Below are 57,671 nucleotides of genomic sequence, written 5' to 3' on the forward strand. Positions count from 1 at the left end.
GCAGCAGCGTGTCCGGGTCCTCGTGCAGGTCCAGGTTGGAGCAGTAGTCGGCCCGGACACCGCTGCGGCTCAGCCACCGGTGGAAGTGGTCCTCCCAGTTGCCCGCCGGTCCGCCGCCGGGGCGGTCGAAGGTGACCCGGCCGGCCCGTTCGGCGCCCTCGGTGGGGTACAGGCCCTCCCCCGGCACACCGGCCCTGTTGTACGCCTGCCAGGTGAGGAAGGGCACGGACACCAGGATCGTCCCGTCGGCCCGTGGTTCACGGGACCGGACGACGAAGTAGGTCTCCCCGTCCGGGTCGCCGGGGGTGAACTCCACGGCGTAGAGCGAGCTGGGCCAGTCGCCGGGGATGTCCAGGGTCCACCAGGGCCCGGTGGCGTCGAGCTCCGCCCTGACCTCGCCGGTCACGGCGTCACGCACCCGGGCGCGGCAGTCGGCCACTCCGCGCCCACCACCGTCCACCGGATCGCCGGCGGCCGGGGCGCCGGTGACCGGGGAGCCGAGGGCCGGGTCGCCGGTCGCCGAACCCTCGGTCGCCGGATCCCCGATCGTCCGATCCCCTGTCGCCAGGTCACCAGCTGCCGGATCCCCGGTCGCCAAGCCCCCTGTCGCCAAATCCCCGCTCTCCGGGGCTCCGGTCTCGGGGTCCTCCGTCGTCAGGCGGAAGCGCAGTGATCCGCCCTGCGGCACCGACGTGCGCGTCGCGTAGGCGCGAACGGCCGAGGTCATCCCCTGGGACCGCGCAGGTCGCCGTACCCGCCGGCGACGGTCCAGCTCAGCGGGTCGATGTGGGCGTTGAACGGCAGCCCGTCCAGGGTCATCTCCGGACGCGGGTGGGCCAGGTGCAGCAGCGGGTCGTCGAAGCGGGTGAACCGCCCGGCCAGGCTCAGCCGTGCCACGACGTCGTCGTCCTCGCCGCCCCAGCCCTGGTAGCGCTCGTCGAACCCGCCGATCGCGTCGAAGACCGTGGATCTGACCCAGAGGCAGGCCCCCGGTGGCTCCTTCAGCACCAGCGAGCGTACGGCGTCGAGTGGCACGTCGGCCTCGCCGCGCTCGCAGCGGCGGCGGATGGCGGCGGCGGAGGTCTCGGGGTCGAGGCAGAACATACGGCGGTAGGGCAGGAAGGCCGAGAGCCCGGGTTCGCGCGCCATGCGGTCCAGGTTCCGGCTCAGGAAGCGGCGGTCCGCCAGGATGTCGGTGTCCAGCACGCAGATCAGCTCGGGCTCGCCCGGGGTGTCGCGGACCCCGACGTTGACCGCCCAGGACTTGTTGAAATGCCCGTCGTGCCGCGCGAACACGTAGTGGTCCACCAGCGGTTCGACGGTGTCGCGCCAGGTGGGCGCCGTGTCGGACTCGACCACGGTGACGCTCACCTCGTCGCCGTGGACGTCCTGGTCGCGCAGCGCGGCCAGGCAGGCCAGCAGGTTGCGGGTACGGGCGCCGCCGACGCGGTCCCGGAAGGGGATCACGATCACGGCTCGTACCCCTGCCCCCGCCGTCCGCGTCCCGGCCGCCACGGACGCTCCGGACGCCACGGACGCTCTCGGCCCGGACCAGGAGGAGACGTCGGCCACCGACACCTCGGCGGCGGAGCGGTCGGCCAGCACGCCGTTGTGGTAGTCGACCAGCACGTGCGCGTCGGCGTCGGCGATCAGCCCCGCGAGGCGCGCGCCGTCGGCGGGTGAGCGCTCTAGTAGGGGGACGAGCGCGGCGGCCAGGGCGTCCTCCAGCTCGCGGTCCCCGGGGGAGGCGGCGAAGCGGCGCAGGTCCTCGGCCGCGGGCTCTCCGGCCACGAAGTGGGCGAGGGCGTCGGCCACCGCGCCGTAGTGCGGGCCGCTGATCACCCACCAGTCGGCGGCCACCAGGGGAACCGATGGATCGTTGGCGAGGAAGACGTAGGCGGCCAGCCTGGACCCGAGCGTCCGCGCGTCCGGGAGGGAGCCCGGCATTTGGGGTGACGCTATTGGGGTTTCTGTCATGCCGTTTCCCTCCACCTGCACGAATTCCCTCCGGCCGCGCGAATGTCGAACCCGATGTACCGTACCGTGCCCAAAAATGCCTCACAAGGGGACTTGACCCGGTTTAGGATATGTTTTAATCTCCCCGCAGAGCGCTCCCACGGCCGGAATCCATGTCCTGCGACCTGGACCCGACTAACCCGAACACGTATCGAAACGGCGTCCACCAGTACGCCGGCTTTGGCGCACAAGGACCGGGTCATTGGAATCCTTCCCGGTCGAACGGGGGACGGAAATGTCGAACGAGAGTTACAGGTCGGCGCGCCCCAGCAACGGGGACGGTCTGGCGGAGGTCGCCCTTGACCAGGCGCACGCCCCCGACAAGGTCCTGGCCCACGAGGACCTGCTCAGGAAGTTCGTCAACGGCGAGACCTTCAGGCCCGTCCATATGCGCATCGGCATCATGGGCGCCTGCAATATGCGCTGTAATTTCTGCAACTTCCACTCGCCGAACGAGGAGAATTTCTACGATCTCTTCTCCTTCAAGGACGCTATTCCCACCGACAAGAGCGTCAAGCTCATGCGGGAGTTCGCCGAATCCGGTGGCCGGGCCGTCACGTTCTGCGGCAGCGGCGAATGCACCATTCACCGCGGGTACGCCGAGATCTGCAATTCCGGGCACGCGGCCGGGCTGCGCATCGGGCTGATCACCAACGGCTCCCGCCTGCACCGGGACGACATCGCCGACTGCGTGGTCAACACCCACACCTGGGTGCGCATCGGCCTCAACGCGGGCACCGAGGCGACCTTCAACGACATCACCCGGGACCGCGAGCAGACGTTCAAGTCCTTCCTCGGCTCCGTCCGCAGGCTGCGCGAGAACGCCGTCGACCCGGACTTCCGCATCGGGTTCAACTTCGTGATCACCATGCAGAACTACCGGGAGATCTCGGAGGCCGCCCGGATCGCGCGCGACTCCGGGGCGCACTACGTCCGGTTCGAGCCGGAGTTCTACAGCTCGATGGGCCACGAGACGATCGAGCAGGTCATGGCGGACGTCTCCGCCTCGCTCGCCGACGTCTCCACGCTGTCGTCGGAGGAGTTCGAGGTCTCCGTGCCCAAGCTCGACCGGGGGCCGATGGACCAGGTGGAGTCCGTCGAGGGCGACTTCGACCACTGCCACTACAGCCGCTTCGTCACGGCCGTCGGCGCGGACGGTCACCTCTACCCCTGCCCCCAGGTGCACCTGAACAGCCGCTACCGCATCGGCAACGTGCTGCAGGACGGCTACCTGAACGTCCTGGAGGGCGGCCCCAGGGCCGAGTGGGAGTCGAGCAACCCGCTCAGGACCGACCTGTGCAAGTCCTGCTTCTACCGGCCGCAGAACGAGCTGCTCGAATGGCTGCGCAAGGGGCGGATCAAACTGGACGACGCCCTGAACACGTACCGCGTCGAGGTTCCGCACGCGCTCCACGCCGACTTCGTCTGAGATCCGGGGTTCGCGTTGACGTCGATCGACCGGTTCCACCATCTCGGCCACTCCCCGGTCGATCCCGTCCCCGGCTCTCCCGCGCCGGACCAGGCCGTCCGGAACGGCCAGGTGCGCCGGGCGGTGGCCCGGCTGGCCGCCACCCGGCGGGTGACCCTCCGCGTGCGCTCCACCCGCAGGCGGGAGGGCGGGGAGCCGCGGGTGGACCACTACCTCTTCGAGCACGAAGGGCGTCGCGAGCTGCGCGCGGTCGTGCTGGCCCCGCCGGGCCCGGGGCCGTGGCCGGCCGTGCTGGTCTGCCCGGGGCGCAACGCGACCCTGGAACGGGTCACCGGGCTGCTGCCTCCCGACCATCCCGGCCGTGACGTCGCCGCGTACCTGACCGGGGCCGGTTTCCTCACGCTCACCCTCGACCACGGCATCGACGGCTGGGCCGAGCCCGCCGCGCTGGGCGGGCGCGACCCGGGCGACGTGCTGGACGGGACGCTGCGGCTGCGCGGCGGGAGCCTCCTCGCGGCGCTGGCGGAGGACGCGGGGGCCGCGCTCGACTGGCTCCGCGCGCATCCGGACGTGGCCCCCGGCCAGGTCGGCCTGTTCGGGCACAGCATGGGCGCGGCGGTGGCACTGCACGCCGCGCTGCTGCGGGAGGAGCCGCTCCCGCTGTGCGCCGCGAGCCATCTGGGCACGTACGAGACGATGATCGGCCGGTCGCTCGCCTGGAACCAGTACGTCGCCCTGCCGTCCGTCCTGCGCCACGCCGACCTCCCCGACCTGTACGCGGCGCTGGCCCCGGCACCCCTGCAGATCCAGTACGGCACGGCCGACGGGCGCCTCGATCCCGGTGACGCCAAGACCGCCGGCGAGCGGATCGCGGGCGCCCACCACACGGCCGAGATCCTGCCGCTGCCCATGGGCCACGGCACCGGCCTGGCCGAGGCGGCGGACTTCTTCACCCGCTCCCTGGCCTTCGTCCCCTCCCCGGCCTTCACCCCCTCTCCGGCTTTCACCTCCCCGGCCTTCACCCGCTCCCCGGCCGAGCCCGCCGCCGGTACGTCAGGCGTGCCCGCGACCGCCACCCCGAACGCGGCCGTGGCCGGTACGCCGAGCGCGACCGCCACACCGAGCGCGGCCGTGGCCGGTGCGCCGAACGCGGCCGTCACACCGAGCACGCCCGCGTCCGGTGCGCCGGACGTGCCCGCGGCCAGGGTGGGGTTCGACGTCCGGGCCCGCCTGGACATCCTGGACCTGGTCGACGACGCCCTCGCCTCCGGGGCGCTCACCCTCGGACCGCGCGGCGCCCGGCTGGAGGCGCTCGCGAGCCGGGAGATCGGGCGCGGCACCGCGGCGGTGAGCTCGGGCTCCTCCGCCCTGGAGATCGCCCTGCGCATCGTCGGGGTCGAGGGGCGCACCGTCCTGGTCCCGGCCAACACCTTCTTCGCGACCGCGGCCAGCGCCGTACGCGCCGGTGCCCGGGTCGGCTTCGTCGACCTGGAGCCGGACGGTCTGGGCATGGACCCCGAGGGGCTGCGCGCCGCCCTCGCCGCCCACGAGGACGTGGCCGCGGTCGTGCCCGTGCACATCGCCGGGGTCGTCGCCCCCTCGCTCGCCGAGGTGCTGGCCGAGTGCGACCGGCAGGGCGTCGCCGTCGTCGAGGACGCCGCCCACGCCCTCGGTTCCTCGCTGCACGGGCGCCAGGCGGGCACCTTCGGCCGGCTGGCCACGTTCTCGCTCTATCCCACCAAGATCATCACGAGTGGCGAGGGCGGCCTGCTCAGCGCGGACGTGGCCGACCTGAAGCGGGTCATGCACCTGCGCGACCACGGCAAGCGGTCCTTCGAGGAGAACCTGCACGACGACCTCGGCAGCAACTGGCGCATGAGCGAGCTGCACGCGGCGGTTGGCCTCACCCATCTGGCCCGGCTGGCGGAGGTGCTGGCCGAACGCACGGCGCTGGCCGCCCGGTACGACGAGAGTCTCGCGGGCGTGCCCTCCCTGACCCGCCCCGCCGTGCCGGAGGGGTGCGCGTCGAACCACTACAAGTACCTCGCCCTGCTCCCGGAAGGCGTCGACCGCGCGGCGCTCAAACAGAGACTCCGCGCCGAGGGGGTACGGCTCGCGGGCGAGGTGTACGACGTCCCGCTCCACCGCCAGCCCTACTTCGCCCGGCGCTTCGGCGACCTGTCCTTCCCGTACGCCGAGGCGTTCGCCTCCCGCCACATCTGCCTGCCGCTCTTCCCCGGCATGACGGGCGCCCAGCAGGAGCGGGTCGTCCGCGCGCTGCGGGACGCGCTGTCATGACCGGCGAGACGGTCCTGCCGTTACTGCGCGCGGGACGGTGGTACCGGTCGATGGACACCGTGCCCGTCCCCGGCGGCCCGCTGCTCTCCCTGGCCCCGGAGATCATGGTCCGCGACGACAGCGCCCGCCTGCGGGCACGCCGTGCCGCGATGACGATGCCGTCCCGCGCCCGGCGGCTGGAGCTGCTCCGCGAGGCCGTCGCGCTGTTCCGGCACGGCCGCGTACCCGTCGAGTCCCTCGGCGTTCAAGACACCGGCGGATTCGAGGAGGCGATGCGCGCCACGGCGGGCCTGCCACCCGCTCTCGTACGGCGCTGGTCGGGGATGCTCGCCGAGCGGCTGGAGGAGCTGGCAGCGGACGCGCCCGACGCCGATGCCGGTGCCGATGTCACTGCCGGTGGCAGTGTTGGTGTCGATGGGCTCACCCTGGTCTCCCTGCCCGCCAACACCTTCACCTGCCTGGAGGGGGTGCTGGAGGCGGCGCTGTCCGGGGCGGCGGTGTGGATCCGCCCCAGCAGGCGCGAGCCGCTGTCGTCGGCCCGCCTGGTCGGGGCCCTGCTGAGCGTGGGCTGGCCGCCCGAGACGCTGGGCTACTACCCGAGCGCGCCCCGGACCCTGCCCGCGCTGATCCGGGCGACCGACCGGCAGATCGTCTACGGCGGCGACGGCCTGGCCGCCGGACCCGCCGCCGGCGCGCCGTCCCTGGATCTGCGCGGCCCCGGCCGGGCCTGCGTGATCGTGGGCGCGGGGGAACCGGTGGACCCCGAGGACCTCGCCGCACGGATCGCGCGGGACGCGGGCCGCTTCTGCACCTGCGCCTGCACGGTGGTCTTCCTGCGGGAGACCGCGTCCCTGGAGGCCGCCTCCCTACGGGACGCCGCGTCCTTGCAGGAGACCGCGTCTTTGCAGGAGGCCGCGTCCCTGCGGCAGGCCGAGATCCTGCGGGAGATCGGGGCCTTCCGAGAAACCAGGACACCGTGGGATGCCGGGGGCTTTTCGGACACCGGAGCCCCGTGGCAGGCCGAGGCCGACGCCCGGCGAGTCGAGGCCGACGCCTGGCGGGTCGCGGAGGTGCTCGACGGCATCTCCCTCGACCCGCCTGACCCGCGCTGGCCGCAGGCGTCCTGGGCCGAGGCCGACGCCGCGCGGATGGCCGCGTTCGTCTCCGACCGGCTCGCTCCCGGCGGGCGCGTGCTCACCCGGCGGCCGCTCCTGGTCAGGTCGGGCGGGGCGACGTTCCTCGCGCCCACCCTCGTCCACGTCGACGACGTCGGCCACCCGCTCGTCGGCTGCGAGCTGCCCTTCCCCCTCGCCGTCGTCGTCTCCACGGACGAGGCGGGAGCGCGCGGCGTCGCCGCCGGGTCCCGCTTCGTGCACCGGGCCCGCTTCGCGACCGTCCCCGAAGTCCCCGAAGGAGTGTCGTCCTGAACCCGAGCAGTCATCTCCCGCCCGGCGGCTCCCTGCTGGACGCCATGCGGGAGCGGATCCCCCCGATGCGCGAGTCCCTCGACGAGTGGACGGTGCGCATGATGAGCTGGCACTTCGGTGAGGAGAGCGGCTCGCCGTTCTGGCTGGCGCGCCGGAGCCGCCTGCCCTTCGACCCGATCCGCGACGTCAGGGACTACGCCTCCCTGCGCCTGTTCGGCCTGTTCGACAAGACCGACCTGCGGGGGGTGAGCGCGCGCGACCTCGTACCCCGTGGCTTCGCGGGGCGGCCGTTCCGCGTCGTGGAGACCGGCGGGACGTCCGGCCCGCCGTACCGGGTCGTCGACGTGACCCGCGCCGTCTACGACGTGGGGATGTACCGCGTGATGCTGGAGGCGCGCGGCCTGCTCGGCGGCGACATCCTGGCCATGACGCCCAGCGGCCCGCACGCCTACGGGCACTTCGTCAAGCTGCTCGGCGACAGCTGGGGGGCGGCCGTCTTCTCGGTGGACTTCGACCCGCGCTGGGTCAAGCACCTGCTGCGCGCCTCCGGGGGACCCGGCGGCGCCGACGCCTACGTCGAGCACCTCGTCGCGCAGACGGCCGACATCCTGCGGGACGAGCGGGTCAGCCTGCTCTTCACGACCGCCAAGCTGCTCATGGCGCTCGCCCCGGCGCTGGACAAGCCCCTCGCGGAGTACGGCGTCCGCGCCGTGTGCACCGGCGGCACCTCCTGCTCCCCCGAGGAGGCGCGCTATCTCCGCGAGGAGTATCTGGACGGGGTCCAGTGGATCGACACCTACGGCAACACCCTCGCCGGACACGCCCTCCAGGGTGACTCCCCCTTCCCCGACGAGCCGCACAGCTACCATCTGCCGCCGCCCTTCGCGGTCATGCACGTCGTCCGGCCCGACGACGTGTGGCAGGAGGTCGCCACGGGCGAGCGGGGCCGGATCAGGGTGGTGACCCTGCTGGAGGACCTCTTCCTGCCCAACCTGCTGGAGCGGGACAGCGCGGTCTCCGCCCCGCCGCACCCCTGGTTCCCGTGGCCCGGGGTGGCGCGGGTGGGCCCCTACGAGGCCGAGGACGCCGACCAGATCACCGAAGGGGTCTACTGATGCCCGGAGACCGGCGAGCCGTCTCCTCCAACGGCGTGCCCATCCCGTTCACCGACGAGCTGTTCGCCCCGCTGCCCGACAGCGGCGCGCTGCTCGGCGACCCCGGCGCGCTGAGACGGCGGTTCCACGAGGACGGGCTGGTACTGCTGCGGGGGTTCCTCGACCGCGAGACGGTTCTCGCCCTGCGCGGGGCGTACCTGTCGACGTTTCCCGAAGGCCTGCTCAAGCCCGGGTCCACCGCCCGGGAGGGCGTCTTCTCCGGCCGCCCGCCGGAGGGGCTGCCCTCGCACGGGGTGAGGGACCATCCGGCCTACGACTTCGTGCGTACGGAGCCGTTCGCCTCGTTCGTCCGGCAACCGGCCCTGGCGGAGCTCGCCGCGACCCTGCTCGGCGGTCCCGTCCGGCTGATGCCCCGGGGCATCCTGCGCCATTTCTACGCGGGCCCGCTCCGGGCCTCCCGCGCCCACACCGACTACGCCTACATGTCCCAGGGCAGCGACCGCGTCCTGACGATGTGGATCCCCGTCGGCGACTGCCCGTTGGAGACCGGGGGGCTGGTCTATCTGGAGGGCTCGCACCGGGAGTCCGCCGAGCGGTTCGACCAGGCGCGGCTCGCGAGCGACCGGGCCCACGACCCGCGGCCGATCAGCCACGACCTCCGCCTGACGGCCCGCGTCGTCGGCCGGAGATGGCTGTGGAGCGACTACGAGGCGGGCGACCTGACCGTGCACAGCCCGTACGTCGTGCACGCCTCCCTCGACACCGTGACCGACGTCATGCGTGTCTCGGCCGACGTGCGGTTCATCCGCGAGGAGGACAAGATGGACCCCCGGTGGACGAAAGAGTGGGCCGGCGATGACGGCGCCTGAGAACACGGCCGGGCCCGCGTCCGGGGGACGGCCTCCGGGGGAGCCACCTGGCACGGACTCCCCTGCGGACGAGCCTCCCGGTCCGCCCGGGACTCCGCCCGGGGCGGTGCTGTCGCGGGCCGCGGGCCGGACGCGCCTGGCCGCGATGTCCGCGTTCCTGATCGTCGGGCTCTCGTACGCGAGCTTCCTGATCAGGGTCCCCTCCCTGAAGGTCGAGCACGAGCTGTCCGCCGGGCAGCTCGGGCTCCTGCTCGTCGTCCCCTCCGTCTCGGCCCTGATCGCGATGCAGCTCGCCGGTGGCCTGGTGGCCCGGTACGGCAGCGCGCCGATCGCCCGGGTGACCGGGGTGGCGCTGCCGCTCTCCCTGGTCGGCCTCGCGCTGGCCGAGGACCCGATCCAGCTCGCCGTCGCGCTGGTGATCTTCGGTCTGATCGACGGGCTCCTCGACGTCTCCATGAACGCCCACGCCATCGCGGTCGAGCGCGCCCACAAGCGGTCCGTCATGAACCGCTGCCACGCCGCCTGGAGCATCGGCGCGATGGCCGCCTCCGTGCTGGGCGGCCTCGCCATCCAGGCCGGGCTCTCCCCGATGACGCACTTCCTGTGGCTGGGCGTGGCCGTGGCGCTCCTCGCGCTGGTCACCGGGCTGTGGATGCTGCCCGCCTCGGCCGACCGGCACGCGAGCCAGGAGGGCGAGAAGAAGGTCCGCGTGAGGTGGCGGGACGGCTGGACCCCGCGGGTGCTGATGTTCGGCGCGATGGGCGCGGTCATCCTGATCGTCGAGGGCGCGGTCGGCAACTGGAGCGGCGTCTTCCTCCTGGAGGATCGCGGCGCCACCCTCGCCGTGGCCTCGCTGGGCTACACGTTCTTCAACCTGTGCCAGACCGGCGGCCGCCTCGTCGGGGACCGCCTGCACGAGCGGTACGGCGCGCCCGCCCTGGTCAGGGTGAGCGGCGGCATCGCCCTCTGCGGCCTGCTGATGGTCGTGCTCAGCCCGGGTATCGCGGTCGCGATCGCGGGTTTCGCGGTGGTGGGGATCGGCCTGTCGGTCCTGCTCCCCCTCATCTTCAGCGCGGTGGGACACGGCGGCGCGGAAGGACTCGGGGCGGCCGCGGCGCTGGCCAGGTTCACCACGCTGACCTACTCGGGGCTGCTGCTGGGACCCGTCCTGGTCGGCTGGTTCGCCGAGCTCGTCGGCCTCGCCGCGACGTTCGGCGGGCTGCTCGTGCTGCTGGCGCTGGTGGTCGTCAACGCCCGCGCCACCGGCACGGCCGACCGGAAGGAGACCGCGCGGGAGCCGTAGGGTCGTCCCTCGCGCCCTCGGAGAACCCGGCAGCCTGGAGGTCTCGTACAACGCCTCGCGAACCCGGCAGCCCTGGGGAAGCTTCGTACCGCACACCCCCGGAGAACCGCACGGGAGCCGCGGGGATCCCCCGCGCCGCGTCCCCGGAGGACCTGACGAGAGCCGCTGAAGGCACGCGCGTTCCCTTTCCCCCAGAGGTGGCCCGGTTCGCGGGGGCGGCTCAGCGCTCGGCCCTTCCGCGCTCGGCTCTCGTGGCGGAGGCGGTGGCCGCGTAGCCCGCCAGCAGGTCCGCCACCTCCTCGGGGCGGCTGAGCGCGACGCAGTGGCCGCCCGCGATCTCGTCGGGGACGACGCCCAGGCGCTCGGGCACCAGCCGGCGGAAGAGGCCGGGCGGGAAGAAGCGGTCCTCACCGCAGAGCACGAACCTCGTCGGCACGTCCGGCCACGCCTCCAACGGCCACGGCGCGGCCAGCGCGGCCCTGGAAGGGTGGGCGCGCTCCCTGCCCATCGCCTCCTCGGCCAGCTCGCGTGGCACGTCGTGGTAGAAGCTCACGAACGGATCCGCGTTGCCGGTCAGACCGCCGTCGCGCCCGGCCTGCTCCTCCACCGCGTCGCGGTAGCCGGTGCCGGCCCACCACTCGTCCGGCGACTCACCCGGCGAGGGGATCATGCCGGCCAGCAGGACCAGCGCGTCGACGGGCAGCCGGTCGGCGACCAGCGGGGCGGTGAACGCGCCGAACGAGTGCCCCACCACGACCAGGCCGCGCCTGTCGCCGACGGCCTCGACCACCGCGTCGGCGTAGTCGGCCAGGGTCTTCGACTCGTCGTCACCCGGAAGGTCGGGAGCCAGCACGTCGTGCCCGCGCGCCCGCAGCCCGGCCTCCACCAGGTGCCAGGACCATCCGGTGTCTCCCGCACCGTGGATCAGCACGAACGTGCTCATCGGACTCTCCCCTCGCCGCCGGAACCCGGGACTCGCCGCCGGAACTCGGAGCGCACGACGACGGCGACCGCGAGCACCACGACCACGCCGCCGGCGAGGGTCGGCACCGTGACCGGTTCGGCGAGGACCAGCCATCCCAGGAACACGGCCACCAGCGGGTTGACGTACGCGTACGTGGCCGCCAAGGAGGTCGCCGCCGACTGCAGCAGCCAGACGTAGGCGGAGAACGCCAGGACCGACCCGAACACGACCAGGTAGCCCCACGCCGCCCAGGACCGGGCCGAGTAGGCGATCGGGTCGAAGCGCTCGCCACCGGCCAGCCCGATGATCGTCAGCGCTCCACCGCCGATGAGCATCTCGTAGACCGCGACCACGAACGGGTCACGCGGCAGCCCGATCCGCGGCTGGCACCACGAGCCGAACGCCCACGACAGCCCGGCGACGAGGACGACCGCCATGGTCCAGAACGGAAAGGCGCCGCCGAGACCGTTCGCGGTGACCACCACGACCATGCCGCCGAAGCCCGTCGCCACGCCCGCCACCGTCCGCCCGGCGGGGCGCTCTCCCGACAGGACGCGGCAGCAGATCACCCACAGCGGCACCGCCGCGACCAGCAACGCCGTGATCCCCGACGGAGCCCCGCCGTACTCGGCGAAGGTCACCAGGCCCTGGCCCACCACGACCAGCAGGAGCCCGATCCACGCGCACCCCAGCAGCTGCCGGGGGGTCACGGCCAGCCGCCCCGGACCGCCGCGCACCGCCAGCGCCCCGCCCACCAGCAGACCGGCCGTCAGGAAGCGGACACCCGCGCTCACGAGGGGCGGCATCTCCTCGACCATGATCCGGATCGCGAGGTAGGTCGAGCCCCAGACGACGTAGACGATCGCCAGGGCGGCCCCGACGAGCAGTAGAGAACTTCGGGCTCTCGCCGGTACGGCGGTGGTCGTGGTCGTCGTGGTCGTCGTGGTTGCTGTCATGCCGACCACGCTAGGAGTCGGGAGTCATCGCGAAAAGCGATTGTTCCAGATCATCTTGATCGCCGAGAGCGATGACCCGGGGCTTGGTCTGCGGTACCGGCCCTGGTCGGCACCGCCCTCGGTCAGCTCACAGCGCCCGGCCGGCTCACAGCGCTCACGGCGCTCATATCGCTCATATCGGGTCGAGCGCGTGGCCGATGCGCGCGTGCAGCGTCCTGAAGCGCTCGACGAGCTCGGCCGGTTCGTGGACGGTGAAGTCGAAGCCGAGCAGGGTCACGTGCAGGGCGAGCCCGTCGAGGGAGTCCGAGCCGACCCACAGGGTGCAACTGCGCTCGTCGACCGCCTCGATCACCCCTGTTTCGGCCGACACCCGTTCGGCCACCCGTGCCGCCGGGGCGTACATGGTGAAACGCGCCCGGTGGCGGTACCGGCCGACGCCCACGGCCCAGGACGCGTACCCGCCGATGTCCTCGGCGGGCGGCTCGCGGGGGCTGAACCGAGGGCCGGCCGGGGCCCGGGGCCGCAGCCGGTCGACCCGGAAGGTCCGCCAGTCCGCCCGGTCGACGTCGTAGGCCACCAGGTACCAGCGGCGCCCGGCGTGGACGAGCCTGTGCGGCTCGACCGTGCGGGTGCTCTCGGTGCCGTCATGACCGCGATAGTCCATGCGCAGCCGCCGGTGGTCGCGGCAGGCCGCGGCGATCGTGGTCAGCGTCTCGGACGAGACGACCGCGCCCGGCCGGTGCTCGGCCACGATGGCCGCGTCGAGCGTCGAGACCCGGTACCGCAGCCGGGGAGGCAGGATCTGTTCCAGTTTCGCCAGGACCCGTACCGACGTCTCCTCGATCCCGGCCACCGTGGCGTTGGCCGCGGTGCGCAACCCCACCGCGACCGCGACGGCCTCCTCGTCGTCGAGCAGCAGCGGCGGCATGGCGGCCCCGGCGCCCAGCCGGTATCCGCCGACGTTGCCGATCGTGGCGTGCACCGGGTAGCCGAGCTCGCGCAGCCGGTCGACGTCCCGGCGCACGGTACGCACCGTCACCCCCAGCCGCTCGGCCAGCTGCGGACCGGTCCAGTCACGGCGATGCTGGAACAACGACAAAAGCCGGAGCAACCGGGCGGAGGTTTCGAGCATGTCCCCATTGTGCGTCGCAACGAGGACGGTAACTGACCTCCTTGGCTGACATGATCGTCTCAGTGACCCCGCCGGACGGAGCGGACGCCGGACGGCGCGGTGTCAGCGCGTCCTCCGTCCGCCCGGAACACCGGCTCGACAGGTCTTCGGGCGGGCTCGCGACCGGGCCCCGCGACGCGAAAACACGCCCAGCCAGGACAACCACCCCGCGCACGCGGCCGAGCGCTGCGTGCCGACACAGAGGAGTCGTGTTTTGAACAGCGAGATCAAGCCGTTCCAGGTCAACGTCCCGCGGTCCGAGCTGGACGATCTGCGGAGGCGCCTGTCCGCCGTTCGCTGGCCCGGCCAGATCCCGGACGTCGGCTGGAGCCGCGGCGTGCCGCTGGATCACCTGAAGGAGCTGACCGAGTACTGGACCACGGCATACGACTGGCGCGCGACGGAGAAGCGGCTCAACCGGCACCCGCAGTTCACCACCCGGATCGACGGGCTGGACCTGCACTTCCTGCACGTCCGTTCACCCCACCCGGAGGCGTTCCCGCTGATCGTCTCGCACGGCTGGCCCGGGTCGATCACGGAGTTCCTGGAGGTGATCGAGCCGCTGACCGACCCCGCCGACCCGGCCGACGCCTTCCACCTCGTGATCCCCTCGCACCCGAACTTCGGGTTCACCGGGCCGGCCCCGGCGGGCTGGGACGCGCGCCGCATCGCCACCGCCTACGCCGAGCTGATGGCCAGGCTCGGCTACGACAGGTACGGGGCGCAGGGCGGCGACTTCGGCGCGGTCATCGCGCCCGACCTCGGGCGGGTGGACTCCGAACGCGTCGCAGGCGTGCACGTCAACGCGGCCACCGTCGGGTTCATCCCGTTCGGGGACGTGCCCGCGGACACGGTGCTCACCGACGCCGAGCGGGCCAGGCTCGACCGGATGAACACCTTCCTCTCCGACGGCAACGGCTACTTCCAGATCCAGGCCACCCGCCCGCACACGCTCGGCTTCGGCCTGGCCGACTCCCCGGTCGGCCAGCTCGCCTGGATCGGCGAGAAGTTCCACGACTGGGCCCACCCCGCGGGCTCGATCGGAGCCGACCACGTCATCACCCACGCGATGATCTACTGGCTGACCAACACCGGCACGTCCTCGGCCCAGCTGTACTACGAGTCCATGCACACCGGCAACTGGCCCACGCCTTCCCGGGTGCCCACCGGCGTGGCCAACTTCGCCGAGGACATCGCGATCCGTCCCTTCGCCGAACCACTCAACAACATCACCCGCTGGACCGAGTACGACCGCGGCGGGCACTTCGCCGCCCTTGAGGTCCCCGACCTGTTCGTGGACGAGGTACGCGCCTTCTTCCGCACCGTTCGCTGAACACCCGGCCACCACTCGCCGGACACCCGGCCATCGCGCCTCTCACGCCGCCACCGGCCTCCCCGTTTCCCGGGACTCGTCACCGTTTCCGGTGCCGAGAGCCCGCCCGGCCTGCGGGCGGTGGCCGTCGGCGGGCGGCGGGAAGGCCGGTGGCGGGGTGGGTGGTCGCGGACGAGGGCTCCGGGTCGCGCGCCGGGGCCCGCGCGTACCTGGCGGGGCTCGCGCTGCGGGCCGGGCGCACCGGGGCCGCCCGGCGAGCGGAGCGCCGTCGTCGCGTATCCCGAGGGCGCCGCGTCATCCGGCCTCGGCTTCGGCCTCGTGCTCCTGCGCCTCCTCCTGCGCATCCTCCTGCGCCTCGTCGGGGACCACGAAGACCAGGTCGAAATGCCGCAGCGCCTCGCCGGCCCGTGCCGGGTCGAGGCAGGCCGCGAAGGCGTCGAGGCTGAAGGTGCCCTCGGTGGCCGCCGCGACCGCTTCGTAGAGCGGCTGGATCTCGCCCTTGAAGTACGCTTCGCACAGCTGTTCGTCGCTTATCCCCGCGTGCCGTACGAGCTTCTCGATCGCCTGGCGTTGCGGGCCGTACTGGTCCTGGTTTCGGAAGACCTCCGCGCCGAGCGCGTCCACCGGGTAGCGGGTCAGGTATTCGGTGAGTCCTTCGTTGAACCAGTGGCCGAGGACCTGCTCCACCGTCGGGTCGGAGAACCAGTGGATGGTCTCGTGATACTCCGTACCGGTGCCGAGCTGGTCCCGCTGGACGAAGATGTGGCCGCCGACCGAGAGGCCGGGCGTGCTGAGACCGGCGTTGAACAGGTACTCGTTGGCCGTCCGCGCGATCTCGATCTCCCCCTCCTCGCCCGGCATCCTGTCGAGGACGAAGACCGCGCCCATCTCCTCGGGGGTGACGTAGTGCAGCCGGTCGCCCGTCAACCGGCGGCCTGCCAGGTAACGCGCGAAGTACTCGTCGCCGACCAGGACCTCCATGATCCTCTCGGCGGTGATCTCCTGGGCGACACCCTGCTCCCGCGCCTCCTCGGCGTGCGATTGATCGGAGCCCCAGACGAGTTCGCCCGGGATCAGCACCTCCTGCACGACCCCTTCGACGTCCACCTCGACGATCGCGCTGAACGGCGCCAGCCCGCCTGGAAACCCGAACGCCGACGAGCGGGTCTTCGCCAGGATGTGGGTCCCGGCGGGGACGGTGACGAGGGAGCCGTCCGTCACCCGCGCCGAGTCGTACGCGCTCGCCTTCAGGCCCGACACCGGTTGCTCAAGCGTGATCTCGGTCATCGCGTCCAGTTCCTGGCGCTTGCCGAGCCAGAACGCCCGAAGATGGACCTTGTTCCGCCGGACGAGCTCCTCGATCGCGTCGACCGTCTCCTGATAGCCGTTGTCGACCAGGTCCGCACGGCGGACGAAGATCGGCGGGTCCGCCGTGTACGAGGGTTCGGCGCGGACCACCAGCTGGCCGTCGACGTGCATCGGCCGGTCGTGGGCGGGGGTGTACATCACCCGCGGGGTTCCCCCCGGGGACTCCTTCTTCGCGCCGACCATGCCGGAGTCGTCCATGATCCAGTAGGTCATCCTGCCCTGCGCCGGGCGCCAGCCGAGCCTGACCGCCGGTGGCGGCGCGGTGGAGGCCGGGTGCCCGCCGAACTTGTCGATGGACTGGCGCCTGGTCCGCCGCAACTCCTCCGGCTCCTCGCCGTCGTTCGCCGGCGGGTCGTTCCGTGGCCGCGTGACGATGCCCTCGTTCTTGTCGGCCCCGTCTCCCTTGTTCCCCCTGTCCTTCGGGTCTTCGCCGGTCTCGGTGCCCTGGCGGAGGTCCTGGCCGGAGGTGCCGTCGGAGCCGACGGGTGGGGGCGAGGCGCTCCTTTCTCGACGCATCGACCCTTTTCTGTTCTTGTTTCCCATACGAGCTCCTTAAGGGGGAGGAGAAAGGGCCGGCCCCTTCCAGCCTGACGTTCGCCTCCGACACCGCGTCACGATGTCGCGAACCGGTTACCGCCGTGTGCGGCCGGTGCCGCGTCCGTCGGCCGCGCCCGGCTCACCGCGCCGGCGCGGTGCCGCGGTGCTCCTGCGGGCTGATGCCGTACACCCGTTTGAACGCCGAGCTGAGAGCGAACCCGCTGCCGTAGCCGACCTGCCGGGCGACGGTGTTCAGCGTGGCGTCGGACTGGCGCAGCAGGTCGGCGGCGAGGGCCAGGCGCCACTCGGTCAGGTAGGTCATCGGCGGCGTGCCGACGGCGTCGCGGAAGCACTCGGCCAGCGTCGCCCGTGACACGCCGACCTCGGCGGCGACCCGCGTCAGCGTCCAGTCCTTCGCCGGGTCCTCGTGGAACAGCCGCAGCGCCTCACCGGCCACCGGGTGGGTGTAGGCCTGGTACCAGGCCGGGGCCTCGGTCTCGGGCCGGTCGAACCACACCCGCAGCACCGCGATGAGCAGCAGGTCGAGCAGGCGGTCGAGCATGACGCCCTGGGCCGGCCCCTGTTCGGCGGCCTCCCGGGCCAGCACCGGGATGAGCGTGGAGTCCCACGTGTCCTCGGACACGACCAGCAGCGGCGGCAGCACGTCGAGCAGGCGCTGGCCCACGGCGCCGACCTCCTCGTACACGCCGAGCAGCATCTGCACCGACCCGTCGGGGTCGCTGCCCCACGTGCGCACCCCCAGCGCCATCCGCTCGCGCAGGTCGACGCCCTCGGGCGTACGGCACTGCTGGCCGGGGTGCACGACGACCCGCGGCGGGGCCGTCGTGCCGTCGCTCATCACGTAGGGGTCCGGCCCGCGGACGATGGCGACGTCGCCCGGACGCAGCCACACCGGCTCACCGTGGCCGGGCTCGACGTACGCCTCGCCGCCGAGCATGACGGCCAGGCACAGCGGCGAGCCGTCCTGGACCCGGATCGACCAGGGGGGATCCAGCACGATCCGAAGGAGGAAGGCGCCGCTGGCCCGCGGCCCCTCAAGTAACCCGGCGAGTGCGTCCACCCCCTCAGGCTAGACGATTGGACATGCGTTCCGGCATCTCGGCCATGGATCATCCAGATTGTGGCGGTCAGGCTGTAGTCATGACAACGAACGAGCACACGACGCTGGTCCTCGGCGGTACCGGCCGGGTCGGCCACCGGGTGACCCGCGGGCTGATCGAGCGAGGCGTGAACGTACGGGTCGGCTCCCGCGCCGGCGAGCCCCCGTTCGACTGGGAGGATCCCGCGACCTGGGCGGGCGCCGTCGCCGGTGTCAGGTCGGCCTACCTGATGTACTACCCCGAGATCGAGTGGCCCGGCGCAGGCGACGCCATCGGCGCCGTGGCCCGGCTGGCGCTCGACGCGGGCGTCGAGCGCCTGGTCCTGCTGTCCGCCCGCAACCAGGACGAGGCCGCCCGGTGCGAGGAGGCCGTGACGAGCCTCCCGGTCGAGTGGACCGTCGTCGCCCCGGCCTCGTTCAACCAGAACTTCGACGAGGGCGTGTTCCTGCGTCCGCTGCGCCACGGCGTGCTGGCCCTGCCCGCCGGTGACAACGCCGACCCGTTCGTCGACGCCGACGACATCGCCGACGTCGTGGTGGCGGCCCTCACCGAGGACGGCCACGCGGGCGAGCGCTACGAGCTGACGGGCCCCCGCCTGTGGACCTTCGCCGAAGCCGTCGGCGAGATCGGCCGGGCGACGGGCCGCGAGCTCCGCTACGTGCCGATCACCCGGGAGCGGTTCGCCGACGCGATCGCTGGCGACGGCGCCCCGCGCGAGTTCGCCGAGCCGCTGGCCACGCTCATCTCCGAGTTCTTTGACGGCCGGAACAGCTCTCTGGCCGACGGTGTCGAGCGTGCCCTGAACCGCGAACCCCGCGACTTCGCGGACTGGGTGGCCAAGATCGCCCCCACCGGCGTGTGGGACGCCCCCTAGACGAGCGATCGGCTCGGAAAGGCCTCCGAAAAGGCCTCCGGAAAGGCCCGCGCCCCGAAGGAGGCCCCCGGAAAAGGCCCGCGACCTGGAGGAGGCCCCGCCCGAGCCGGGGAGACTCCGCGGAGCCCGAGCCGGGGCGTACCGGACACCCGGGGGGCGGGTCAGGCCAGGGAGCGGACGGAGCGGAACGGCTGCCAGCCGGCGGAGTCGACGGCCTCGGGCGAGAGGATGTTGTCCAGGACCATGTGGGCGCAGCCGATGATCCCGGCGCTCGGGCCGAGCCGGCTGCGCTCGATGCGCAGGTTGCGGGTGGCCAGGGCCGTCGAGCGGCGGTGGATGACCTCGCGCACCCCCGAGACCATCGGCTGGAAGGTCTCCGCTACGTCGCCGCCGAGGACCACCACCGAGGGGTTGAGCAGGTTGACCGCGCTGGCGACGACCTCGCCGAGCATCCGGGCGGCGTTGCGGACCACGGTCATGGTCTCGGCGTCCCCGGCCCTGACGAGGCTCACCACGTCGGCCAGGGTCCTGACGTCGTGTCCCAGGTCGCGGAGGCGGCGCAGGATCGCGGTGCCGCTGGCGATGGAGTCGACGCAGTCGATGTTGCCGCAGCGGCAGAGGACCCCTCCGCCGTCGCGGACCGGGATGTGCCCGATCTCCCCCGCGGCGCCCAGCGCCCCCCGCAGGATCTCGCCCCCGGCGATGACCCCGGAGCCGATCCGGGTGGAGACCTTGATGAACAGCAGGTCGTCGGCCTCGCCCGCGTAGATCTCGCGGTGCTCGCCGATCGCGATGACGTTCACGTCGTTGTCGAGGAAGACGGGGACGGGGAAGCGCTCGGCGATGATCGGCGGGATGGCCACGCCGGTCCAGCTGGCCATGATCCGGGCGCTCTCGGTGCGGCCGGCCGCGAACTCCACGGTGGCGGGCACCCCCAGGCCGACCCCGCGGATCAGGGAGGCGGGCCGGTCGCCCAGCAGGTCGCTCCAGGTCTGCATGACCAGGGGCAGGACGACGTCCGGCCCCTCCTCCACGTCCACGGGCGGGGCGGCGCTGGCCAGCACCTGGCCCGCGAGGTCGCAGACGGCGACCTGCGCGCGGCTCGCGCCCAGGGAGCCGACCAGGACGACGCCGCCGGAGGCGTTGAAGGCGAGGCGGGTGGGCGGGCGGCCCCCGGTGGAGGGGCCCTCGCTGTCCTCGACGACGAGACCCCGGTCGAGGAGCTCGGTGACGCGCAGGGAGACGGCGGGTCTGGACAGGCCGGTGACACGCCCTATGTCCGCGCGGGTGACGGCCTCGCCGGAGCGGATGAGGCGCAGCACCTCACCGCTGGTGGCCAGCGCGGCAGCGGGACGTCGAGGCATCCGCCAAGTGAATCACACCCACTTATGAAATGAAAACTTCCTACTTTCTCATCTCAAATTACAAAACTCCGCTTGTGTAGAGCGCAAGATCTAGCTACTGTCCGATCTGTACCTAATTTCGATAGATCACTGTTGGCAGATCACCACGGAGTGCCGTCGCATGTCTGAGACCCCGCAACCCGCCGACCTCATCGTCTTCGGCGGCACAGGCGACCTCTCCATGCGGAAACTCCTGCCCGCGCTCTACCACGCCGACCGCGACGGGCGTCTCGCCCCCGAGACCCGCGTGATCGCGATGTCCCGCGGCGGGCTCGACGACGCCGACTTCCGCGGCAAGGTGGACGCCGAGGTACGCGGCTCGGTGCCGGTGGACGACCTCGACACCTGGCAGCGCTTCCTCGGCCGCCTGCACCACGTCACCGTCGACATCGGCGGCCAGGACCCGGCCGGGTGGGCGAGGCTATCCGGGATGCTCGGCGGGCACGAGCACCGCGACCGGGTGTTCTACCTGGCCAGCCCGCCCATGACGTTCGGCCCGTTCTGCCGGGAGGCGCACCGCGCCGGCCTGGTCACCCCCGCATCGCGGGTGGTGCTGGAGAAGCCCCTCGGCCGCGACCTGGCCAGCGCGCTGCGCATCAACGACGAGGTCGGCGCCATCTTCGAGGAGCGGCAGGTCTACCGCATCGACCACTACCTCGGCAAGGAGACGGTCCAGAACCTCCTTGTGCTCCGGTTCGCCAACGCGTTCCTGGAGCCGATCTGGAACTCCCTCTGGATCGACCACGTCCAGATCACCGTCGCCGAGACCGTGGGCACCCCCGGCCGCCGCGGCTACTACGACCACGCGGGCGCGCTGCGCGACATGGTGCAGAACCACCTGCTCCAGCTGCTCTGCCTGGTCGCGATGGAGCCGCCGTCGCGCAACGACCGCGAGTCGATCCGCGACGAGAAGGTCAAGGTCCTCCAGTCGCTGCGGGCCGTCACCGGCGGCGAGGTGGACCGTTTCACCGTACGCGGCCAGTACACGGCGGGCGAGTCGGGCGGCGTCCCGGTACCCGGCTACCTCGACGAGCCCGACAACACCGCGCCCACCGACGACTCCCGCCGGGTGGAGACCTTCGCCGCGATCCGCGCCGAGGTGAAGAACTGGCGCTGGGCCGGGGTGCCGTTCTACCTGCGGACGGGCAAGCGCATGCCGAACCGCTGCTCGGAGATCGTGGTGCAGTTCAAGGACGTGCCCCACTCGATCTTCCCCGGCAGCACGCCCAACCGGCTGGTGCTGCGGCTGCAGCCGAGCGAGGGCATCCAGCTGAACATCATGGCCAAGGAGCCGGGCGCGGGCGAGGTGGCGCTCAAGCCGGTCCCGCTGAGCCTCAGCTTCGCCGAGACCTTCACCGGCCGGGTGCCCGAGGCCTACGAGCGGCTGCTCATGGACGTCCTCACCGGCAACCCGACCCTGTTCATGCGGCGCGACGAGGTCGAGGCCGCCTGGCGGTGGATCGACCCGATCCTCGCCGAGTGGGACTCCCAGGGCACCCCGCCCGAGCCGTACCCGGCGGGCAGCGCGGGCCCCGCCGCGGCCCACGAGCTCGTCGGCCGCAGCGGCCGCGTCTGGCACGAGGAGGGGCAGGCGTGAGCACGCGAGCCGAGCACCCGGACCGGAACGACCGAGAGAACCATGCCGACCACGACCGAGGAGGCCGGATGCATCCCGTGATCCAGGAGGTGACCGACCGCCTGGTCGAGCGCAGCCGTCCCAGCCGCACCGCGTACCTGAACCGGCTGCGCGCCGAGGCCGACGCGGCCCGCCTGCGCGGGCCCGCGAGGGCGAGCCTGGGCTGCGCCAACCTGGCGCACGGCTTCGCCGCCGTGGGCGAGAGCGACAAGCGGGACCTGCGCGCCAACGTCAAGCCGGGCGTGGCGATCGTGTCGAGCTACAACGACATGCTGTCGGCGCACCAGCCGTACGAGGCCTACCCCGCGATCCTCAAGGCGGCCGTCAGGAAGGCGGGCGGCGTCGCGCAGTTCGCCGGGGGCGTGCCCGCGATGTGCGACGGCGTCACCCAGGGCCGGGCGGGCATGGAGCTGTCGCTCTACAGCCGCGAGGTCATCGCGATGGCCACCGCGATCGCGCTCTCGCACGACATGTTCGACGCCTCCCTCATGCTCGGCGTCTGCGACAAGATCGTTCCAGGCCTGCTGATCGGGGCGCTGCACTTCGGCCACCTGCCCGCGATCTTCGTCCCCGCCGGGCCGATGACCTCCGGCCTGCCCAACAAGGTCAAGGCCCGCACCCGGCAGCTGTTCGCCGAGGGCAAGGTCGGCAAGGACGAGCTGCTCGACGCCGAGGCGAAGTCGTACCACTCCCCCGGCACCTGCACCTTCTACGGTACCGCCAACTCCAACCAGGTCATGATCGAGGTCATGGGCCTGCACCTGCCGGGCTCGACGTTCGTCAACCCGCGCACCGAGCTGCGCGAGGCCCTGACGAGGGCGGCGGGCAGGCGGGCGGTCGAGCTGACCGCGCACGGTTCCGAGTACACCCCCGTCGGCGAGGTCGTCGACGAGAAGGCGATCGTCAACGCCTGCGTGGCGCTGCTCGCGACCGGCGGCTCGACCAACCACACCATGCACATCGTCGCCATCGCCGCGGCGGCCGGCATCGAGCTCCTCTGGGACGACCTGGCCGCGCTGTCGAAGGCCGTGCCGCTGCTGACCCGCATGTACCCCAACGGCCAGGCGGACGTGAACCACTTCCAGGCCGCGGGCGGCATGCAGGTGCTCATCGGCGAACTGCTGGACGCCGGGCTGCTGCACGGCGACGTGCTGACGGTCGCCGGGCGTGGGCTGGACCACTACCGCTCGGCCGCCGAGCTGAAGGAGGGCGAGCTGGTCTGGGAGGAGCGCACCGAGGGCAGCGCCGACCTCGACGTGCTGCGCCCGGTCTCCGACGCGTTCTCCAGCGACGGCGGCATCCACATGCTCGACGGCAACCTGGGACGCGCGGTCAGCAAGGTCTCCGCCGTCAAGGACGAGCACCTGGTCATCGAGGCCCCGGCCAAGGTCTTCGACGACCAGCTGGAGCTGCTGCGCGCCTTCGACGCGGGAGAGCTGGACGGGCAGGACTTCGTGGCGGTCATCCGCTACCAGGGGCCGAGCGCGAACGGCATGCCCGAGCTGCACAAGCTCACCCCGCCGATGGCGGTGCTGCTGGACAGGGGCCAGCGGGTCGCGATCGTCACCGACGGCCGCATGTCGGGCGCGTCCGGCAAGGTCCCGGCCGCCATCCACCTGTCGCCCGAGGCCGCCGACGGCGGTCCCATCGCGCTGGTGCGGGACGGCGACCCGATCCGCCTCGACGCCGCCGCCGGGACCCTGGAGCTGCTGGTCCCGGCCGGGGAGCTGGCGGCCAGGCCCGTCCAGGGGGCGCCGCTCACCGACGCCCAGTGGGTGGGCACCGGCCGCGAGCTGTTCGGCGCCTTCCGCCGCGCGGCGGGCCCGGCCGAGCGCGGCGCGGGCGTCTTCGCCCTGAACGGCCACGCCGAGGCCGTCGCGAACGGCACCCGCCCGGCGACCGCCCAGAGCGGGATCCGGGCGTGAGCGAACACCCCACCGTCTCCTTCGCACGCGCACGACCCGGATTCGCGCGGTCCACGTTCGCATGGTCCGCATTCGCGCGGTCCACGTTCGCGCGATCCACGTTCGCGCGGTCCGCATTCGTACGGCCTGTGGAGGTCGTACGGACCGTGAATCCCGGGTGGCCCGCCGGGGCCGCACGACCCGCGAAGGAGATCCCGTGAGCCTTCCCTGGCTCGTCGCCGACATCGGCGGCACCAACGCCCGCTTCGGGCTGGTCACCGAGCCCGGTGGACAGCCCGAGGCGGTGGCCGTGCTCGCGGGCGCGGAACACGATGGCCTACCCGAAGCCGTAGCCGCCTATATCGCAGATCATGCGGGCGGAGTTCAGCCGGGAGCCGCGTGCGTCGCGATCGCGGGACCAGTGGAGGGCGACCGCTACCGGCTCACCAACGCCGGATGGACGGGGTCGGTACGCGACCTGGGCATCCCGAACGCCTGGCTGCTCAACGACTTCGAGGCCCTGGCCGCGTCCCTGCCGCACCTGCGGGGCGACGACCTGGTCTCCCTGGGCGGCCCAGAGCCCTCGCGCGGCGTCAAGGCCGTGCTCGGGCCCGGGACCGGTCTCGGCGTGGGCGGCCTGGTGCCCGCCGCCGAGGGCTGGGTGCCGATCCCCGGGGAGGGAGGGCACGTCACCGCGCCCGTCCTCGACCGCCGCGACCACGAGATCGTCCGGGCGCTGCGCGCGGACGGCCTGGAGCACGTGGTGGCCGAGCACCTGCTGTCGGGGCCGGGCCTGTCACGCCTGCACCGGGGGCTCGCGCTCGTCCACGGGACGGACGCGCCGAGGCTGTCCGCCTCCGACATCGTGACCAGGATGGACGACTCGCTGTGCGCGGAGACCGTCGAGGTCTTCTGCGCCATGCTCGGCACCTTCGCCGGGAACGTCGCCCTCACCCTCGGCGCGCGGGGCGGTGTCTACCTGGGCGGCGGCGTGCTGCCGCGTATCGTGGACCGGGTACGCTCCAGCGACTTCCGCCGTCGCTTCGAGGCCACCCCGACCCTGAACGACTACCTTGCCGGCATCGCCACGGCGCTGATCGTGGCCCCCCAGCCCGCCCTGACCGGCGCGGCGGCCTGGCTGAACCAGCGCCTGTCCACCCTGGAGTTCGCATGAGTCTGCTCGACATCGCCCCGGTCGTCCCGGTCGTCGTGATCGACGACCCGGAGACCGCGGTCCCCCTGGCCCGCGCCCTGGTCGCGGGCGGCCTGCCGGTCATCGAGGTGACCCTCCGCACCGCCGCCGCCCTGGACTCCATCGCGCGCATCGCCGCCGAGGTCCCGGAGGCCGTGATCGGCGCGGGCACCATCCGCACCCCGGCCGACGTGGCGGCCGCCGTGACGGCCGGGTCCAAGTTCCTGGTCAGCCCGGGGACCACCCCGGTCCTGGTCGACGCCATGGAGGTGAGCGGGGTGCCGTTCCTGCCGGGCGTGGCGACCGCGTCTGAGGTCATGGCGCTCGCCGACCGCGGGGTGACCGAGATGAAGTTCTTCCCCGCCGAGGCCGCCGGCGGGCTGCCGTACCTCAAGGCGCTCGGCGGCCCGCTGCCGCAGGTCAGGTTCTGCCCGACCGGTGGCATCAAGCTCGCGACGGCCCCCGACTACCTCGCGCTGCCGAACGTCGGCTGCGTGGGCGGGACCTGGCTCACCCCGGCCGACGCGCTCGCCACCGGCGACTACGCCAGGATCGAGAAACTGGCCGCCGAGGCGGCCGCCCTCCGCTGACCCTCCCTGCTCGCAGGACCCTTCGCGGAATCTTTTACAAGACCTTTCGCAGGATCTTTCGCAGGGCCCTTCAGGACCCTTCAGGACCCTTCGCGGGTCCCATAGAGACCCCGCGGGCGCGCTTTCTCCTCCCTTGGCGCGCGCCGCGGCCATGAGTCGCCGTGACCCGGTGTGACGCTCATGGGATCCGGCCCGTGGCCGCCCCACAAGGCGGTCACGGGCCGCCCTTTTCCGCTCCTCCGGCTCCTTCCAGGTCCGGGCCGTTCAAACCCGACTGAACCGCGCACGGACCCCACGCGTATCTCGCGGCGAAAGGCACTCCCTCACAGAGGAGCCATGAATGCGAGTACGCATCGTCACGATCTGCGCCACGGTCCTGGTCATGGGCGTCGCCGGTACGGCGTCCGCCGGGACCCACCAGGCGCAGGCCGGAGCGAAACAGACCAAGGCCGGCAGCGGCCCGGAGAAAGCCGGCGGGCAGACCCTGCAGAACCATTTCGCGGTCACCAACCTGGTCTCGGACGTCAGCGGCCGGGCCGCGGTCACCGACCCCACGCTGGTCAACCCGTGGGGCCTGGCCATGGGCAAGACCCTGTGGGTCTCGGCGGCGGGCACCGGCCTGGCCACGGTCTACTCCGGCGGCGCGGGCACCGTGAAGCAGGAGAAGACGCAGGTGCGCGTCCCCGGCGGCAGGCCCACCGGGCAGGTCGTCAACAAGGGCGAGGAGTTCGTCGTCAAGGGTCCCGGCGGTGCCGGACCGGCGACGTTCATCTTCGCCAGCCCCAGCGGGGCGATCACCGGCTGGAACGCCGAGGCCGACCCGGACGACGCGATCATCAGCGCGTTCGTCAAGGGCGCCGACTTCAAGGGCCTGGCCCTGGCCGAGACGAACCGGGGGGCGATGCTGCTGGCCGCGGACTTCGCCCACAACAGGGTCCACGTCTTCGACGGGGACTTCGACCGGATCTCGTTCGGCCGCCGCGCGTTCAAGGACCCCGGCCTGCCGGAGGACTATGCGCCGTTCAACGTGGAGGTCGTGGGCAACTCCATCCTCGTCGCGTACGCCAAGCGCGACCCCGAGACCGGCAAGTCGGTCGCCGGGCAGGGCAAGGGGTTCGTCAGCCAGTTCAGCGGCTCGGGCCGGTTCGTCGGCCGCTTCGCCGCGCGCGGGGCCCTCAACGCGCCCTGGGCGATGACGCTGGCTCCGAAGGGCTTCGGCGCCCACTCCGGGGCCCTGCTGGTCGGCAACTTCGGCGACGGCCGGATCAACGCCTACAACCCGCGCAACGGCCGTCCGCTCGGCCCGCTGCGCTCCTCCGACGGCAAGGCCATCACCCTGGGCGGCCTGTGGGACCTGGAGCCCGGCACCGAGGCCGTCGGCGGCACGAACGCCCTGTGGTTCAGCGCGGGCAGCGACGGCGGCACGCACGGCCTGCTCGGCCTGATCCGGCCCTCAGGAGCGGCCACCTCGACGAACTCCCCCACGGGCGGCGCGTCCCCCACGCCCTCCTCCTCGCACCCGAGCTCCCACAACTCCGGTTCCAACAACTCCAACTCCAATTCGAACTCCAACTCGTACGGCTCCGGCTACTGAACTCCTCCGCAGTACTCCGATGTTCACGCCGGAGGTGATGCGGCCCCTCCCTCGTAGCGGGTCCTCGTAGTCACGTAGCAGGGCCCTTCTCAGGGGTCCTCCCAGCGAGTCCTCATAACGAGTCTTCCTAGCTAGTCCTCGTAACGGGTCCTCGCAACGAGGCAAGAGGCGCCGGCTCGCCCTCATCGCGGATCGGCGCTCGGTAGGGCGCTCGCGCCAGGTACCGCCGGACGGGCGGGAACGGAGCCCGTGAGGGCTCGGAAGCCTGTGGAGAGCGGCCTGTGGAGACCCGGTGAGACCACCGTCCCGGTGGCTCGGGCCGGTGAAGCGGGAAGCCACAGAGGTGTCGCGAGAGCGGCACGGGCGACATCCTCGGCGTTCATGCCGGGGAGCGCGTCGAAACCATTGACGGACCACCGCCGGGCGCCAGTGCCCGGGGTTCCTTCCGGCTGCGCCGGCACCCCCATATCAGCGGACCGCGAGGCCGAGCCGACAGGCCGGCCCACGCGGACCGCCGGAGGGGTGCCGGCGCCGCGGCACGTCCCGGCAGGTTCCGTCACGTTCCGGCACCCTCCTCGGGCGCTCCGGCACGACGCCGCCTAGGAGAGTCACCCCTCGGTGACCACGCCACCGCCCGGTTTCCTTTAACCTTGAACGAACGAGGGGAGTACTTCCCAAGAACCGGTCCGGTCAATACGGACGCCCTGTGGCGTCCCCGGACGGTCGCCCGCGAGGTGCGGGTGAAGGAGACCTCGAATGGCCGAGCGCATTCGAGGAGCGAGCATGCCCCTGACAGTCCCCTCCCCCTTCGGGCACCACCTCACCGGCGTCCCCCCACCACGGCACCCGCCCCTCCGGAGCCGTGTTCCCAAGGACGCCGGGGTCACCGGGGTTTCCGGGATCTCTCCGGCCTTCCGGCGCGACGTCCCACCTCGTCACATCCCCACCGCGACCCGTTCCGTGGCCGTCGACGGTCCGTACCGTCCCGGTCGGCGGCCACCGCCATCTCCGGACGCGCCTCACGAGTAGCCCTCGGTCCGATCTTCGCCAGGTTCGTCCCCTCCGGCATCCGCCGGATCGACGGCGAACTCGAATCCGCCACTGGAAGGCTGCGAGACGCACTATGAGAGAAGTCCCCCATACCAGCGAGGTGCACGTGATGGCCACCACACCGGCCAGCCGGTCCTCCGTCGAGGATCTGCGCTATCCGGCAGGATCGCTGGTGCTCCTCGCGGGGCTCCCCGGCGCGGGCAAGAGCACCCTGCTCGACCGGCTGTACGGGCTGCGCGGCGACGAGAGCGAGCCGGTGCGCGCCGGTGAGGCCCGCGTCATCGACTCGCGCCAGTCCCGCAACTGGTGGGCCCGCTACCTGGGCCCGCTCCCGCCGAGGGCCCGCATCCCGTTCGTGCACACCACCCACGTGGTACGGATCGCCCGCGCCCTGCTGAAGGGGCACGCCGTCGTCGCGCACACCCGCGGCACGTGGCCGCACATCCTGTACGGGTTCGCCTGGCTGGCCCGCAGGGTCGACAGCGAGGTCCACCTGATCCTGCTCGACGTGGAGCCGAGGACGGCCCGCGAGGGGCAGCTCTCGCGCGGCCGGGTCGTCACGAGCGCGACCTTCGCCCGGCACTGCCGCCGCTGGCGAGTGATCATCGACCGCGCCCGGGGCGGCTCGTTCCCCCCCGCCGCGAGCGTCACGATCCTCGACCGTCCCGCCGCGGACCTGCTCAGGGCGATCCGCTTCGACGAGCGGCCCCCCGCGCGGCGGGACGGATGACTTTACCTTCGCCTGGCTCTGCGCCTCACTCGCCCAGGGCAGGTTCAGAGCGACCGGGAGGAACCCAATGATCGACGTACTGGCTCTCGCCGCGGAGCACCTCACCCTCGCCAGGGCGAGCTCGCACGGTCGCAGCGCCCACACCTACCTCAACGAGGGCACGCTGCGTCAGGCGGTCATCGCGCTGACCGCGGGAACGGTCCTCGGTGACCACGACGCCCCACCGGCCGCGAGCCTGCACGTCCTGTCGGGGCGGGTCCGGCTCATCGACGGCGAGCGGAGCGTCGGGCTCGGCGCGGGCCAGAGCGCTCCGATCCCGCAGCGGCGGCACTCGCTGGAGGCCGAGGAGGAGTCGGTGGTCATCCTCACCAGCGTCGTCAACATCGGCGACTGAGGGCCCCGCCGGGCGGGGGCGCCGGGGCCGGGGGGGTACGGCCAGGTCGGCGCGTTCACGACGGTCGGGAACGGCCACCGGCGGTCAGGGGCGTTCAGGAACGGGCCCGTCGTGTCCCGTGGTGTCCTGCGGTGTCCCGTCGTGTCCCCGTACGGACGAGGTCCGGCACCCGCGCGACGATGCGACAGGCCGGACCGGGCTTACAGGCCGGACCGGGCAGACCCGCCAGGCGGGCCAGGCGGGCCAGACCGGCCGGGCCGGAGCGCCTATACCGCGAGGCGCCGGCCGTCCGTCGACAGCGGTCCCTCCCCGAAGTGCGGCAGGTAGTGGCGGAAGAAGATGTCCGCGACGAGGGCGCGCCGGCTGCCCAGGCCGGTCTTGGCGAAGACGCTCTTGAGGTGGTCCTGGACCGTGTGGGGGCTGATGTTCAGCCGGCCCGCGATCTGTGTCGTGGAGTGGCCGCGCATGACGTGCTGGGTGATCTGCCGTTCGCGCTCGCTCAGACCGTAGGCGCCGAGGATGACCGCGGTCAGCTCCCCCGGCTCGGGAGGGCTGAGGGAGACGGCGACGAGCCCCTCCTCTCCCTGTCCCATCGACCACGCCTGGAGGGCCACCCACCGGCCGGACCGGCTGAGCGCGCGGGAACGTGCCATTCCCGAGGAGAGCGCGGCGGCGGTCACCGCGCGCAACGGCCGGATGTGCTCCGGGGTGCCGTCCTGCAGGAGCTCCAGCCAGGTGCGCGCCGTCGGCGACATCGACCGGATGTTCCCCTCCCGGTCGACGACGACCAGGCCGGGCGCGTCCGGGACCGTTCCGGTGTCCACTCCGGACAGGAGCAGCGAGCGCCGCAGCGCGGCCGTCGCCGGGCGGCCCAGCCGCGCGGCGGCCGCCTCGTCGGCGTCGGTGAACGGCGTGGCACCGTCCTCCCTGCACATCACCAGCAGGCCCCAGACGTGCGGGCCGTCGCGCAGGGCGACCCTTAGCTCGTCACCGAGTCCTTGCGGGCGCAAAATGTCCTGATAGTACTTACTAGAGTGGATATTTCCGGCTGTCGCGCGGCTGAGAAGGCTCGTGGTGGACGCGCCATTCGCCAGTTCGCGGAGATTACCCGGATCATCCGCCTCGACGTGTTCGATCTCGAACAGGCGTGGAAGATATTCCGCGGAAAAGCCCGCCTCGTTCTGCCCGCCGGTGTCCAGCAAGGTGGACGGATCGATCAGGACCGTGCACCACACGTCAGCGGGCACCCGCCTCAGGACCGCGGAGGCGGTGACGTCGAGTACATCGAGGGCGCTCTGCTGCCGGGCGAGCCTCTGCTCAAAACCGCCTGAATCAGGGAGCATGCCGCAAATCATAAAGCCGATCCATCGCCCATCCCAGAAAGTTGGGATATACGGCGGCCCTCTTTCCCCGATACATCTGGTCATACGCGTACTCGTACCAAACGGCACAAATGGGGGAATCATGAAAAGAACGGGCTTCGCACGCCTGGGGACGACCGCGCTGCTGGTTCTCGCGACGACGCAGGCACCAGCGACCCCGGCGTCGGCATCGGTGTCTGCATCAGCATCAGCGTTGGCGTCGGCATCGGCGTTGGCGTCTGCATCGGCGTTGGCGTCGGCGGAGACCTCCGGCGCCTCGGTCACCATGGTGAACTGCCGCTCCCTGTCCGGCTCGGGCTCCTACTCCAACCCGCTGCGGCTGGGCACCGTCCGCGGCACCGTCGTGGCGGTGGGCTGCCCGCCGCTGACGTCGGGCGCCGGGTACAACCACCGCTACTTCATCTTCTCCACCGTTCGCACCGCCGGCCGGAACTCCGCGGCGGGCGCCCGCTTCCAGCTGTCGGGCAACCTCTCCGCCGTCCACCCGCGCCTGGCGTCGGGACCCGTGACGGTCCTCCGCTCGCTGCAGCACGGCTTCTGGACCGGTAGCGGCTCCAACCTCACCGGACGCTACCTGCCGCTCGCCGGGCTGAACCGGGGCACCTACCGGCTGGGGGTGGAGAAACTGCGCAGTCCGCTGTCGTCGCTGTCGACCCCGTGGTTCGATGCCGTTGTCGTCATCAACTGACCACGGACAGGCTCGGGAACCGTGTCTGCCGGCGCCCGAGCCGGAGGACTCACATGCCCCTCGAAGCGGGAGAGAACGCGCCCGTCCCCGACCCCGCCGAGCGCCCCGCCCCCGACCCCGCCGGACACCCGGATCCCGCCCCTGCCGGACACCCCGATCCCGGCCCCGCCGGACACCGTGGCGGCGTCCCGGGCGACGCCCCGACGACCGACCGGGACGACCGCCCGCAAAACGACGCCCCGGAGGCCGACCGGAACGGCCGTCTGCACCACGGCGCCGTCCGGTCGCTGCGGTCGAGGATCACGGCCCTCCGCGGGGCCGGCGCGGCGGGACCGAGGAGGCCGCCCCGGCCCCGGCGCTTCCGCTTCCCGAGGCGGGGTGACGGGGAACGGGGCGGTGCCCGGCCGTACGAGCGGATCGTCGCGATCGCGATCGGCCTGTCCACGATCACCGGCGCGGTCGCCTCGTACGCGGCGGTGCGGCTGAACTCGCAGGCCATCGACACCGACCGGCAGGCCGTGGTGGAGACGATCCAGGTGCGGACGGCGGGCGTGGTGGGGCACATGATCAGCCGGTCGAGGGGCGGGCAGGTCGTGCACTACCGGGCCCTCCACGCCCAGGCCGACGCGATCGAGGCCGTCGATCCCGACGAGGCCAGGGCCCTGCGCGACCTCGCCGACGGGCTCCTCGTCGACCAGTACATCGACCGCCGCCACCTGCCGGGCGTGGGCGCCTCCGCCGAGTGGGACTACGAGATGAGCGAGGCCGCGGTGATCCGCAACTACGAGACCTTCACGGTGCCCGGCGACCAGCCCGCCAGGACCGCGCGGCGCGCCGACGCCCTGCACGACCGGGTCGGCCATCTCACCCTCACCGTCGGCGGCACCCTCGCGATCGTGCTCCTGCTGACCGTCGCCCGCCTCGTCGCGCCGCCGCGCCGCGACCGGCTCCTGCGAGCCGCCCTCGGCGGGTACGGGCTGCTCACCGCCCTCGCCCTGTGGCTCTCCCTGGCCCCGGTATGACGGAGGGAACCGGCACGACCGAGGGAACCGGCACGACCGACGAGGAGTTCGACACCCCGTTCAAGCGCCGGCTCGCGCTCACGATGACCGCGGTGGGCCTGCTCGCCGGAATGCTCACCTACCTCGGGGGGCAGGCGGGCGCCCAGGAGGACAGGAACGCCCGCGAGGCCCAGCGCGCCTCCGTGACCGCGCTGGCCGCCCAGGCGGGCGCGACGGCCGACTCCATGGAGAGCACCGCCAACCTCGGCACCGCCACCACCGTCAAGCGCCGCCACGACCTGGAGTCCCTGCGGGCCGCACTGCTCGGCGAGCAGGAGCACGAGGCCGTCGCCGACCGGCTCCGGCGGGCGTACGGCAAGCTGTCCGGTTCCTCGCCACTGCTGGGCGCCGAACCGGACGCCGCCCAGCGCTACCTCGCCGATCTCAACAGGGAGGCGACCGTGGCGGGCCTCCTGCAGGAGGCGACCCAGGAGACCGCGAGCTCGTGGGGCGACAGGAGCAACACCTACTCAGCGGGGACCGCCCTCCTCGCGGTCGCGCTCACCCTGTTCGGCCTGTCCCTGACCGTCGGCGAGGCCACCCGGCACCACCTGGTGTGGCCCGGCGCCGCGCTGGTGGCCGTCACCGTCGCGGGCGCCTTCGTCCTCCTCGCCGTACCGCCCGTCACGACGCCCCGCGCGGCCGTCGCGGCCGTGGCCGAGGGCGACCGTCTCGCCGGGCTGCGCGAGCACGAGGGCGCGATCGCCCAGTACACCCGGGCGATCGCGTTGCGCGACGACTACGCGGTCGCCTACGAGCACCGTGCGAGCGCCCGCGTGCTGGCGGCGAGCCCCGAGCGCGCCACGTCGGCGTTCGTGTTCAGCACGGCCTCCCGCAGCGCGTACGAGGCCGCGGTGGCGGACATGACCAAGGCGGTGGAGTACGGCGGCGAGAAGTACACCGCCCTGGGCAACCTGGGCGGCTTCGAGATCCACCTGGCCGACTACGAGGCGGCCGAGGAGCACAGCCGGGCCGCCATCGAGCTCAACCCCGGCCCGCCGATCCCCCGGCTGAACCTGCTGCTGGCCCTGCTCGGCCAGAACAGGACCGCCGAGGCCAGGCGGGTGGCCACCGAGCTGCTCCGGGTGATCAGAAGCCGTCCCGACCCCACCGAACGCAACGAGCTCTACGCCGCCACCCGGACCAACCTCGACCTGGTGTCCGCCCAGCGCGACCACGCCCGGCCCCTCGCCCAGGAGATCAAGGGCGAGCTGGTGCGCGCGCAGGGCGAGGAGCTCGCCCCGAACGCGCGGCCCGCGCCCTCGGCCAGGATCCCGGCGCTCCGGGTGGTCGCGCAGGGGGCCGTCATCCAGGCGACCCTCTCCTACGAGGGCATGTTCAAGGGCGCCAGGATGGCCTCGATCGTCTACCACCGGGCGCGGCCGGGCGACGAGTGGCTCCAGCGCTCCGACCTGGTCAGCATCCAGCCCTGGCAGCCGGAACAGCCCTCGGGCACCACGTACTGGACGGTCGTCGACGCCGCCTGCCCCGCGGCCGGTGAGTATCGCGTCGAGTTCTACGCCGAGGGCCGCCTGCTGGCCGGCGCGGGCGCCACCCTGTCGACCGGCACCGGCACCGGCCTGACCGGGTACGCCGACTGGGCCGGCGGCCTGGCCCTCTGCCGCCCCGACGGCTGGGCCTTCTCCCACGACCTGGCCGGCACCGCCGACCTGACCTCCCCGAACAAACTCCACCACCTGGCGATCAGGGTCCTCCGCATCGCCCCGCCCACCTCGGCCGCGTCCCGCGCCCGGATCCTGGCCACGGTCCGCGAGCAGCTGGAGCGCACCCTCCCCGCCCGCCCGCTGAGCACCCGGCCCCCGGCCGACGCGACCTTCGGCGGTTTCCCCGGCACCGCCTGGTGGATGACGCTTCCCAACGCCGAGGTGGCCTACCTGTGGGCGGCCCTCGACGACACCGGCAGGCTCCGCACCTTCGTCGCCCGCTTCCCCGAGAACGACCCCGAGGTGCTGAACAACGTCATCGGCTACCTCCGCTTCGTCTGACCCGCTTCGTCCGATCCCGCGCCCGGAGGGCGGCTCTCCCGGGCGCGGGACCGGACGAAGCGGAGCCTGAACGACCTCGCGACCACCGAGAGGGCGGGAGCAGCGCACGAGCCGGGGGGCGGGCGCCGTGGACTCCAGGACGCGCGTGCCGAGGTCGCGTGGACGACGCGGTCACTCCGTCGCCGCCGCGTCCGGACGCCCGGGTCCGGCCGGCCCGCCCGGCCCGGCGGGACGGAACGGGTCACCTGGCGGCAGCCACGCCGTGTCATCGTCCAGGCAGAGGCTGAGACCGCCGACGTCACGGGTGAGCGTCTCGACGGTGGCCCGCACGGCCTCGCGGGTCTCGTCGCGCCGGAAGACGAGGGCCCAGGTCCAGTACGGAGCCGGGTCGACCACCGCGCGCCGCCGGAGGTCGGGCGGCACGGGCACGTCCTGGCCCTTCGCCGAGTTGAGGACGGGGCGGCGGAGCCGTCGTACGTGGTCGAAGAAGGGCGGGCCGGTGATGCCGCCGTCGTCGACGCGCACGACGCGGGCGCCGATGTCGCGGGCGAACGCCTCGGCGTAGCGGTTCCACGAGTTCCAGGTGGCGGTGTCGGTGTCCATCAGCACCACGGTGTTCCTGGCCTGGACGGCGGACGTCCCGGCGCCGGCGGAGATCGCGAAGAGCCGCTCCACGCCGATCGGCCGGGCCTCGAGGCCCCGGCCGGCCAGGCCGTCGGTCTGCGCCCAGCAGATGGCCAGGTCGATGCTGCCGTCGGCGACCCGCCCCGCCTGGATGTGCGACGGCATGACCCACGCGTCGACGTGCAGCTGCGCGACACCGGACACGCGGGCGGCCAGGCCGGGCGGCAGCCAGCCGACGTGGCCGAGCTGGACCGGCTCGGTGGCGGCCAGACCGGCCGCGGAACGGCGCAGCTCGTCGGCCTGTTCGAGCACCGTCCGGGCCTGGGCGAGCAGTGCCCGCCCGGCGGGGGTCATCGCGACCGAGCGGCGGTCGCGGTCGAACAGGCGTACGCCCAGGTCCCGCTCCAGCCCCTTGATCTGCTGGGAGAGCGACGGGCCGGCGATGCGCAGCCTGGCGGCGGCCCGGCCGAAGTGCAACTCCTCGGCCACCGCGACGAAGTAGCGCAGCTGGCGTAGCTCCACCCGCACATTCTAGTCCTGTAGGAGGTTTTACCTACCAGCAGGTAGCAAGCCGGTCATAGCGGGACGGAACCAAGTGGACCCACGATGGGTTCTGCACTACAGGGAAGCCACGCTGCCAACGTGCCTGATCAGCGTACCGATCGCGCTGTCAGCGGGCCGGTACGCCGCCGGCCGGACCGGCACTCGATCGGGCCGAGGCCGGTGACGTACGGCGTACGGCGATCCGGCTTCCGCGAGCCCCCGAGGCGTCCGGATCACGCCTCGTTCGAGCGCGCCGGTGACGCCCACGGCCGAAACCTTCCGAAAGAGTGAACATGAACGCATCCCAGGCGGCCCTGTCCATCGAAAGGGATCTTGTCCAGCGCCGGTTCGCCTCCGCCGCCGCCCACGAACTCCGCACGCCCCTCGCCGGTCTCAGGGCCGAGCTGGAGGAGGCCCGGTTGCATCCCGGCCAGACCGACCTCCCCCGGCTGCTCGACGCGGCGCTCCGCGGCGTCGAGCGGCTCGAAGCGATCACCGCCGACCTCCTGCTGCTCACGCGGGTCGCGGAGGGCACCTGCGCACGGCAGCCGGTCGACCTTTCCGCCGTGGCCCGTGCCCACGTGGCCGAGATGACCGGGAGCCCGGACGTCCGGCTGCGGGCCGAGACCTCGGTCGTCGTCGACGCGGTGCCCACGCTCCTCGACAGGCTGGTGGCCAACCTGCTCGACAACGCCCGGCGGCACGCGCGGCGTTCTGTGCGGGTCCAGGTGATCCGGCGCGGGGACACGGCCGAGCTCGTCGTCACCGACGACGGGCCCGGCATCCCCGCCCCCGACCGCGAACGCGTCTTCGAGCGCTTCTTCCGGCTCGACAGCGCCCGCTGCCGCCTTCGCGGCGGCGCGGGTCTCGGCCTGGCCATCGCCCGCGACATCGCCCACGCCCACGGCGGCACCCTGGGCGTCGAGGACACCCACGACACCGGGAACGCCGAGAACCCTGAGAACGCTGAAAGCACCGAAAGCGCCGAAAGCAGTGACGACGGAGCGTGCCTCGTGCTTCGCCTCCCCGTCGCCCGGCACGCCGCCGGTCGCCCGTGACCGTTCTCGCAAGCACTCACCCTTCCTCCCGCGCCCCGAAAGGAAGGCCGCCCGCCGGACGGAAGGCGCGGGAAGAGCCTCTCGCGAGAGCACGGCACCGATGACGGTGAACCGGTGAGACGGTCCGGGCGGATCGGCCGGTAACACGCTCCTACGGCCCCCCGGCATGGATCCGGCCGGGGTACGGCACCGCGACGGGCGCCGTACCCCGGCCGGGGTGGAGATCAGGAGTTGGTGATGGTGAGGTCGTCGATGTAGGCGGTGAAGGCGCCGGCCGTGCCGCTGCGGTCGTAGCCGACGAGGACCTTGTCGATGGTCTTGCCGTTCAGCGCGGAGCCGAAGTCGCTCTGGATCCGCGTCCACGAGCCGACCGTGCCCTTGGCGGTGCCCGGGTGCATGTCGGCGCCGGTGGTCGTGACGGCGGCGCTGTCACGGAGCGTGGTGCCGTCCGTCATCACGAAGTCCACCGAGACGTTGCGGCCGCCCGCGTCCTTCGGCAGGAAGGAGTACTGCAGCTTGGTCGCGGCGGTCACCGGGATGTTGACGTCGAACACCTGGAAGTAGGCGTGCGAGGCGGCGGTGGAGGAGGCGGTGCCCCGGATGCGCAGGGCGGACGCGCCGATCTGGTTGTCCTCGTTGGTCGCGACCGCGAGCGACTGGCCGGTGACGTTGGTGGTGCCGCCGCCGCCCGGCGTGTTGTTCCACGTCGGCTGGGCGTCGGTCCCCTGCTCCACGCTGGTGCGGAAGAACACCGGACCGGCGCTGAGCGGGATGGGCACCGTCGTCACCAGCGGGTCGAGACCGGTGATCATGCGGGTCGCCCTGCCCGCCAGGCGCAGGTAGAAGTCCGACGACACGTACTTGCCGTCGGCGCTGGTGGTCAGGAAGTACTGGTTGGTCGGCACCTGCGAGGAGTCCTCGGCGCCCGGCGCGAGGGCCGTGCCCTCGTCGTACTCGTCGAACATCGCGATGAACGCCTGCGGCACCCCCGCCCGGCGCACGCTGGCGGCCTGCTCCCACATGAAGTCGCCGGACCGGCGCGGGATCATGTTGCGCGCGCCGCCGTTCCAGTTGGACCAGGCGAAGCCCGGGTAGATGACCGGCTGGTACGCCTGCCCGGTCGCGTTCAGCGCGTCGCGGTCGCCGTTGAGCAGGCCGCTCGTGTCGCCGACGTATCCCACCATCCACGGCGAGATCATGTCGAACGCCCGGTACACCGGGGCGAACCCGGGCTTTCCGGCGCCCGTGCGCCACTCGCGCGGCACGCCGCCGATGACGTACAGGCCGCGGTCCTTGAACCAGCGCACGATGCGCTCGGCCTGGGCGGCCGTGCCCGGCCGGTCCTCGAAGCCGAAGCCCCAGATCTCGACCACGGGCTTGCCGTTCTCCCTGGCGTAGGCCGGAGAGTCGGTGAGGTGGAGCTGATTGACGATCACGTCGGTCCAGTCCCGGGTGAGGACCTGCTCCACGTTGGCGTCGGTCAGGCCGCTGACGTCGTACTCGACGTAGAACCCGCGGCCGTGCTTCTCGGCGGCGTCCCTGGCCCTGGAGGTGATCGTGTTGCGGACCTGGGCGTTGGCCGAGCCGGGGGTGGAGACGTCGCTGCCGAAGCGCTGGATCGCGGCGCCGTCGATGCCGTGCTGGCTCATCCACTGGAAGTGCTGGTCGATCACGGCCGTCGGGTACGACGAGAAGAGCGTCGCGGGCTGGCCGTTGCCGAGCGCGGCGTACCCGGTCTGGTATCTGGCCGAGGCGGGGTACTTGCTCATGTCCGGGTAGAGCTCGAAGGTCTGGTTGCCCGGTGACGGCTGTGTGCCGCGGGACCAGTGCCGCCAGTTGTTGAGCGGTGAGCCGTCGCCCTGGGCGTTGAACCAGCCCTGGTAACCCGCGTAGACCTTGTTCTTCACGGTGGGGGGCGCGGCGGCCTGCGCGCCGAGTGCCGGGGTCACGGCCGACCAGCTCAGGGCGGTCGCGAGGAGGGAGACGGCCAGGGCCGCTCTCACGAGGGGTTTGTGGCGGTTATTCACTGATTAGCCTTCGGTGGGGGGTGACGGAGGTTACGGATATGTAAATCCATTGGATTGACTATGTCAATCCGTACGGAATCCCGTCACCTTCTCTGTAAAGTCCCCACGCCCCCGACGGGGTGGGCCACCCGGCGATTACGGCCACACAACGAGCAGGTCACCCGGCGATTACGGTCACGTGGCGGGTACGGTCGCACGGCGAGCAGGTCACTCCGCAGGTACGGTCACATGGCGAGCAGGTCGTACGGCGGGTGCGGTCCGCATGGCGGATGTGGCCGCACGGCGGTACGGTCGCACGGCGGATGTGGCCGCATGGCCGATGTGGTCGCACGGCTGTACGGTCACGAGGCTGTGCGACCGCGTGGCGAGCGGGGCGCGGGGTTACACGGCGTCCGGGGCGAGGGGGTTACACGGCGTCCGGGTGCGCCGTTCGCGTCCGCGAGCCCAGGCTGGGCGTGAACACCTCGTGGAACACGCTGGACGCGGCCCCCACCGCAGCCGCGGCCCGGTTGAGGTGCGACTGGGCGACCTCCACCTCGCGCAGGTGCCTGGCCATCGGGAAGTTGTTGACGGCGGCGGCGATCTGCCGGTGGTAGATGTCGGCCACCGAGGGCAGGACGGCGGGTCCGCCGATGATGAGCAGCTCGACGTCCAGCAGGTCGATGAGCCCGGCGGCGCCCAGGCCGATCACCCGGGCCACCTCCTCGATCACCGCGACCGCCCGCGGGTCACCGTGCCCCGCGGCCGCGCAGACCCACTCGTAGGCGGCGTCGTCCGGCGGGACCACCATGCCCGCCGACCTGGCACGGTCCACCACCGTCGACGTCGGGGCGCACTCGGGGACGAGTGTCGGGCCGCCCTCCGGGGTGAGCCAGCCGGTCGCGATCGCGCACAGCTGGCCGACCTCGCCCGCGTTGCCCGTACGTCCCCGGTAGACGTCGCCGTTGAGGAAGGCTCCGCTGCCGACGCCGGCGCCCAGGTAGAGGTAGACGAAGTCGTCGGCGCGATCGGCCGCGCCCAGCCAGCGCTCGCCGATCGCCGCCGCGGTGGAGTCCTTCTCCACGATGACGGTGACGTCCAGCCGGGCGGCGAGCTCGGCCTTGAGCGCCACGTGCTTCCAGTCCCGGAACAGCGGGGGGTCGAGCAGCAGCCCGGCGCGAGTGTCGAGCGGTCCCGGCACGGCGACCCCCACGCCCAGCAGGGCCGCGGAGGCGGGGTGGGCGGCCTCGGCCGACTCCAGCGCCAGGCGGGTCATCTGCGCCAGGCACCACTGCGGGTCGGGCTGTTCGGGCAGGGGCAGGTGCCGCTGGTCGAGCAGGTCGCCGCACAGGTCGACGGCGACCACGGTGATCATCTTCGGGTCGAGGTGGACGCCGATGGCCGAACCGGCGTCGGGACGCAGCCGTAGCGGCACCCGCGGCTTACCGGCGCCCGCGGGCTGGCGGGCGTCCTCGGTCAGCAGGCCCGAGGTCAGCAAGTTACGGGTGATCCGCGACACCGCCTGCGGCGTGAGACCGGTGCGCTCGGCGATCTCCACCCTGCTCGTGGACACGGCCTGCCGGATGCTCTCGATCACCAGCTTCTCGTTGTAGGAGCCGAGGGCGAGCTGGTTGAAGGCACGGAGCGCCGGGCGCGTCCCGCCCTCACGCCTGCCCGGCATCGGCCCGCCCTGGGACGGGCGCCCGGCGCGCGAGCGACGCTCGGGGCCGCCTCCGAGCTCTGCGCCGCCTCCGAATGCCTGCCGCGCCCCGGAACCGTTCGTACCGGGCCCGTTCGCATTGGGAACGTTCACACTGGGCCCGTTCGCGTTGGGAACGTTCACACCGGGCCCGTTCGCACTTGGAATGTTCGCGTTGGGACCGTTCACGCCAGGAACGTTCGCACCGGGAGCCGGTGTCCCGCCCGGCGCGTCACGGGCGGGGCGCCACCCCGCGTCGCGGGCGGGGGACGGGAGTGACGGCGCGCTCCACGGCGAGGGGGACCGCGAGGGGGACGGGCTCTCCGGATCCGCCGCCGTCCGCGCCGGCTCGCATTCTCCGTCCGCTTCACGCATGCCCTCATCCAACACCCTCCCCGCGCCGACGAAAAGCGCCGCTTCCGCCTGTGGCCACCCCCGTCCGGAACGGAACGGTCCCGGGCGCCGGGCGGTGGGAATGGGCGGACGGGCGGTGGGGGGACGGGCGGTGGGGGACGGACGACGAGCGATGGGCGGTAGGCGGACAAGTAGTGGGCGGCGGGCGGACGGGCGGGGATTCGGTGACCGCCGGGCGCGACGGCCCTCACCCTCGCCGGCCCGGTTCCGTCACAGCTCCGTCCCGGTTCCCGGTCCGATGCGGGCCTGTTCTCGACTATGTCTAGAGTGATCCCGTGCCCGCCACGCTGAACGCTTCGAAGACCCGCACCGCGCTGCGCACGTCGGCGCGCATCTCCCTGGAGATGCTGCTCGTCGTGCTGATGATCGCGGTGGTTCTGTGGATCCTGGGCCAGATGTGGTCCGTCATCTGGCCGCTCGTGATCGCCCTGCTCCTCACCACGCTGACCTGGCCGGTGACCCGCTTCCTGCGCCGGCACGGCTGGCATCCCACCCTGGCCGCCTCGGCCGTGACCGTGCTCTTCCTCCTGGTCGCCGCCGGCATCCTGGTGCTGATCGCCGTCCCGGTGGCGTCCCAGTCGGGCGAGCTGGCCACCGGCGTGGGCAACGGCATCAAGCAACTGCGCGACTGGGCCGCCGGGCCGCCCCTGAACATCGGCGCCGACCAGCTCAGCACCGCGCTCGACACCGCGGCCGCCCGTATCCAGTCCAGCGTCGGCAGCATCGTCACCGCCGCCGTGACCGGGGTGGGCACCGTGGTCAACGGCCTGGTCACCACCGTCCTGGCGCTCTTCCTGATGTTCTTTTTCCTCAAGGACGGCCCGCGGTTCCTGCCCTGGCTGACCCGTCAGCTGCCCGGCCGCCTCGCCACGGACGTGCCGGCCCTGGCCTCGCACAGCTGGGACACCCTCGGCTCGTTCGTGCGCTCCCAGGCGTTCGTGGGCCTGCTCGACGCCGTCTTCATCGGTCTCGGCCTGTGGATCGTGGGCGTGCCGCTGGTGCTCCCCCTGGCGGTCCTGACCTTCGTCGCGGCGTTCGTCCCCATCATCGGCGCCCTGTTCGCCGGCTTCGTCGCGGTCCTCATCGCGCTGGTGTCCAACGGCCTGACGGACGCGCTGATCGTGCTCGCCATCATCGTCGCCGTGCAGCAGCTCGAGGGAAACGTGTTCCAGCCCATGGTGCAGAGCCGGGGCCTCGGCCTGCACGCGGCGGTGGTCCTGCTCGCGGTGACGCTGGGCGGCAGCCTGGCGGGCATCGTGGGCAGCCTGCTCGCCGTGCCGGTCGCCGCCCTGATCGCCGTGTTCTGGAACTATCTCCGCGAACAGCTCAGCGACCCGCCTCGGGAGCCGGAGCCCGCCGTACCGGAGCCTGCCGCACCGGAACCCGGCGAGCCGGACACCGGTGCGACCGTCCCCGCGAGGAAACCCGGCTGAGGCACGGGCCGGACGACGGCGCGAGCGCGCACACCTCGCCGGGCGGCGGCCGGAGGTCCAGACCGTCCAGCGCCTTCACGCCGGGAGACCTTCTCACCGATCCCGCTCACCGTCGCGGGTGTCCGCGGGTCGCCTGAGAGCCGCGAGGCCCGACGTATCAGGCCGGTCCGGGCTTCCGCCGTACGGGAAAGCCCCTGTCAAGGAGTCGGCGACCACAAAGGGGCACCCCGCGGATGTGGTGTCTGCCGGGGATTCGCGGTCGCCGAGCACGCGTTTTTCGGAACAGGGATATGTGAGCGTTAACATTCCGCCTGTCGGTCGTGGTCTCTTCTCCGTCGAACGGTTGTGGTGGTGGAGCGGAGCAAACACCAGGCGGAGAAGAGCTGTCAAGAGTACGAAACATGGTGAGCCCGAAAGAGGCAAGAGGCGAGCCCGGCCCATCTGCTGTTTCGTGAATGCCGCATCAGGCCGGACAGGCCGGTGTGATGAAAAAATTCACGAAAGGCGCCTCGCCTCGGGTGGCGGCAATGCTCGCATTCCCGCGTCAGCTGGACTGGGCCGGGCGTCCGGGGCGAGACGCTCGGCCGGGTGGTTTTGTTAAAACTCACATAATGATTGTTAACGCTCACATAATGGTCGGGACCCGTCCTCTGCCCGGCGGGCTTGGTCGTGGGGGTGGTTCGGCAGAGTAGACACGAAGCGAGGAAGGCCTGTCAAGAACCGGGTGGGTCGCCCATCCCGGGCGTCCGCCCGGCGACCGGGTCTCGTCTGCTCCGTCAGGGCGCTCCCGCCCCTCCCCGGGAGCGCGGCGCGGTGAAACTTTCACCCGCGGCGCCACCCGCGTCACCCGCGTGGCCCGCTCACCAGGAGTCAGTCCGTCGACGAGAAGATGCGCTGCTGGATCTCCCTGCGGTAGTCGTCCAGCGTGTTGTCGATGTGCGTCGCCGCGGCCTGGGCCGCCGCTTCCGGGTCGCCGGCGCGGATGGCCTGGTAGATGGCGTCGTGTTCCTCGACGGCCTTGGCCGCGTGACCGCCGACCGAGCCGCGCAGCCCGATGAGGTTGGACTGGGCCTGCAGCCGGCGGGCCTCTCGCACCGCCACCTGGAGGAACATGTTGTGCGAGGCTGTCGCGATGGCGGTGTGGAAGGCGTCGTCACCCTCGTTGAACAGGTCCTCGCGTCCGTTGTCGAACCCGTAGCGGCACACCCCGGCCGACTTCTCGATGTCTCCCAGCTCCGCCGGGGTGGCGCGGCGGGCGGCCAGCCGGCTGGTCTCCATCTCCTGGGCCCGGCGGAACTCGAAGAGCATGTAGATGTGGTCCAGGTCGGTGGGCAGGAAGAAGGACGCCCAGCGTCCGGTGCCGAGCATGCCCTCGTCGTCGGCCACGTAGAGACCGCGCCCCTTCTGGGCGCGCACCCGGCCGAGCGCCGAGAGGATCTTCACCGCCTCGCGCACGACGGTCCGGCTCGTGCCCAGTTGCCGGGCCAGCTCGTTCTCGGTGGGCATGCGGTCGCCGGGCCTGAGGCGCAACCGGCTGATCAACTCCAGCACCTGCTCCGCGGCGACCTCGTAGCCCGGCCGGTACGCGCCTTCCGCACGCGGGGTATCGACCACGCTGCCGCTCCCTCCCTGCCACCACCTCCACAAGGGTACGACCAACCGGGGTCCGGAACAGCACCATCTTCGCCGGCTCTTGCGGCATTGAGTGCTATACATCCGGCACATCACCGGCCCCCTTGAACCGACAACAGGAAAAGGCAAGCCGACTACCTGCGATTATTCTCGGAAGAGTTCCCACTCTGACAAAGGCCTCCTTGTGAGGAGTCAGAAATAAGTGGGCTTAAGGTCTTGACGCGCCTCAGTGCGAGGAACGTAATTAGTAGCTAAGTCTCCGGGACGCCTCCTTTCGGAGGTTCCCCATCGGCTCGACCGCGTCCGGAGTGGGGCACTCCACGGCGGTCGCGCATCGTGGCCCGACCGCCTTGGACCAGGACCCGGTTGTTCGGCGGCACCGGTGAGAACCGGTCAGACAGGGCGTTCAGCGCGGGATCCAGCGAAACGGCGTCGAGCCGCCGCACGGCCGGCCGAGGCTCCTACCCCCCAATGAAGGAGAACCACGTGGTTTCCTCATCCAGACCTGCCGACACCCGGACCGCAGGGGAAGTCGTGTGATGCCGAAGCGCGGATCCTTCTTCGGAGCGATCGCGGTCGCGGCACTTCTCGTCCTGGCCACGGGTCACGCGGCGCTGGGCGACGGTGCCGGCGGGAGCACGTCGTCCGCGGGGGCCGGCGCCCTCGCGCCGACCGCCGGGTGCGGCAGGACCCCGACGCTGGCGAGCGGCACGCACACGATCCAGAGCGGCGGCAAGAGCCGCTCCTTCATCCTGCGAACCCCCGACAACTACAACAACACCACGCCCTACCGGTTGATCTTCGGGTTCCACTGGCGGGGCGGCACCGCCGCCGACGTCGACTCGGGCGGCACCAGCGGGTACCCCTGGTCCTTCTACGGCCTGCGGCAGATGTCGAACAACGGCGCGATCTTCGTCGCTCCCCAGGGCATCGGCAACGGCTGGGCCAACTCCGGCAACGAGGACGTGACCCTCGTCGACGACCTGATCGGGCGGATCGAGGCCGACCTGTGCGTCGACACCTCGCAGCGCTTCGCCCTGGGCTTCAGCTACGGCGGCGGGATGAGTTACTCGCTCGCGTGCAGCAGGGCGACGGTCTTCCGCGCGGTCGCGGTCTACGCCGGCGCGCAGCTCAGCGGGTGCGGCGACGGCACCCAGCCCATCGCGTACATGGGACTGCACGGCATCGGTGACTCGGTGCTCGACATCTCCCAGGGACGGTCGCTGCGTGACAGGTTCGTCAGGAACAACGGCTGCACCGCCCAGAACCCGCCCGAGCCGGGGCCGGGCAGCAGGACGCACACGACCACCGCCTACTCGGGGTGCCGGGCGGGGTACCCGGTCGTGTGGGCCGCCTTCGACAACGGTCACATGCCCGGCCCGGTGGACGGGACCTACACCGAGAGCGGCATCACGACCTGGACCAAGGGGGAGGTGTGGAGGTTCTTCTCGCAGTTCGGGACGACCCGGCCGCCCGACCCCACGCCCACGCCCACGCCGACGGTGACCCCGACGCCGGGCACGGGAGCGATCCGGGGGGCGGGCTCGGGCCGGTGTCTCGACGTGAGCGGCGTCTCGCAGGCCAACGGCGCCCAGGTCCAGATCTGGGACTGCAACGGCCAGGCGAACCAGCGATGGACGACGACCGGCGCCGGTGAGCTGCGGGTCTACGGCAACAAGTGCCTGGACGTGGCCAACCAGGGCACCGCCAACGGGGCCCTCGTCCAGATCTGGGACTGCAACGGCCAGAACAACCAGAAATGGCGCCTCAACACCGACGGCACCATCACCGCCGTCGGCGCGAGCAAGTGCCTGGACGTACCCGGCAACGCCACCGCCAACGGCGTCAAACTCGCCATCTGGACCTGCAACGGCGCCGCCAACCAGCGCTGGACCCGCACCTGACCCCCTTCCTGGAGGCCTCAAGGCACCTCCGGGATCCCTCGCCGGGGAAGCGACGTCCCGGCCGGGGTCCTCTCACGGCGGGGCCACTCCCGCGTGCCCGTCCCGGTGCGCGACGGCCGCGCGGACGGCCGCGCACCGGGAGTGCCCCGGGTCGTGACGGTGCCGCGAGCACCGGAGTCGCCCCCCGGACCGGCTCCGGCGGGATGTCCCGCCGACCGTTCCCCACCCCCCACGTAAGGAAGTCCCGTGTTCGAATTCTCCCGCCCTCCGACGCGGAGGCTGGTGCTGGCCGGAGCCGCCGCGATCGGGCTGACCGCCGCGGCCGTCCTGGTGGCACCGCTCTCCCCCGCCTCGGCGGCCACCACGACCCTGTACGCCTCCCCCTCCGGCACCGGCGGCAGCTGCTCCACGGCCCAGCCGTGCTCGTTGCCCGCCGCGCAGACCGCGGTGCGGGCGCTCACCGGCGCGATGTCCGGCGACATCGTCGTGGAGCTGGCCGACGGGGTGTACCGGCTCTCCGCGCCGCTCCGGCTGACCGCCGCCGACTCGGGCACCAACGGCCACACCGTCAAATGGCAGGCCGCCGCGGGCGCCCGTCCCGTGATCAGCGGCGCCAGGGCGGTCACCGGCTGGTCGCTCGCCGACTCCGGGAAGAACATCTGGCGGGCCAACGTCGGCGCCGGGACCGACACCCGGCAGCTGTACGTCGACGGCGCCGTCGCCACCCGCGCCCGCACCCAGGTGAACCGGGCGGACTTCACCGCGAACAGCAGCGGCCTGTCCTTCACCGGCGGGGCCCTGGGCTATCTGAACAACCTCGCCAACAAGAGCCGCGTCCAGATGGAGAGCGTCGGCTCGTTCACGGACCGGTACGTGTCGGTGCAGAACATCACCGGGAACTTCATCACGATGCAGCAGCCCGGCTGGAGCAACAACAACTTCGGGTACGACACCTTCACCAGCCCGCACCGGGCGGGCCCGCTCTACCTGGCCAACGCGTACGAGTTCCTCGACTCACCGGGCGAGTGGCACATCGACCCCGGAACCGGCGCGCTCTCCTACATCCCGCTCTCCGGTCAGAACATGAGCACCGTCAGCGTGGAACTGCCGGTGCTGCAGTCGCTGGTCAACGTCGGGGGCACCTACGACGCGCCCGCGCACCACATCGCGTTCGGCGGGATCACGTTCACCGGCACGACCTGGCTGGGGCCCAGCGGCAACCAGGGGTACGTGGACCAGCAGACCGGCTCCTACATCGCCGGCAACTGGAACTGGCCCGCCTTCGCCTCCTGCCACAACGGCTGCCCGCAGTTCGAGGCCGCCCGGCCGAACTGGTACCAGATGCCCGCCGCCGTGCAGGTGTCCGCCGCCAGCGACATCGCCTTCAGCGACTCGCGGTTCGTCAACCTGGGCCAGACGGCCGTGGGCATCGGCAACGACGCCAACGGTCACACCAGCGGCGTAGGCCTGGGCGCGAGCAACATCACCGTCACCCGCTCCGAGATCGCCCGCAACTCGGCCGGCGGCATCGTGGTGGGCGGCGTGCGCGCCGACGCGCACCACCCCGGCGACCAGCGGATGGTCAACCGGAACGTCACCATCAGCGACAACCGCCTGCACGACCTCGGCGTGGAGTACCGAGGCATCGTCTCGGTCCTGACCACCTACGTCAGCACCGCCACCATCTCCAACAACGAGGTCTACAACATGCCGTACACGGGCATGTCGATCGGGTACGGCTGGGGCGCCAACGACGCGGGCGGCAGTGAGCACTACGCCGGCCGCGGCCTGTACAACTACCAGCCGCGCTACACCACGGCCACCACCGCGTCCAACAACCGGCTCTCCGGCAACTACGTGCACGACGTCATGCAGCAGATGAACGACGGCGGCTGCATCTACACGCTGTCGGCGAACCCGGGCGGGCTGATCGCCGACAACCACTGCCTGCGGACCAACGGCTACTTCGGCGTCTACTTCGACGAGGGCTCCCGCTACTACACCGCCCGCAACAACGTCTTCTCCTCCACCGGCACCTGGGCCACCGCCAACTACTGGTTCGCCGAGAACATGGGGAACTTCACCGTCACCGGCAACTGGTCGACCAACGGCAACACCAACGTGACCAACGGCGACCGCGGCAACGTCGTCAACGGCAACGTCACGGTCACCAACGGCAACTGGCCCTCGGGCGCCCAGGCCGTGATGGCGGCCGCCGGGCCCCGGGGCGGCAGCCCCCAGCAGGGGGTGCAGGTCGTCGGGGCCCAGTCGAACCGCTGCCTCGACGTCACCGGCGGCAGCACCGCCAACGGGGCCCAGGCGCAGCTCTGGGACTGCGGCACCGGCGCCAACCAGCGCTGGACCCACACCTCGGGCAGGCAGCTACAGGTGTACGGCAACAAGTGCCTGGACGCCTACGGCCAGGGGACCGCCAACGGCACCCAGGTGGTGATCTGGGACTGCAACGGGCAGGCGAACCAGCGGTGGAACGTCAACGCCGACGGCACCGTCACGGGGGCGCAGTCGGGACTGTGCCTGGACGCGCCCGGCAACGCCACCGCCAACGGCACCAGGCTCAACCTCTGGGCCTGCAACGGCGGCGCCAACCAGCGCTGGAGCCTGCGCGGCTGAGCCGCCGGGGGACGCCACCGGGGGACACCGCCGGGGGACACCGCCGGGGGACGCCACCGGGGGACGCCGCCGAGGGACACCGCCGGAACGCGGTGCCGAACGTCCCCCATCCCGCCGACACCACCGACACGAGGGAAAAGCACCCCATGGGCACGCCGGGCGACATCGACGACCTCCTACGGCATCTGGAGCGCGAAGGCCTCGTCCTCCATCTCGGCGTCGGTGACGCCACCGTGTGGTTCGCCGCCGAGTTCCGCGAACGCATGATCTCCGAGCGGCTGGCGATGCTGCCCGACGAGCCCCTGGTGAGCGTCGCCACGGCCGCCGCGGTGCTCAACGTCCCGCACTCCCACGTCATCGCCGAGGTCCGCGCCGCCACCCTGGCCGGCCACGACGGCGGCCGGCGGGTCCGGGTGCGGCGCGAGGCCCTGGTGCGGCGCATCACCACCCTGGGCCTGTCCCGCCCGGCTCCCCCGGCCGAACCTACGAACCTCCCCGGCGACTCCGCGCGGGGGAAGCGGGGGAACACGTGTCCGTAGCCGCGGGACGCCGCGTCCCGGCCGGGCGGGACAGGCGCTCAGCGCTCCAGGCGCACGGGGGCGCCCGGCCCGCCACGACGGACGAGCCAGGCGTCGGTGATGTGATCGAACGTCGCCTCGGCGGCGCCGGCGGGGTCGTGGGCGGCGATGCGCTCGTAGATGCGGCGATGCCCGAGGTTGGACGCCACGCACAGGGCCCGCTGGGGCCGGCCCATGTAGCGGGCGGTGTTGACGACCTGGCTCTCCAGGGCCCGTACCACGCCCCGGGCGATGCGGTTCCCGGACGCCTGCATGATCGTGTCGTGGAAGGCGCGGTCGTGCTCGGCGTACGTGACGTGGTCGTCCACGAGCTCGTCCATCCGGTCCACCAGCGCGCGCAGCCGGTCGACGGTGTCCTGGTCCGCGAGGCGGGCGGCGAGGTTCGCCATGTCGGACTCCAGCACGCGCCGGGTGACGACGAGGTCGTCGAGGATCGCCAGGCTCTCGTCCTCGGCGATGGTCGCCGCGAGGACGAGCTCGTCGAGCATGTCCCACCTCGTCGGCGGGGTGACGACGGTGCCGCTGCCCTGGCGGACCTGCACCAGCCCCTTCTCCTGAAGGATCTTCACCGCCTCGCGGACGACGGTCCGGCTCACCGAGAAGGTGTCGCACAGCGCGGGCTCGGCGGGCAACGGCGTGCCCGGGGGGTGCACTCCCCGGACGATGCGCTCCACCAGCTCCGCCGTCACCGCCCTGGCGAGGTTGGCCGGTCGCCGCGCCCATGCCGGTGGGGACGCGGCGCTCGGCGGCGACTCCTGCGATGTCGTCATATCTCCTCCGGGCCGCGGGCGGCGCCACATTTCGACGTCAGTATATGTCACGCGCATTGACGTCACACGTCATACGAATTACGTTTCGCCTCAAATAGCGGCCGGGCGAGCCGGCCGTCCTCCGGAAAGCGAACAGCAATGAAGCAGCGAACACTGTGGTCCGCCGCCCTGGTCGCGGGACTGGCCTTGGCCGGCTGCGGAAGCGCCACCCGGCCCACGTCGTCGCCGGGCGACTCCGCCAAGGTCACGAAGCTCGTGGTCTGGGACTGGAAGTCCGGCGACGCGGCCGCGGCCTCCTACGTCCAGAAGGCGAAGGACGACTTCGCCAAGAAGCACCCCGGCGTCACGGTCGAGTTCGTGGCCCAGCCGTTCGACCAGTACTACACCCTGCTGGGCGCGGCCATCCAGGCCGGCACGGGACCGGACGTCATGCTCTTCAACGGGGGCGGCCAGATCCGCGACCGCGTGGACGAGCTCCTCCCGCTCGACCGGTACGTGGCCGAGGACAAGCGGCGCCTGGCGGGCTGGGACGCGTTCACCAAGGACGGCAGGATCTACGCCTCGCCGGTGACGTTGCAGGGCCATCCGATCTACTACAACAGGACGCTGTACGAGAAGGCGGGACTCGACCCGGCGAGCCCCGCCACGACCTGGGACGAGCTCGTCGGCGACTGCGCCACCATCAAGCGGAGGACCGGGGCCGGCTGCTTCGCGCTCGGCAACAAGGAGGGCGCCGGCATCCAGTTCTTCATGTCGGGCCTCGGCTCGGGCATCCTGACGTCGCGGGAGTACGACGACTGGATCGCCGGGAGGCGCGCCTGGGACTCCCCCGGCGTGAAGCAGATCTTCAAGCTGTGGAAGGAGGCCGGCGACGCGAAGCTGAACAACGACGGGGCCAACTCGACCGCGATGTTCAACGACGCCTTCACGATCTTCAACTCCGGCAGGGCCGCCCACATCATCGGGCTGATGTCGGACGTCGGGCACTGGAAGGACTTCGGCGAGTTCCTGGGCGCCGACAAGCTCGGCGTCATGCCGGCCCCGGTCGTCACCGGCGGAACCACCCCGAACCTCCCGTACGACGGTGGCATCGGCTACGCGGTCGCGAAGCGGGCGAAGGACCCGGGACTCGCCGCCGACATGGTGCGGTCGCTGACCACGACCGAGGCCCTGACCTCCTTCTACTCCGACGCCGGCGCGATCGCGTCCGACACCACGATCGACGTGTCGAAGGGTCCCGCGGCCGTCGGCACGATCGTGTCCGACCTCAAGGGCGGCAAGCCCGCCCTGCACGTCGCGTTGTCCTCGAAGACCCTGGACCTGATGGGACGGCTGTCCCAGCGGCTCCTGAGCGGATCGGCGACCGTCGACGAGGTGGTGGAGCAGCTGGCCGCCTCGGATCGGGCGAGCTGATCCCGTGCCGATCCGAGATTCGTCACCGCTGGTCCGCCCGGTAGGCCCCGGGCGGACCGGCGGAGGAGAGACGAGGCGCCGGGAACGCCGCGGCGACGGCGGGACCGCTTCCCGGCGGGCCTCCCGCGCGTCGCGTTCCGAACGGCTCGCGCCCTACGTCCTGGTGGCCCCGGCCCTGCTGATCATCGTGGCGCTGCGGCTGTGGCCGCTGCTGCTGGGCGTCAACTTCTCCTTCACCGGCGACGGCGACCGCAACGGGACGACGGTCGGCCTCGACAACTACCTGGAGATGTTCCGGGACCCGACCTTCCGGAGCGCGCTGCGCAACGTCGGGCTGCTGGTGCTGCTGCTTCCCGTGGCGGTGGCCGTCCCGGGCCTGCTCGCGACGTTCGTCTACCTGCGCGTCCCCGGGCACCGGGTCTTCCGCGGGGTCTACTTCTTCCCGGCCGTGCTCTCACCGGTGATCATCGGTGCGATCTTCAACCTCATGCTCGCCTTCGACGGCCCGTTGAACACCGCCCTCGCGGCGGTCGGCGCCGGTCCGGTCGACTGGCTCGGCGACCCGGACGTCGCCATGTTCGCGGTCGTCGGCGTGCACGTCTGGGCGACGTTCGGGATGGCCCTGGTGGTGTTCCTCGCCGGATTCGCCACCCTGGACCCCGCGCTCCTGGACGCGGCCCGGGTGGACGGCGCGTCGCTCCCCCGGACCATCTGGCACGTGATCATCCCGGGCCTGACCCGCACCATCCAGTTCGTCTTCGTGACCACGATGATCGGGATGCTGACGTCCATGTTCGGCCTGCTCTACGTCATGACGAGCGGGGGGCCCGAGGGGTCCACCTACCTGCCGGAGTACTACGTCTGGATCCAGCAGGGCCAGATGAACCGCCCCGCGCTCGCCTCGGCCGCGTCGACGGTCCTCTTCCTCGTCATGCTCGCGGTGGGACTCATGCAGATCAGCGTGCTCCGCCGCGCCGGAAGGGAGGACTGATGTCCGGCAGCCGACTGACCAGGTGGGTGGTCGCCGTTCCGATGGCGCTCCTCGCGCTGGCGACGATCTACCCCCTTGTGTTCACCACCAACGTCGCCATGAAGACCCGGCGCGAGTACGTCCTCGACCGGTTCTCCCCGGCGACCTCCCTGCACCTGGACAACATCGTCACCGCGTGGACCAGCGTCGGCATGGCACGGTACTTCGCCAACTCGCTCGTCGTGGTGACGGTCTCGGTGGCCGTCCTGCTGCTCCTCGGGTCGATGGCGGGCTTCGCGCTGAGCCGGCTGCGGTTTCGCGGTTCCAAGGCGCTCTTCCTGGGCTGTCTCGCGGCGCTGTTCGTCCCGTTTCAAGTGATCATGGTGCCGCTCACCCGGGTGATGGCGGACAGCGGCCTCATCGACACCTACCCGGGACTGATCCTGGCCTACGTCGCGCAGTTCCTCCCGTTCACCGTCTTCCTGATGACGAGCTACTACCGGACCGTTCCGGCGGAGATCGTCGACGCGGCGAGGATCGACGGCAACACGACGTACGGCGTCTACCGGCGGATCATGCTGCCGATGGGCGCCCCGGCCCTCCTGTCGGTCGGCATCCTCAACGCGCTGTTCTGCTGGAACGACGTGCTCATCTCCCTGCTGATGATGCCCTCGGCCGACCACCGCACCCTCATGGCCGGGGTCACCTCGCTGCGCGGGCAGTACTCCGACGACATCCCCACCTTCGCCTCCGGGGTGCTGATCGCCGCGGTGCCCGTGCTGGTGGTCTACCTCTTTCTCCAACGTCAGATCGCCGACGGCGTCACCGCCGGTTCCACGAAGGGCTGACATGCGTATTTCGGGGTACCGCGCTTTGACCACGGTCCAGGAATGGGATCGTCCGGTCGGTGACGCCAACGGCGTCTACGCCGACGGGGTCGTCCCGGTGTCGATCATCGCCGTGGACACCGACGAGGGGATCACCGGCGTCGGCGTCGGGCCGCACGTGGAGCTGGACAACGTCTTCGCCGCCATCGAGGGTGAGGATCCGCGCGGTGTCACCGCGCTGTACGACCGCATGCTGCGGCAGACCTTCAAGGCGGGCCACGCGGGCGCGGTGTTCGGGACCATCGGCGCGCTCGACACCGCCCTGTGGGACATCAAGGCGAAGGCGGCCGGCGAGCCGCTCTGGCGCCTGCTGGGCGGGCGCGACAGGCGGGTTCCCGCCTACGCCTCGGGCCTGGACATCGGCCTGACCGACGACGAACTCGTCTCGGTGTACGAGGTCTACGCCCAGCACGGCCTGCGGGCGGCCAAGCTCAAGGGCGGCCTCGACGTCGAGCGGGACCGGCATCGCCTGACGCTGGTCCGGGAGGTCCTGACCGAGGCCGGGCGCGGAACGCGGCCGGGCCTGATGCTCGACGCGAACGAGGCCTGGTCGCGCAAGCAGGCGATCCGGCACGTCTGCGAGCTCGAACGCACCCTGGACCTCACCTGGATCGAGGAGCCCGTCCGGCGGTGGGACGCCGAGGGCCTGGCGGCCGTCGGCCGCGGGATCCGCGCGTCGGTCGCCACCGGGGAGAACCTCACCGGGCTCGAGCAGTACCGTCCGCTGCTGGCCTCGGGCGCCGTCGACATCGTCCAGACGGCCGTGGTCTGGGGGGTCACCCACTTCCTGCGGGTGTCTGCCCTGGCCCACGCCCACGACCTGCCGGTCAGCCCGGTCGGCAACGTCCCGGCCGGCCTGCTGCACGCCGCGACGTCGGTGCCGAACCACATGGCCAGCGAGCTGCAGGACCTGCGTCCGCCGCTCGGGGTGTCCGCCGACCTGTACGTCGAGGGCGGCGCGTTCCTCCTGGGGGACTCGCCCGGCCTGGGCCTCACGATCGACGAGGACGTCATCGGGGGGCTCACCCGCCGGCCGGGCACCCTGTCGGCCGACGGTCCCGGTGTCCGGCCGGAGCGGGCCGGCCGGCGGCTGCTGGCGGTCGCCGACGACGGTCACCTCGCGCAGCAGCGCCGGCCCGCCCCCCTGGTCATGGACGGCCGGCGTCGGACGCAGAGGTGAACCCGCCGTTCGACGCCGGCCGTCCACGGCACGTCCCGTACCGGAAGAAGGGAACCCACGTGTGTCCGTCGCCCGTGCCGCACAACGGGACGCCGTGCTGATTGTCATGTCCACCCCCTGCCGATTGGAACGACCATGTCCGACGAGCACCACCTGACACGCAGGCGACTGATGCAGATCGGGACGGCCGGAGCCGGCGCTCTGCTGTTACCCCCGCAATGGACGGCGGCCGCGCGGGCCGCCTCGGCGCCCCCTCCGGCGGTGAGCGCCGCCGGCGACCTGGCGCTGTGGTACGACGAGAGCGCCGGCACGGACTGGCTGCGCGCCCTCCCAATCGGCAACGGCCGCCTGGGCGCCATGGTGTTCGGCAACGTCGACACCGAGCGGCTGCAGCTCAACGAGGACACCGTCTGGGCCGGTGGGCCGTACGACCAGAACAACACCCGGGGCGCGGGGGCGCTGGGGCAGATCCGGCAGCTGGTCTTCCAGAATCAGTGGAGCCAGGCTCAGACCCTGATCGACCAGAACATGCTCGGCAGCCCCGCGGGCCAGCTGGCCTACCAGACCGTCGGCAACCTGCGGCTCGCGTTCGGCGACACCTCCGGGGTCTCGGAGTACGTCCGCTACCTGGACCTGACCACGGCCACCACGACGGTCTCGTACCTGAAGAACGGCGTTCGTCACCGGCGCGAGACGTTCGCGAGCGCGCCGGACCAGGTGATCGTGATGCGCCTGACCGCCGACAGGGGCGGCTCGATCTCGTTCTCCGCGACGTTCGACAGCCCCCAGCAGACGACGCGATCCAGCCCGGACGGCGCGACGGTGGCGCTCAGCGGCGTCTCGGGCGGCATGGAGGGCAAGACGGGCGCGGTCCGGTTCCAGGGCCTGGCCCGCGCCGTCGTCGAGGGCGGCACCGTCAGCAGCTCCGGCGGCACGCTGCGGGTGACGGCCGCGAACAGCGTGACGGTGCTGATCTCGATCGGTTCCGGCTACCGCAACTACCGCGACGTCGGCGGCGACCACCAGGGCATCGCGCGGCAGCATCTCGACGCCGCCGCCGCCAGGAGCTTCACCGACCTGCGCGCCCGGCACGTCGCCGACCACCAGCGGCTGTTCGGGCGCACGACGCTGGAGCTGGGCCGCACCTCGGCGGCCGACCAGCCGACCGACGTGCGGATCGCGCGGCACAACAGCGTCGACGACCCGCAGTTCTCGGCGCTGCTGTTCCAGTACGGCCGGTATCTGCTGATCTCCTCCTCCCGGCCCGGCACCCAGCCGGCCAACCTGCAGGGCATCTGGAACGACTCGCCGGCGCCGGCCTGGGACTCGAAGTACACCATCAACGCCAACCTGCCGATGAACTACTGGCCGGCCGACACGACGAACCTGTCGGAGTGCTTCGAGCCGGTGTTCGCGATGATCGACGATCTGGCGGTCACCGGCGCCCGCACGGCCCAGGTCCAGTACAACGCCGGCGGCTGGGTGGCCCACCACAACACCGACGCGTGGCGGGCCACCTCTGTCGTCGACGGCGCGTTCTGGGGCATGTGGCAGACCGGTGGCGCGTGGCTGGCCACCCTGATCTGGGAGCACTACACCTTCACCGGCGACCTCGGGTTCCTCCAGCGGTACTATCCGGCGTTGAAGGGCGCCGCGCAGTTCTTCCTCGACACCCTCGTGCGGGAACCGAGCCTCGGGTTCCTGGTCACGAACCCGTCGAACTCCCCGGAGCTCGCCCACCACAGCGGCGTCAGCGTCTGCGCCGGCCCCACGATGGACAACCAGATCCTGCGCGACCTGTTCAACGGCTGCGCCAGGGCCGCCCAGGCGCTCGGCGTCGACCCCGACTTCCGGACGCGGGTCCTGGCCGCCCGGGACCGGCTCCCCCCGACGAAGACCGGCTCGCGCGGCAACATCCAGGAGTGGCTGTACGACTGGATCGAGACCGAGCCCGCTCACCGGCACGTCTCCCACCTCTACGGCCTGCACCCCAGCAACCAGATCACCAGACGCGGCACCCCGGCGCTGTACGCCGCCGCCCGGCGGACCCTCGAACTGCGCGGCGACGACGGGACCGGCTGGTCGCTCGCCTGGAAGATCAACTACTGGGCGCGGCTGGAGGAGGGCGCCCGCGCGCACACCCTGCTGCGCCTCCTGGTGACGACGGCCCGGCTCGCGCCGAACATGTTCGACCTGCACCCGCCGTTCCAGATCGACGGCAACTTCGGCGCGACGTCCGGCATCGCGGAGATGCTCCTGCAGAGCCACAACGGCGAGCTGCACGTGCTGCCGGCGCTGCCGTCCGCCTGGCCGGCCGGGAAGGTGCGGGGGCTGCGGGGGCGCGGCGGCTACACCGTGGACACGACGTGGAGTTCCGGCGCGGCCACCGAGATCCTCGTCGGGTTCGACCGCGACGGGACCGTCAACGTGCGCAACCGGATCTTCACCGGCACCTACCAGGTGGTCGACATCGGCAGCGGCGCCACCGTCGCCGTCGCCAGACCCGAGTCCGACGTCATCGCGCTGACCGGCCGGGCGGGCCGCACGTACCGCCTCACCGGAACCGGCGCGCCGCAACCGGCCTACGTGCGGATCGCCAACGGGACCACCGGCCTGGTCCTGGACAGCGGCGGCGACGTCGCCTCCGGGTCGAACCTCAAGCAGTGGACCTACGACGGCAGCACCAACCTGCAGTGGCAACTCGTCGACCTGGGCGGCGGCTGGTACCGCATCGTCAACCGCACCAACGGCATGGTCGTCGACAGCTGGGGCGACACCGCCAACGGCGCCGTCGCCCGGCAGGCCGCCTGGGGCGGCGGCGACAACCAGCAGTGGCGCCTGAACGACGTGGGCAACGGCCGCCACCAGATCGTCAATCGCGGCACCGGCACGGCCCTGGACGGCATGGGCGACAACACCGCCGGCTCCACCGTGGCCATGTGGGCCCCGAACGGCAACACCAACAACCAGTGGACCGTCACGGGCGTGTGACGACCGATGACCTGCCGCCGTCCCGATCCGCGCGTGTTTCCGTGGTTACCAGGTCGTAACTTCTGTGAAACTTTCACTTGTCCGGGCGCCGCTGGAAGGTCTTTCTCCGGACGAATGTCCAGGCGGGAAAGCATGCCGGCGGCGGCGCCCGGACCGGCGAGGATTGCGGCCTGTTGACGCCGGCCGACCAGTCGGATGTACTCCGCGACACCCCCTCAGGAGCAGGCCATGGAGATCTGGAACCATAAATGTTAGCGGTAACAATTCCCAGGAACCGACACCCGGCCCAGGACTGCCGGACACACCTCCGCCCCGGGCGTCCGCCCGTCGTGGAACCGCCGGCCCCCCGGACGCGACCTTCCGGGTCGCGTCACGCGTCGAATGTTAACGCTAACAACCTCGCCGGGCGCGGCGCCTCCGCCCCGGAAGCCGTGGTCGACCGCCTCGACGGCCTGACCGCGTGACACGGGTGGCCGGCCCCGGTGGCTTCGGCCGGTCACCGCACCCCCCATCTCCAAGGAGCTTCC

43 protein-coding genes (1 of these 43 running past the window's edge) are annotated in these 57,671 nt (G+C 71.9%); 29 read left to right on the top strand and 14 right to left on the bottom strand.

Annotation, left to right across the window (positions count from 1 at the left end; translation table 11 throughout):
* Positions 1–727 carry the 5' portion of a N,N-dimethylformamidase beta subunit family domain-containing protein gene (locus ABT053_RS00270; RefSeq protein WP_350966598.1) on the bottom strand. It extends 1,478 nt beyond the left edge of the window, so 727 of the gene's 2,205 nt are visible here — the first part of the coding sequence; its start codon is at positions 725–727; its stop codon lies off the left edge, out of view.
* Entirely contained in the window at positions 724–1,947 is a 1,224-nt protein-coding gene (locus tag ABT053_RS00275; protein ID WP_350966599.1) for a galactosyltransferase-related protein, read from the bottom strand. The genes ABT053_RS00270 and ABT053_RS00275 overlap by 4 nt, the downstream gene beginning before the upstream one ends.
* Positions 1,948–2,251: 304 nt before the next feature.
* Between ABT053_RS00275 and ABT053_RS00280 the strand changes: the two genes are divergently transcribed.
* The 6 genes from ABT053_RS00280 to ABT053_RS00305 all read left to right on the top strand — a co-directional run bounded on the left by ABT053_RS00280 (position 2,252) and on the right by ABT053_RS00305 (position 10,457).
* Entirely contained in the window at positions 2,252–3,445 is a 1,194-nt protein-coding gene (locus ABT053_RS00280; RefSeq protein ID WP_350966600.1) for a radical SAM protein, read from the top strand.
* A 15-nt stretch (positions 3,446–3,460) separates the two neighbouring features.
* The gene (locus ABT053_RS00285; protein ID WP_350966601.1) at positions 3,461–5,743 is read left to right on the top strand and encodes a DegT/DnrJ/EryC1/StrS family aminotransferase; all 2,283 of its coding nucleotides are present in this window, start codon (positions 3,461–3,463) and stop codon (positions 5,741–5,743) included.
* Positions 5,740–7,170, top strand: coding sequence for a hypothetical protein (locus ABT053_RS00290; RefSeq protein ID WP_350966602.1), 1,431 nt, complete (start codon positions 5,740–5,742; stop codon positions 7,168–7,170). Before ABT053_RS00285 ends, ABT053_RS00290 begins: the two co-directional genes overlap by 4 nt.
* 44 nt (positions 7,171–7,214) lie before the next feature.
* Positions 7,215–8,285, top strand: coding sequence for a phenylacetate--CoA ligase family protein (locus ABT053_RS00295; protein ID WP_350966603.1), 1,071 nt, complete (start codon positions 7,215–7,217; stop codon positions 8,283–8,285).
* The gene (locus ABT053_RS00300) at positions 8,285–9,154 is read left to right on the top strand and encodes a phytanoyl-CoA dioxygenase family protein (protein WP_350966604.1); all 870 of its coding nucleotides are present in this window, start codon (positions 8,285–8,287) and stop codon (positions 9,152–9,154) included. The genes ABT053_RS00295 and ABT053_RS00300 overlap by 1 nt, the downstream gene beginning before the upstream one ends.
* A gap of 106 nt (positions 9,155–9,260) precedes the next feature.
* Positions 9,261–10,457 carry an MFS transporter gene (locus tag ABT053_RS00305; RefSeq protein WP_350966605.1) on the top strand — a complete coding sequence of 399 codons (1,197 nt, stop codon included), beginning with the start codon at positions 9,261–9,263 and terminating at the stop codon, positions 10,455–10,457.
* 220 nt (positions 10,458–10,677) lie between these two features.
* On the opposite strand, the gene ABT053_RS00310 is transcribed toward ABT053_RS00305, so the two are convergent.
* From ABT053_RS00310 to ABT053_RS00320, 3 genes are all read right to left on the bottom strand, one after another.
* Positions 10,678–11,400, bottom strand: coding sequence for an alpha/beta fold hydrolase (locus ABT053_RS00310; protein WP_350966606.1), 723 nt, complete (start codon positions 11,398–11,400; stop codon positions 10,678–10,680).
* Positions 11,397–12,377: an EamA family transporter gene (locus tag ABT053_RS00315; RefSeq protein ID WP_350966607.1), complete on the bottom strand. Its 981-nt coding sequence runs from the start codon at positions 12,375–12,377 to the stop codon at positions 11,397–11,399. The genes ABT053_RS00310 and ABT053_RS00315 overlap by 4 nt, the downstream gene beginning before the upstream one ends.
* A gap of 172 nt (positions 12,378–12,549) precedes the next feature.
* Positions 12,550–13,509, bottom strand: coding sequence for a helix-turn-helix transcriptional regulator (locus ABT053_RS00320; RefSeq protein WP_350966608.1), 960 nt, complete (start codon positions 13,507–13,509; stop codon positions 12,550–12,552).
* Between the two features lie 253 nt (positions 13,510–13,762).
* Here ABT053_RS00320 and ABT053_RS00325 point away from each other — a divergent pair, with 253 nt between their 5' ends.
* On the top strand, positions 13,763–14,881 hold the full coding sequence (locus ABT053_RS00325) for an epoxide hydrolase family protein (protein ID WP_350966609.1): 1,119 nt from the start codon (positions 13,763–13,765) through the stop codon (positions 14,879–14,881).
* A 294-nt stretch (positions 14,882–15,175) separates the two neighbouring features.
* Here ABT053_RS00325 and ABT053_RS00330 read toward each other — a convergent pair whose 3' ends face one another.
* Entirely contained in the window at positions 15,176–16,792 is a 1,617-nt protein-coding gene (locus ABT053_RS00330; protein WP_350966610.1) for a hypothetical protein, read from the bottom strand.
* 133 nt (positions 16,793–16,925) lie between these two features.
* A complete protein-coding gene (locus ABT053_RS00335) occupies positions 16,926–17,867 on the bottom strand; it encodes an AraC family transcriptional regulator (RefSeq protein ID WP_350966611.1) in 942 nt (313 codons plus the stop codon).
* An 80-nt stretch (positions 17,868–17,947) separates the two neighbouring features.
* On the opposite strand from ABT053_RS00335, the gene ABT053_RS00340 reads away from it, so the two are divergent.
* Positions 17,948–18,781 carry a Rossmann-fold NAD(P)-binding domain-containing protein gene (locus tag ABT053_RS00340; protein ID WP_350966612.1) on the top strand — a complete coding sequence of 278 codons (834 nt, stop codon included), beginning with the start codon at positions 17,948–17,950 and terminating at the stop codon, positions 18,779–18,781.
* Positions 18,782–18,942: 161 nt separating this feature from the next.
* Here the strand turns inward: ABT053_RS00340 and ABT053_RS00345 are convergent, their stop codons facing one another.
* Entirely contained in the window at positions 18,943–20,145 is a 1,203-nt protein-coding gene (locus ABT053_RS00345; RefSeq protein WP_350966613.1) for an ROK family transcriptional regulator, read from the bottom strand.
* Positions 20,146–20,305: 160 nt separating this feature from the next.
* On the opposite strand from ABT053_RS00345, the gene zwf reads away from it, so the two are divergent.
* From zwf to ABT053_RS00380, 7 genes are all read left to right on the top strand, one after another.
* Positions 20,306–21,781 carry a glucose-6-phosphate dehydrogenase gene (zwf, locus tag ABT053_RS00350; protein ID WP_350966615.1) on the top strand — a complete coding sequence of 492 codons (1,476 nt, stop codon included), beginning with the start codon at positions 20,306–20,308 and terminating at the stop codon, positions 21,779–21,781.
* A 68-nt stretch (positions 21,782–21,849) separates the two neighbouring features.
* Positions 21,850–23,745, top strand: a complete 1,896-nt coding sequence (gene edd, locus ABT053_RS00355) for a phosphogluconate dehydratase (RefSeq protein WP_350966616.1) — start codon at positions 21,850–21,852, stop codon at positions 23,743–23,745.
* A 196-nt stretch (positions 23,746–23,941) separates the two neighbouring features.
* Positions 23,942–24,898, top strand: a complete 957-nt coding sequence (locus tag ABT053_RS00360; protein WP_350966617.1) for a glucokinase — start codon at positions 23,942–23,944, stop codon at positions 24,896–24,898.
* Positions 24,895–25,506, top strand: a complete 612-nt coding sequence (gene eda, locus ABT053_RS00365) for a bifunctional 4-hydroxy-2-oxoglutarate aldolase/2-dehydro-3-deoxy-phosphogluconate aldolase (RefSeq protein WP_350966618.1) — start codon at positions 24,895–24,897, stop codon at positions 25,504–25,506. Before ABT053_RS00360 ends, eda begins: the two co-directional genes overlap by 4 nt.
* Before the next feature lie 340 nt (positions 25,507–25,846).
* Positions 25,847–27,100, top strand: a complete 1,254-nt coding sequence (locus ABT053_RS00370; protein WP_350966619.1) for a TIGR03118 family protein — start codon at positions 25,847–25,849, stop codon at positions 27,098–27,100.
* A 1,159-nt stretch (positions 27,101–28,259) separates the two neighbouring features.
* Positions 28,260–28,880: an AAA family ATPase gene (locus ABT053_RS00375; protein ID WP_350966621.1), complete on the top strand. Its 621-nt coding sequence runs from the start codon at positions 28,260–28,262 to the stop codon at positions 28,878–28,880.
* Positions 28,881–28,947: 67 nt separating this feature from the next.
* Entirely contained in the window at positions 28,948–29,274 is a 327-nt protein-coding gene (locus ABT053_RS00380) for a cupin domain-containing protein (RefSeq protein ID WP_350966622.1), read from the top strand.
* A gap of 266 nt (positions 29,275–29,540) precedes the next feature.
* On the opposite strand, the gene ABT053_RS00385 is transcribed toward ABT053_RS00380, so the two are convergent.
* Complete coding sequence (locus tag ABT053_RS00385) at positions 29,541–30,284, bottom strand: helix-turn-helix transcriptional regulator (protein ID WP_350966623.1); 744 nt, start codon at positions 30,282–30,284, stop codon at positions 29,541–29,543.
* A gap of 24 nt (positions 30,285–30,308) precedes the next feature.
* On the opposite strand from ABT053_RS00385, the gene ABT053_RS00390 reads away from it, so the two are divergent.
* The 4 genes from ABT053_RS00390 to ABT053_RS00405 all read left to right on the top strand — a co-directional run bounded on the left by ABT053_RS00390 (position 30,309) and on the right by ABT053_RS00405 (position 34,411).
* Positions 30,309–30,605 (top strand): hypothetical protein, encoded by a 297-nt coding sequence (locus ABT053_RS00390; protein WP_350966624.1) that lies wholly within the window; start codon positions 30,309–30,311, stop codon positions 30,603–30,605.
* A 262-nt stretch (positions 30,606–30,867) separates the two neighbouring features.
* On the top strand, positions 30,868–31,344 hold the full coding sequence (locus tag ABT053_RS00395; RefSeq protein WP_350966625.1) for a hypothetical protein: 477 nt from the start codon (positions 30,868–30,870) through the stop codon (positions 31,342–31,344).
* A gap of 53 nt (positions 31,345–31,397) precedes the next feature.
* Complete coding sequence (locus tag ABT053_RS00400; protein WP_350966626.1) at positions 31,398–32,366, top strand: hypothetical protein; 969 nt, start codon at positions 31,398–31,400, stop codon at positions 32,364–32,366.
* Positions 32,363–34,411, top strand: coding sequence for a tetratricopeptide repeat protein (locus ABT053_RS00405; RefSeq protein ID WP_350966627.1), 2,049 nt, complete (start codon positions 32,363–32,365; stop codon positions 34,409–34,411). The genes ABT053_RS00400 and ABT053_RS00405 overlap by 4 nt, the downstream gene beginning before the upstream one ends.
* 171 nt (positions 34,412–34,582) lie before the next feature.
* On the opposite strand, the gene ABT053_RS00410 is transcribed toward ABT053_RS00405, so the two are convergent.
* Complete coding sequence (locus ABT053_RS00410; protein WP_350966628.1) at positions 34,583–35,557, bottom strand: LysR family transcriptional regulator; 975 nt, start codon at positions 35,555–35,557, stop codon at positions 34,583–34,585.
* Positions 35,558–35,871: 314 nt separating this feature from the next.
* Between ABT053_RS00410 and ABT053_RS00415 the strand changes: the two genes are divergently transcribed.
* The gene (locus tag ABT053_RS00415; protein WP_350966629.1) at positions 35,872–36,636 is read left to right on the top strand and encodes a sensor histidine kinase; all 765 of its coding nucleotides are present in this window, start codon (positions 35,872–35,874) and stop codon (positions 36,634–36,636) included.
* Positions 36,637–36,860: 224 nt separating this feature from the next.
* On the opposite strand, the gene ABT053_RS00420 is transcribed toward ABT053_RS00415, so the two are convergent.
* Both ABT053_RS00420 and ABT053_RS00425 read right to left on the bottom strand, forming a co-directional pair.
* Positions 36,861–38,639 (bottom strand): glycoside hydrolase family 99 protein, encoded by a 1,779-nt coding sequence (locus ABT053_RS00420; protein ID WP_350966630.1) that lies wholly within the window; start codon positions 38,637–38,639, stop codon positions 36,861–36,863.
* Positions 38,640–39,069: 430 nt separating this feature from the next.
* Entirely contained in the window at positions 39,070–40,323 is a 1,254-nt protein-coding gene (locus ABT053_RS00425) for an ROK family transcriptional regulator (RefSeq protein WP_350966631.1), read from the bottom strand.
* A 707-nt stretch (positions 40,324–41,030) separates the two neighbouring features.
* Between ABT053_RS00425 and ABT053_RS00430 the strand changes: the two genes are divergently transcribed.
* A complete protein-coding gene (locus ABT053_RS00430) occupies positions 41,031–42,188 on the top strand; it encodes an AI-2E family transporter (RefSeq protein ID WP_350966632.1) in 1,158 nt (385 codons plus the stop codon).
* A gap of 870 nt (positions 42,189–43,058) precedes the next feature.
* Here ABT053_RS00430 and ABT053_RS00435 read toward each other — a convergent pair.
* A complete protein-coding gene (locus ABT053_RS00435) occupies positions 43,059–43,802 on the bottom strand; it encodes a FadR/GntR family transcriptional regulator (protein ID WP_350966633.1) in 744 nt (247 codons plus the stop codon).
* 557 nt (positions 43,803–44,359) lie between these two features.
* Here ABT053_RS00435 and ABT053_RS00440 point away from each other — a divergent pair.
* The 3 genes from ABT053_RS00440 to ABT053_RS00450 all read left to right on the top strand — a co-directional run bounded on the left by ABT053_RS00440 (position 44,360) and on the right by ABT053_RS00450 (position 48,894).
* Positions 44,360–45,724 (top strand): lectin, encoded by a 1,365-nt coding sequence (locus tag ABT053_RS00440; RefSeq protein WP_350966634.1) that lies wholly within the window; start codon positions 44,360–44,362, stop codon positions 45,722–45,724.
* Between the two features lie 246 nt (positions 45,725–45,970).
* A complete protein-coding gene (locus ABT053_RS00445; protein WP_350966635.1) occupies positions 45,971–48,355 on the top strand; it encodes a ricin-type beta-trefoil lectin domain protein in 2,385 nt (794 codons plus the stop codon).
* A 92-nt stretch (positions 48,356–48,447) separates the two neighbouring features.
* A complete protein-coding gene (locus ABT053_RS00450) occupies positions 48,448–48,894 on the top strand; it encodes a hypothetical protein (RefSeq protein ID WP_350966636.1) in 447 nt (148 codons plus the stop codon).
* 38 nt (positions 48,895–48,932) lie between these two features.
* On the opposite strand, the gene ABT053_RS00455 is transcribed toward ABT053_RS00450, so the two are convergent.
* Positions 48,933–49,703, bottom strand: a complete 771-nt coding sequence (locus tag ABT053_RS00455) for a FadR/GntR family transcriptional regulator (RefSeq protein ID WP_350966637.1) — start codon at positions 49,701–49,703, stop codon at positions 48,933–48,935.
* A 138-nt stretch (positions 49,704–49,841) separates the two neighbouring features.
* On the opposite strand from ABT053_RS00455, the gene ABT053_RS00460 reads away from it, so the two are divergent.
* The 5 genes from ABT053_RS00460 to ABT053_RS00480 all read left to right on the top strand — a co-directional run bounded on the left by ABT053_RS00460 (position 49,842) and on the right by ABT053_RS00480 (position 57,144).
* Positions 49,842–51,116: an ABC transporter substrate-binding protein gene (locus ABT053_RS00460; RefSeq protein WP_350966638.1), complete on the top strand. Its 1,275-nt coding sequence runs from the start codon at positions 49,842–49,844 to the stop codon at positions 51,114–51,116.
* Positions 51,117–51,120: 4 nt separating this feature from the next.
* A complete protein-coding gene (locus ABT053_RS00465) occupies positions 51,121–52,107 on the top strand; it encodes a carbohydrate ABC transporter permease (protein WP_350966639.1) in 987 nt (328 codons plus the stop codon).
* Positions 52,107–52,934, top strand: coding sequence for a carbohydrate ABC transporter permease (locus ABT053_RS00470; RefSeq protein ID WP_350966640.1), 828 nt, complete (start codon positions 52,107–52,109; stop codon positions 52,932–52,934). Before ABT053_RS00465 ends, ABT053_RS00470 begins: the two co-directional genes overlap by 1 nt.
* Before the next feature lie 25 nt (positions 52,935–52,959).
* A complete protein-coding gene (locus ABT053_RS00475; RefSeq protein WP_350966641.1) occupies positions 52,960–54,153 on the top strand; it encodes a mandelate racemase/muconate lactonizing enzyme family protein in 1,194 nt (397 codons plus the stop codon).
* A 135-nt stretch (positions 54,154–54,288) separates the two neighbouring features.
* Positions 54,289–57,144: a glycosyl hydrolase family 95 catalytic domain-containing protein gene (locus ABT053_RS00480; protein ID WP_350966643.1), complete on the top strand. Its 2,856-nt coding sequence runs from the start codon at positions 54,289–54,291 to the stop codon at positions 57,142–57,144.
* The last annotated feature ends 527 nt before the right edge of the window (positions 57,145–57,671 follow it).

Source organism: Streptosporangium sp. NPDC002524 (assembly GCF_040295985.1).
Taxonomy (GTDB): domain Bacteria; phylum Actinomycetota; class Actinomycetes; order Streptosporangiales; family Streptosporangiaceae; genus Streptosporangium.

Coding starts and splice junctions, on each gene's coding strand:
- ABT053_RS00315 (WP_350966607.1), bottom strand. CDS start 12,377: ATGACAGCAACCACGACGACCACGACGACCACGACCACCGCCGTACCG.
- ABT053_RS00280 (WP_350966600.1), top strand. CDS start 2,252: ATGTCGAACGAGAGTTACAGGTCGGCGCGCCCCAGCAACGGGGACGGT.
- ABT053_RS00295 (WP_350966603.1), top strand. CDS start 7,215: ATGCGGGAGCGGATCCCCCCGATGCGCGAGTCCCTCGACGAGTGGACG.
- ABT053_RS00470 (WP_350966640.1), top strand. CDS start 52,107: ATGTCCGGCAGCCGACTGACCAGGTGGGTGGTCGCCGTTCCGATGGCG.
- ABT053_RS00480 (WP_350966643.1), top strand. CDS start 54,289: ATGTCCGACGAGCACCACCTGACACGCAGGCGACTGATGCAGATCGGG.
- ABT053_RS00290 (WP_350966602.1), top strand. CDS start 5,740: ATGACCGGCGAGACGGTCCTGCCGTTACTGCGCGCGGGACGGTGGTAC.
- eda (WP_350966618.1), top strand. CDS start 24,895: ATGAGTCTGCTCGACATCGCCCCGGTCGTCCCGGTCGTCGTGATCGAC.
- ABT053_RS00460 (WP_350966638.1), top strand. CDS start 49,842: ATGAAGCAGCGAACACTGTGGTCCGCCGCCCTGGTCGCGGGACTGGCC.
- ABT053_RS00330 (WP_350966610.1), bottom strand. CDS start 16,792: ATGGGAAACAAGAACAGAAAAGGGTCGATGCGTCGAGAAAGGAGCGCC.
- ABT053_RS00415 (WP_350966629.1), top strand. CDS start 35,872: ATGAACGCATCCCAGGCGGCCCTGTCCATCGAAAGGGATCTTGTCCAG.
- ABT053_RS00440 (WP_350966634.1), top strand. CDS start 44,360: ATGCCGAAGCGCGGATCCTTCTTCGGAGCGATCGCGGTCGCGGCACTT.
- ABT053_RS00320 (WP_350966608.1), bottom strand. CDS start 13,509: ATGCTCGAAACCTCCGCCCGGTTGCTCCGGCTTTTGTCGTTGTTCCAG.
- ABT053_RS00425 (WP_350966631.1), bottom strand. CDS start 40,323: ATGCCGGGCAGGCGTGAGGGCGGGACGCGCCCGGCGCTCCGTGCCTTC.
- ABT053_RS00380 (WP_350966622.1), top strand. CDS start 28,948: ATGATCGACGTACTGGCTCTCGCCGCGGAGCACCTCACCCTCGCCAGG.
- ABT053_RS00345 (WP_350966613.1), bottom strand. CDS start 20,145: ATGCCTCGACGTCCCGCTGCCGCGCTGGCCACCAGCGGTGAGGTGCTG.
- ABT053_RS00400 (WP_350966626.1), top strand. CDS start 31,398: ATGCCCCTCGAAGCGGGAGAGAACGCGCCCGTCCCCGACCCCGCCGAG.
- ABT053_RS00370 (WP_350966619.1), top strand. CDS start 25,847: ATGCGAGTACGCATCGTCACGATCTGCGCCACGGTCCTGGTCATGGGC.
- ABT053_RS00340 (WP_350966612.1), top strand. CDS start 17,948: ATGACAACGAACGAGCACACGACGCTGGTCCTCGGCGGTACCGGCCGG.
- ABT053_RS00405 (WP_350966627.1), top strand. CDS start 32,363: ATGACGGAGGGAACCGGCACGACCGAGGGAACCGGCACGACCGACGAG.
- ABT053_RS00275 (WP_350966599.1), bottom strand. CDS start 1,947: ATGCCGGGCTCCCTCCCGGACGCGCGGACGCTCGGGTCCAGGCTGGCC.
- zwf (WP_350966615.1), top strand. CDS start 20,306: ATGTCTGAGACCCCGCAACCCGCCGACCTCATCGTCTTCGGCGGCACA.
- ABT053_RS00375 (WP_350966621.1), top strand. CDS start 28,260: ATGGCCACCACACCGGCCAGCCGGTCCTCCGTCGAGGATCTGCGCTAT.
- ABT053_RS00455 (WP_350966637.1), bottom strand. CDS start 49,703: ATGACGACATCGCAGGAGTCGCCGCCGAGCGCCGCGTCCCCACCGGCA.
- ABT053_RS00300 (WP_350966604.1), top strand. CDS start 8,285: ATGCCCGGAGACCGGCGAGCCGTCTCCTCCAACGGCGTGCCCATCCCG.
- ABT053_RS00310 (WP_350966606.1), bottom strand. CDS start 11,400: ATGAGCACGTTCGTGCTGATCCACGGTGCGGGAGACACCGGATGGTCC.
- edd (WP_350966616.1), top strand. CDS start 21,850: ATGCATCCCGTGATCCAGGAGGTGACCGACCGCCTGGTCGAGCGCAGC.